Annotated in this window: 53 protein-coding genes and 1 pseudogene (1 of these 54 running past the window's edge); 44 read left to right on the forward strand and 10 right to left on the reverse strand. The window is 46.1% G+C overall.

Translation table 11 applies throughout. The features are described from left to right. Positions 1-384 precede the first annotated feature (384 nt). The 5 genes and pseudogenes from DXA13_RS12625 to DXA13_RS12645 form a co-directional block, all read right to left on the reverse strand. Positions 385-1,457: pseudogene (locus tag DXA13_RS12625) on the reverse strand (IS3 family transposase). Between the two features lie 146 nt (positions 1,458-1,603). Next, positions 1,604-2,599: a hypothetical protein gene (locus DXA13_RS21840; RefSeq protein ID WP_243009105.1), complete on the reverse strand. Its 996-nt coding sequence runs from the start codon at positions 2,597-2,599 to the stop codon at positions 1,604-1,606. Continuing rightward, the gene (locus DXA13_RS12635; RefSeq protein ID WP_118244884.1) at positions 2,596-3,153 is read right to left on the reverse strand and encodes a sigma-70 family RNA polymerase sigma factor; all 558 of its coding nucleotides are present in this window, start codon (positions 3,151-3,153) and stop codon (positions 2,596-2,598) included. The genes DXA13_RS21840 and DXA13_RS12635 overlap by 4 nt, the downstream gene beginning before the upstream one ends. Positions 3,154-3,959: 806 nt before the next feature. Continuing rightward, positions 3,960-4,436 carry a hypothetical protein gene (locus DXA13_RS12640; RefSeq protein WP_147348030.1) on the reverse strand — a complete coding sequence of 159 codons (477 nt, stop codon included), beginning with the start codon at positions 4,434-4,436 and terminating at the stop codon, positions 3,960-3,962. A gap of 29 nt (positions 4,437-4,465) precedes the next feature. Beyond that, entirely contained in the window at positions 4,466-5,221 is a 756-nt protein-coding gene (locus DXA13_RS12645) for a hypothetical protein (RefSeq protein WP_118244886.1), read from the reverse strand. A 386-nt stretch (positions 5,222-5,607) separates the two neighbouring features. On the opposite strand from DXA13_RS12645, the gene DXA13_RS12650 reads away from it, so the two are divergent. The 27 genes from DXA13_RS12650 (at position 5,608) to DXA13_RS12780 (ending at position 34,034) form a co-directional block, all read left to right on the forward strand. Beyond that, positions 5,608-7,938 carry a histidine kinase gene (locus tag DXA13_RS12650; protein ID WP_118244887.1) on the forward strand — a complete coding sequence of 777 codons (2,331 nt, stop codon included), beginning with the start codon at positions 5,608-5,610 and terminating at the stop codon, positions 7,936-7,938. A gap of 4 nt (positions 7,939-7,942) precedes the next feature. Continuing rightward, on the forward strand, positions 7,943-8,401 hold the full coding sequence (locus tag DXA13_RS21845) for a response regulator (RefSeq protein ID WP_243009106.1): 459 nt from the start codon (positions 7,943-7,945) through the stop codon (positions 8,399-8,401). 60 nt (positions 8,402-8,461) lie between these two features. Further along, positions 8,462-8,755, forward strand: a complete 294-nt coding sequence (locus DXA13_RS21850; protein ID WP_243009107.1) for a hypothetical protein — start codon at positions 8,462-8,464, stop codon at positions 8,753-8,755. Between the two features lie 134 nt (positions 8,756-8,889). Beyond that, on the forward strand, positions 8,890-9,588 hold the full coding sequence (locus DXA13_RS12660; protein ID WP_118244888.1) for an A24 family peptidase: 699 nt from the start codon (positions 8,890-8,892) through the stop codon (positions 9,586-9,588). A gap of 36 nt (positions 9,589-9,624) precedes the next feature. After that, a complete protein-coding gene (locus DXA13_RS12665) occupies positions 9,625-9,783 on the forward strand; it encodes a Flp family type IVb pilin (RefSeq protein ID WP_118244943.1) in 159 nt (52 codons plus the stop codon). Positions 9,784-9,869: 86 nt separating this feature from the next. Next, positions 9,870-10,064 carry a Flp family type IVb pilin gene (locus tag DXA13_RS12670; RefSeq protein ID WP_243009108.1) on the forward strand — a complete coding sequence of 65 codons (195 nt, stop codon included), beginning with the start codon at positions 9,870-9,872 and terminating at the stop codon, positions 10,062-10,064. Between the two features lie 122 nt (positions 10,065-10,186). Further along, entirely contained in the window at positions 10,187-10,945 is a 759-nt protein-coding gene (gene cpaB, locus DXA13_RS12675) for a Flp pilus assembly protein CpaB (RefSeq protein ID WP_118244889.1), read from the forward strand. A 5-nt stretch (positions 10,946-10,950) separates the two neighbouring features. Beyond that, a complete protein-coding gene (locus DXA13_RS12680) occupies positions 10,951-12,144 on the forward strand; it encodes an AAA family ATPase (protein WP_118244890.1) in 1,194 nt (397 codons plus the stop codon). Between the two features lie 3 nt (positions 12,145-12,147). Beyond that, positions 12,148-13,473 carry a CpaF family protein gene (locus DXA13_RS12685; RefSeq protein WP_118244891.1) on the forward strand — a complete coding sequence of 442 codons (1,326 nt, stop codon included), beginning with the start codon at positions 12,148-12,150 and terminating at the stop codon, positions 13,471-13,473. Between the two features lie 11 nt (positions 13,474-13,484). After that, on the forward strand, positions 13,485-14,426 hold the full coding sequence (locus DXA13_RS12690) for a type II secretion system F family protein (RefSeq protein ID WP_118244892.1): 942 nt from the start codon (positions 13,485-13,487) through the stop codon (positions 14,424-14,426). An 11-nt stretch (positions 14,427-14,437) separates the two neighbouring features. After that, positions 14,438-15,190 carry a transglutaminase domain-containing protein gene (locus DXA13_RS12695; RefSeq protein ID WP_118244893.1) on the forward strand — a complete coding sequence of 251 codons (753 nt, stop codon included), beginning with the start codon at positions 14,438-14,440 and terminating at the stop codon, positions 15,188-15,190. A 3-nt stretch (positions 15,191-15,193) separates the two neighbouring features. Continuing rightward, positions 15,194-16,096 carry a type II secretion system F family protein gene (locus DXA13_RS12700; protein ID WP_118244894.1) on the forward strand — a complete coding sequence of 301 codons (903 nt, stop codon included), beginning with the start codon at positions 15,194-15,196 and terminating at the stop codon, positions 16,094-16,096. Positions 16,097-16,109: 13 nt separating this feature from the next. Next, positions 16,110-16,493, forward strand: a complete 384-nt coding sequence (locus tag DXA13_RS12705; RefSeq protein ID WP_118244895.1) for a DUF192 domain-containing protein — start codon at positions 16,110-16,112, stop codon at positions 16,491-16,493. Beyond that, a complete protein-coding gene (locus tag DXA13_RS12710; protein ID WP_118244896.1) occupies positions 16,490-17,818 on the forward strand; it encodes a hypothetical protein in 1,329 nt (442 codons plus the stop codon). Before DXA13_RS12705 ends, DXA13_RS12710 begins: the two co-directional genes overlap by 4 nt. A 22-nt stretch (positions 17,819-17,840) precedes the next feature. Further along, a complete protein-coding gene (gene cooS, locus DXA13_RS12715; protein ID WP_118244945.1) occupies positions 17,841-19,733 on the forward strand; it encodes an anaerobic carbon-monoxide dehydrogenase catalytic subunit in 1,893 nt (630 codons plus the stop codon). A 9-nt stretch (positions 19,734-19,742) separates the two neighbouring features. Beyond that, the gene (locus DXA13_RS12720; RefSeq protein ID WP_118244897.1) at positions 19,743-20,189 is read left to right on the forward strand and encodes a 4Fe-4S dicluster domain-containing protein; all 447 of its coding nucleotides are present in this window, start codon (positions 19,743-19,745) and stop codon (positions 20,187-20,189) included. Beyond that, positions 20,186-21,502 carry an FAD-dependent oxidoreductase gene (locus DXA13_RS12725; RefSeq protein WP_118244898.1) on the forward strand — a complete coding sequence of 439 codons (1,317 nt, stop codon included), beginning with the start codon at positions 20,186-20,188 and terminating at the stop codon, positions 21,500-21,502. Before DXA13_RS12720 ends, DXA13_RS12725 begins: the two co-directional genes overlap by 4 nt. After that, a complete protein-coding gene (locus tag DXA13_RS12730; RefSeq protein ID WP_118244899.1) occupies positions 21,499-22,722 on the forward strand; it encodes a TadE/TadG family type IV pilus assembly protein in 1,224 nt (407 codons plus the stop codon). The genes DXA13_RS12725 and DXA13_RS12730 overlap by 4 nt, the downstream gene beginning before the upstream one ends. A 62-nt stretch (positions 22,723-22,784) precedes the next feature. Further along, positions 22,785-23,303, forward strand: a complete 519-nt coding sequence (locus tag DXA13_RS12735; protein WP_118244900.1) for a Tad domain-containing protein — start codon at positions 22,785-22,787, stop codon at positions 23,301-23,303. Between the two features lie 321 nt (positions 23,304-23,624). After that, positions 23,625-24,896, forward strand: coding sequence for an AAA domain-containing protein (locus DXA13_RS12740; RefSeq protein WP_181995663.1), 1,272 nt, complete (start codon positions 23,625-23,627; stop codon positions 24,894-24,896). Further along, complete coding sequence (locus tag DXA13_RS12745; protein ID WP_118244902.1) at positions 24,866-26,185, forward strand: DEAD/DEAH box helicase; 1,320 nt, start codon at positions 24,866-24,868, stop codon at positions 26,183-26,185. Before DXA13_RS12740 ends, DXA13_RS12745 begins: the two co-directional genes overlap by 31 nt. A 655-nt stretch (positions 26,186-26,840) precedes the next feature. Then, complete coding sequence (locus DXA13_RS12755; protein WP_118244904.1) at positions 26,841-28,220, forward strand: phenylacetate--CoA ligase family protein; 1,380 nt, start codon at positions 26,841-26,843, stop codon at positions 28,218-28,220. A 30-nt stretch (positions 28,221-28,250) separates the two neighbouring features. Further along, positions 28,251-29,084 (forward strand): ABC transporter ATP-binding protein, encoded by an 834-nt coding sequence (locus DXA13_RS12760; protein WP_118244905.1) that lies wholly within the window; start codon positions 28,251-28,253, stop codon positions 29,082-29,084. Between the two features lie 11 nt (positions 29,085-29,095). After that, positions 29,096-31,573 carry an FtsX-like permease family protein gene (locus DXA13_RS12765; RefSeq protein WP_243009109.1) on the forward strand — a complete coding sequence of 826 codons (2,478 nt, stop codon included), beginning with the start codon at positions 29,096-29,098 and terminating at the stop codon, positions 31,571-31,573. 48 nt (positions 31,574-31,621) lie between these two features. Continuing rightward, the gene (locus tag DXA13_RS12770) at positions 31,622-32,218 is read left to right on the forward strand and encodes a cyclophilin-like fold protein (protein WP_118244906.1); all 597 of its coding nucleotides are present in this window, start codon (positions 31,622-31,624) and stop codon (positions 32,216-32,218) included. Positions 32,219-32,236: 18 nt separating this feature from the next. Next, a complete protein-coding gene (locus DXA13_RS12775) occupies positions 32,237-33,316 on the forward strand; it encodes a C45 family autoproteolytic acyltransferase/hydolase (protein ID WP_243009110.1) in 1,080 nt (359 codons plus the stop codon). Positions 33,317-33,404: 88 nt separating this feature from the next. After that, positions 33,405-34,034: a LysE family transporter gene (locus tag DXA13_RS12780; protein ID WP_118244948.1), complete on the forward strand. Its 630-nt coding sequence runs from the start codon at positions 33,405-33,407 to the stop codon at positions 34,032-34,034. Positions 34,035-34,383: 349 nt separating this feature from the next. Here DXA13_RS12780 and DXA13_RS12785 read toward each other — a convergent pair whose 3' ends face one another. Further along, positions 34,384-35,562 (reverse strand): IS110 family transposase, encoded by a 1,179-nt coding sequence (locus DXA13_RS12785; protein WP_118244907.1) that lies wholly within the window; start codon positions 35,560-35,562, stop codon positions 34,384-34,386. Positions 35,563-35,851: 289 nt separating this feature from the next. Here DXA13_RS12785 and DXA13_RS21855 point away from each other — a divergent pair, with 289 nt between their 5' ends. Beyond that, complete coding sequence (locus DXA13_RS21855) at positions 35,852-36,406, forward strand: cyclophilin-like fold protein (RefSeq protein WP_243009111.1); 555 nt, start codon at positions 35,852-35,854, stop codon at positions 36,404-36,406. A gap of 101 nt (positions 36,407-36,507) precedes the next feature. Then, on the forward strand, positions 36,508-37,680 hold the full coding sequence (locus DXA13_RS12795) for an iron-containing alcohol dehydrogenase (RefSeq protein ID WP_118244908.1): 1,173 nt from the start codon (positions 36,508-36,510) through the stop codon (positions 37,678-37,680). A 156-nt stretch (positions 37,681-37,836) separates the two neighbouring features. Here DXA13_RS12795 and DXA13_RS12800 read toward each other — a convergent pair whose 3' ends face one another. Next, positions 37,837-38,721 (reverse strand): LysR family transcriptional regulator, encoded by an 885-nt coding sequence (locus tag DXA13_RS12800; protein WP_118244909.1) that lies wholly within the window; start codon positions 38,719-38,721, stop codon positions 37,837-37,839. A 291-nt stretch (positions 38,722-39,012) separates the two neighbouring features. On the opposite strand from DXA13_RS12800, the gene DXA13_RS12805 reads away from it, so the two are divergent. From DXA13_RS12805 to DXA13_RS12815, 3 genes are read left to right on the forward strand one after another with little or no spacing between them, the layout of a single operon-like run. Continuing rightward, positions 39,013-39,252: a hypothetical protein gene (locus DXA13_RS12805; RefSeq protein ID WP_118244910.1), complete on the forward strand. Its 240-nt coding sequence runs from the start codon at positions 39,013-39,015 to the stop codon at positions 39,250-39,252. A 60-nt stretch (positions 39,253-39,312) separates the two neighbouring features. Next, the gene (locus tag DXA13_RS12810; protein WP_118244911.1) at positions 39,313-40,167 is read left to right on the forward strand and encodes a DUF3737 family protein; all 855 of its coding nucleotides are present in this window, start codon (positions 39,313-39,315) and stop codon (positions 40,165-40,167) included. 1 nt (position 40,168) lies between these two features. Continuing rightward, complete coding sequence (locus DXA13_RS12815; RefSeq protein ID WP_118244912.1) at positions 40,169-41,389, forward strand: MalY/PatB family protein; 1,221 nt, start codon at positions 40,169-40,171, stop codon at positions 41,387-41,389. On the opposite strand, the gene DXA13_RS12820 is transcribed toward DXA13_RS12815, so the two are convergent. Beyond that, on the reverse strand, positions 41,359-42,270 hold the full coding sequence (locus DXA13_RS12820) for a LysR family transcriptional regulator (RefSeq protein WP_118244913.1): 912 nt from the start codon (positions 42,268-42,270) through the stop codon (positions 41,359-41,361). The two genes, DXA13_RS12815 and DXA13_RS12820, sit on opposite strands and share 31 nt — an antisense overlap. 212 nt (positions 42,271-42,482) lie before the next feature. Here DXA13_RS12820 and DXA13_RS12825 point away from each other — a divergent pair, with 212 nt between their 5' ends. The 9 genes from DXA13_RS12825 (at position 42,483) to DXA13_RS12865 (ending at position 51,590) form a co-directional block, all read left to right on the forward strand. Then, positions 42,483-43,028, forward strand: coding sequence for a flavodoxin (locus DXA13_RS12825; protein WP_118244914.1), 546 nt, complete (start codon positions 42,483-42,485; stop codon positions 43,026-43,028). Continuing rightward, complete coding sequence (locus DXA13_RS12830) at positions 43,000-43,410, forward strand: cupin domain-containing protein (protein ID WP_118244915.1); 411 nt, start codon at positions 43,000-43,002, stop codon at positions 43,408-43,410. The genes DXA13_RS12825 and DXA13_RS12830 overlap by 29 nt, the downstream gene beginning before the upstream one ends. A 25-nt stretch (positions 43,411-43,435) precedes the next feature. Beyond that, positions 43,436-43,750: a carboxymuconolactone decarboxylase family protein gene (locus DXA13_RS12835; RefSeq protein WP_118244916.1), complete on the forward strand. Its 315-nt coding sequence runs from the start codon at positions 43,436-43,438 to the stop codon at positions 43,748-43,750. Positions 43,751-43,786: 36 nt separating this feature from the next. Next, the gene (locus DXA13_RS12840; protein WP_118244917.1) at positions 43,787-44,749 is read left to right on the forward strand and encodes an aldo/keto reductase; all 963 of its coding nucleotides are present in this window, start codon (positions 43,787-43,789) and stop codon (positions 44,747-44,749) included. A gap of 526 nt (positions 44,750-45,275) precedes the next feature. Next, positions 45,276-45,470: a hypothetical protein gene (locus DXA13_RS12845; RefSeq protein ID WP_118244918.1), complete on the forward strand. Its 195-nt coding sequence runs from the start codon at positions 45,276-45,278 to the stop codon at positions 45,468-45,470. Continuing rightward, positions 45,464-46,051 (forward strand): extracellular solute-binding protein, encoded by a 588-nt coding sequence (locus DXA13_RS12850; RefSeq protein ID WP_243009119.1) that lies wholly within the window; start codon positions 45,464-45,466, stop codon positions 46,049-46,051. Before DXA13_RS12845 ends, DXA13_RS12850 begins: the two co-directional genes overlap by 7 nt. After that, positions 46,041-46,460 (forward strand): hypothetical protein, encoded by a 420-nt coding sequence (locus tag DXA13_RS12855; RefSeq protein WP_118244920.1) that lies wholly within the window; start codon positions 46,041-46,043, stop codon positions 46,458-46,460. Before DXA13_RS12850 ends, DXA13_RS12855 begins: the two co-directional genes overlap by 11 nt. Further along, positions 46,450-49,029, forward strand: a complete 2,580-nt coding sequence (locus DXA13_RS12860; protein WP_181995664.1) for an ATP-binding protein — start codon at positions 46,450-46,452, stop codon at positions 49,027-49,029. Before DXA13_RS12855 ends, DXA13_RS12860 begins: the two co-directional genes overlap by 11 nt. A gap of 47 nt (positions 49,030-49,076) precedes the next feature. Then, on the forward strand, positions 49,077-51,590 hold the full coding sequence (locus tag DXA13_RS12865; RefSeq protein ID WP_243009112.1) for a PAS domain-containing hybrid sensor histidine kinase/response regulator: 2,514 nt from the start codon (positions 49,077-49,079) through the stop codon (positions 51,588-51,590). Here the strand turns inward: DXA13_RS12865 and DXA13_RS12870 are convergent. Next, positions 51,587-53,032, reverse strand: a complete 1,446-nt coding sequence (locus DXA13_RS12870; protein ID WP_118244922.1) for a GntR family transcriptional regulator — start codon at positions 53,030-53,032, stop codon at positions 51,587-51,589. The two genes, DXA13_RS12865 and DXA13_RS12870, sit on opposite strands and share 4 nt — an antisense overlap. A gap of 274 nt (positions 53,033-53,306) precedes the next feature. On the opposite strand from DXA13_RS12870, the gene DXA13_RS21860 reads away from it, so the two are divergent. Both DXA13_RS21860 and DXA13_RS12875 read left to right on the forward strand, forming a co-directional pair. Next, positions 53,307-53,459 carry a hypothetical protein gene (locus tag DXA13_RS21860; protein ID WP_243009113.1) on the forward strand — a complete coding sequence of 51 codons (153 nt, stop codon included), beginning with the start codon at positions 53,307-53,309 and terminating at the stop codon, positions 53,457-53,459. Between the two features lie 11 nt (positions 53,460-53,470). Next, positions 53,471-55,165, forward strand: a complete 1,695-nt coding sequence (locus DXA13_RS12875; protein WP_243009114.1) for a bifunctional diguanylate cyclase/phosphodiesterase — start codon at positions 53,471-53,473, stop codon at positions 55,163-55,165. Positions 55,166-55,383: 218 nt separating this feature from the next. Here DXA13_RS12875 and DXA13_RS12880 read toward each other — a convergent pair whose 3' ends face one another. Next, a complete protein-coding gene (locus tag DXA13_RS12880) occupies positions 55,384-55,941 on the reverse strand; it encodes a manganese efflux pump (protein WP_118244923.1) in 558 nt (185 codons plus the stop codon). Between the two features lie 295 nt (positions 55,942-56,236). Between DXA13_RS12880 and DXA13_RS12885 the strand changes: the two genes are divergently transcribed. Continuing rightward, positions 56,237-57,671, forward strand: the 5' portion of a protein-coding gene (locus DXA13_RS12885) for a DEAD/DEAH box helicase (protein ID WP_118244924.1). The gene runs 17 nt beyond the window's last position; 1,435 of the gene's 1,452 nt are visible here — the first part of the coding sequence; its start codon is at positions 56,237-56,239; the stop codon falls past the right edge of the window.

The following is a 57,671-nucleotide window of genomic DNA, read 5'->3' on the forward strand; positions in this document are numbered from 1 at the left end:
ACGATAGTTGCTGTTATATATAAAACAAGGGCTGAAAGTCCAAAAAGGAACTTTCAGCCCAGTGATTATCATAGAAGATCAGCATTTACAGACTTTTTTTCACACACTCACAAAGCTAGTAAGAATATCCGTGATTTTAGGCACTTTTTCAAGCATATGGTGTTCACTGGCTATTAAGAGTTTATCTTTCTTACGTTTGGGCGTTCAGAAATGAGCGTCTATTTTTCACCCAAAATCACGAAAGGAGGATTTACAAATATATGAAAAAGATTATGAAACGCCTTTTAACTGGCGTACTAAGTCTGGCTGCGGTATTCACAACCTTACACGTTTCACAGGTACAGGCTGCGGAAAAGCAATACTGTACTGGATTATCAACACTTTTTAGACAACTTTTTTAAGGTTAGTAAGCCTGTATTCTTTTGGTGTTCGATATCCCAGTGAAGAGTGGATTCTGTGATTATTAAACCAGTTTACATAATCCGATAATCCGTACTGTAACTGCTTCAGTGTTTCGTAGATCTGTCCATTTACAAATTCTGTTTTGATGATTTTAACGGTGACATCCGCCACAGCATTATCATATGGACAGCCTTTCATGCTTAGAGAACGCCTAATGTGAAAAGTCTTAAGCGTTTCGTTTTTGAATTCGTTCCCCCTGGAAAATGCTTTGCTCACAAAGCTACGTCTTTGTTCTTTCCAGCGCTATATCCTATGATACCGCGATTGAAAAGGTCAACAAGGACACATATATAATGCCAGCTCATTACGATCCGTACATATGTTAAATCATTTACCACCACGTTATATTACGGTTGATTGGAAAACTCTCTTTTGACCACATTCGCTACTTTGGATTCGTTGCACTTTTCCACGTGTGGTTTAAACTGTGCAACGGTATAGCCGGATACCAGAACTTCCTGTTTCATGGTCCTTCCAATGTGTCTGAGGGAAACGATAAGATTCTTTTTTCTAGCCCCACCTTGATTTTACGGGTGCCATAATTATTTCGGGTCTGTCTGAATATTTTCCGGATTTCCGATGCCAGGCTATTCTCATCCGGTTTTTACTTTAATTCGTAATAATAAGTGCTCCTGGGTATGCTTAGGACTTTGCACATTGCTGATACAGAGCATTTGTGGGCGTTTGCTTTTATCACATTTACTTTCGTCCTAAAATCAGCGCTGCTTGTTTTAAAATGTTGTTCTCCATCTCCAACTGGCGGTTCCGTTTACGAAGCTGCACGAGTTCCTGCTGTTCTTCTGTACGGTCTCTTTTTCATGGAAAGAACCAGATGTTTCAGCCTGCTTGAGCCATTTATCAAGCAGAGAAGTGGCAATATCGTATTTCCTATAAATATCCTATTTGCATTTGCCATTTTGATAAAGCAGGACTAATTGCTGCTTGAATTCGTCTGTATAAGAACGAGGTTTTCTTTTTTGCTTTTTCTCAGCCATGTATGATGACTCCTTTGTCTGATAATTTTATTTTACATGACCTTAAAATAGCTGTCCAATTAATTGTAACCTATCCAAGGTGGTCGACTTCGGGATATGGGTGGCGTTACTCACCCAATGTGTATACTTATCTTTATAAATGTGGACTAATCCCCAAGCGGCTTAAATGCGACTGTGATAACCGCTCCCTCTGTGTCAGTTGCCTGTGCCATTGAAAGACCTGACCCATCATTTAGCACAGCGGAGTATATCACAGTCTCCGAACCACTCCCGGCTGTTTTAACTTGAATTGAGATAGTGCCGGTAAAAGTCGCTTCATCTTCATCATAGATGGTAAAGGTGATTTCGGCAGAAGGCTCATATTTATAATTTTCCTCTGCCTGGGGCGTCCAGTAAAGGGTACTGCCGCTTGGGAGTGATAGCTGTTTGCCCTGCGGATAAGCGGTGCCGTCGTGATCTTGATAGTCTATGAGCGTGCCGGTATCACATTCTGCTTGAATGGTCGAATAAGGCAAATCAAACTTAAACGGAAATGCGGGGAGTTTGGAGCTTAAAAGCGGCTCATATTCCCATACAACATTGGAGGCCGCGCTTGTATCCGGCGAGGTGTTATCGCGGATCGTCCATTCCCCGGTTTCCATGTCCTGTGTCAAATAAAAATACTGCTGTGTCTGGCCGTCGTCCATAAAGGTCTTTGTGTGGTCGTACTCCACATAATAGTTCGCATATACGACAACAAAGTGTTTTGCCAGATACTCGTCCGTCCAGCCCCGCGCCTGGGCAAGCTCGCTGCCTGAATACATGGCCGCGACACGCGCCGTTTCATCTTCATCCACCTTGATTTCATCGACACGCACGCTGACCGTATATTCTTTCCCGGCCTGACCTTCAATCGCGCTTTGGACGGTCTGCACCGGGTCGGCAGATGGCTTTTGCAGCCACGGGTCGAACCAGCCTAACTGATATGCGGCAAATCCGCAAAGGGTAAGCAGCGCGGCAATCACCGCGACGAGCGCCAGCGCCCGCGTCTGCTTCATGCTCCGGGCTTTTTTCGTAGTATTCATAAAAATTCTCTCTTTTGCTTCCATAATGTATTTATCCTCAATTGTTCCAAGTGCGTCAAGAATGTGACTTGCGTTCATGCCATTCCCTCCTTTTTTAGATGTGAAAGCAGCTTTTCCCTTGTCCTGTGGAGCATGGATTTTACTTTACTGGTGCTGAAACAAAAGTCTGTGCTGATTTGCTCGATAGAGTCCAGATACCAGTAGCGGCAGAGAAAAACTTGCCTTTCCGTAGTTGGCAGATTGGCGATAAAGCGATTGAGTGCTTTTGACAGCTCAGCCGCCATAATTTCATCTTCCACCTTAATATTTGACGGTACACACTCTGAAAGCTCGTCAAGGGCTAGGGAAACTTCGCCGCCGCCGCGCTTGTCCCGGTGGCTGTCCCGCCATTTCTTGAGGGATATGCGCCGGGTAATTTTACCGAGGAAAGAACGCAGGATGGACGGACGGTGGGGAGGCATGGCGTTCCACGCGCCAAGGTAGGTATCGTTAACGCTCTCGTCCGCATCTTCCCGGTCACAGAGAATGTTATACGCAATGGCATAGCAGTATTTCTCATACTTTGACGCGGTTTCCGTGATTGCGCTCTCGTCTCTTGACCAATATAAATCTACAATTCGGTTATCCTCCATCCTGCCACCTCCTATGGTCTATGTAAGGTCCCTTCACCTATCTACTTCCCGTTTTTTGTTTTGGTTGCATTCGAATACAAATTTCTATGAAAAAATGAATATTATCTACATCTCTATTTTAGAGGATTTGCGAAGTATAGACAAGGTTGTCTTATCGAACATAGTACGGGGGGCATAGTTGGCAAGTAAGGCAAGAGTATAGACACTTGCCATTTTCGCCCTGCGAAAATGCTTGTTGGGGCGCCCCCAAACCAGCTGGACTTCTGGCCACACTGGCTATAAGTCCTGGGCACTTTGCGCCCCTTGACTGCGGCCCGTTGCTATCGTCCCTTGCGGCCCCGCCGCTATTGCTTCCGGGCCTTACTTTCCCGCCTATCAAGACATCCCTGTCAATCGGTTCTGCACAGCCGGGGGCGCCACCTGCACTAGCGCGTGGTTCAGAGTGCCCAGGGAATCCGCAGTGGGAGAACTTTTGCACGCTGCTGAATTAACGCGAAAGCAGTAGGGGATTCATCGGGATTAAAGAAAAATGATCATTTCTCGTGATAGGTCACAGACCTATTCATCCGCTGCACAAAAATCCCATCCAAATGTGATACAAGTTTTAGACGAAAATACGGAAGGTGCCGTAAATGGCATCTTCCGTATTTTAAGTTTACCGTTTTATCATAAAACGTGTTTCAGCGAAAAATCGATTAAACCGTCGTTTACTGGCATATGGATATGGAGTATGAGAGGCTGAGGATATTAATTAACGGTTTCTTTGACTTCTTTGCCTGGATGAAAAGTGACATTTTCTCAGCCGGTTATTTATATTGTGCATAAATATACTGGTCTGAGTCGTTGGTCCAGATGACTCCGGAAACTTTATTGCCCAGTACGGACGGATTGTTAAGCTTAGCTTCTCTCCAATGACTGAACTGACAGCCGACTTTACAGGGAACCGCTGTTTTTATAGTCTTAGCAATCGTTGTGGTATTGCCTCTGGAATTCTTGGGAACCTCGAATTCCGCAAATACCTCGCCAGGATCGTCTGGAGAAGAACCAGTCATAAAATACAGTTTTACATTCTGCGTATACTGCGCATAGATATACTGGTCCGTCTCATTGGTCCAGATAACACCGCTTACTTTACTCCCCAATTTAGAAGGATCTGACAAGTTTCTTTCTTTCCAGTGGCTGAATGTATAGCCTTCCTTCTTTGGCTTGCTTGAGCCAATTGTCTTTGCAATGGTAGTTGTGTTTTTTCTGGAATTTTTCGGTACCTCATACTGTGCATACACTTCTCCCGGATCGTCCGGAGAAGAGCCGGTCATAAAATACAGGGTAACTGTATCACTGGATTCTTCTGCCTCAGTCGTTTCTTCTTCCGAGGAGTTTCTGTCTCAGGGGGCGCTTCCGTTTCAGGTATAGATTCTTCAATCTTTGTCATCGTAAAATAGAGATTCCCCTCATCTTTACTTATTTTATCAATTCTGATGGATTCTGGTGAAAATGAATATCCTTCCAGTGAAGGTGTGACAACAACGTCGCAGCCTGCCGGAGCAGCACAGATAAAATCTCCTCCGCAGAAAGTTAAGTCTTTATCCTGTGACAGATTGGTTATATTAAAATTGACAACCGGACACAAATTGGCAGGCAGTGCTGCTCCATTCAGTGTAATCTGGCCGCCTACATTAAAGGCGTTAGCTGTATTATCCGCAACCAAAATTAAATCAGCGGAGTCCTCACCCATGAAAATACTTTTGGATGCGGAAGTGTAACCCGGCAGTTCTGCCTTTACATTGAGAACGGCGAGGGAATATATACTTACATCGGTTGGTATGGAATAGCGTCCGTTTGAATCAGGATTGCCTGTCCATTCTTTATCAGAGTCGCTGTTGGCGCCGTACCGGACAGATATCGTCACATCCTCCAGTCTGCCATTGCCACCGGAGAGAGTGATCAGGCCGGTTACTGTCTTTTTCGCCGACATATTTTCTGCCATGGCTGTCATGGGAGTGAACACCGTCATAACCATGGCTATCGTTAATACTGCTGTTATAATGCGTTTAAACTTCTTAAACATACATTTCCTCCATTCGCTATTTTATTGTTCCATATTACGCAGATGATACTGCAATGATTGGTATAAAGCATTACGCAATGCTTCTTGAAATCTTTATGGATTCGCCTCCCATCCCCATTTTTAAACAGAATATTCCATACTCTTTCGTAACCCGTTTCCAGGATAACATATCAAGCGTTATGGATACATGGAAGAAGAGTTGCTTTAGTGTGAAAGTAAGCACAACAGCATGAAATCGCAGGACAAAACTGTACAACATATTCTTCTTATGCTAAAATCAAAGCACATTAATTTTTAGTGAACATTTTTTCACGCTTTTAGAACACTGTGAATGGTATTGTAATAATAAAATGAAGAATGACCTTTTCACGTCGGAGGTGTAGAAGATGGCATACCAGAATATATTTAAAATCAATGTCCGCGAAGGGACAATGAGTTCCGTTACATCGGATACAGCGAAACAGAACGGGGCAAATCTTCTATATTATGAGGAATGGATGGAAGAATTTTTTGACAGCAAACGCGATATTTTTCCGGTCGGAGACAGTGGAATCATCTCTCTGCAGGTGCTCAGGGAAGCGGTCTGCAGCGGTGAGGAAAGGGCTGTGTATTTTCGAAGAGGAAAAGATGGACTTCGCTGGTATGAAGTTAAAGTGCTGGTTCAGCAGGGAGTGGAGGAATGTCTGCTGATTGTCAGAGACATTCATGAGGGATTTGTAGAAAAGAGAAAAAAACTTAGAATATCCCTGTATCAGTCGATGCGCAGGAATCTGGCCCTTCTCAGAGAGCAGGGCCTGATTTGTGGGATTGTAGTACGTAATCTTACAGATAATAAAGTGTGTTTTGCAGACAGAAGATCAAAAGCATTTTACAATAACTTATTTTATGAAGAAAAGAGGGAAGAGTATAGGAAAAAATCAACAGTACTGACACAGCCGTCAGGCGGGTATAATCTGATGCAGGGAACCTATACTGCTTCCGACTGTTTCTGTATCGAGGCGGAGGATGGTCAGAACTTATGGGTGCATCTGTTTGGAGAGACTCTGGTGAGGGAATCAGGGAAACAGTTTCAATATTTGCGCTATTTTTGTGTCCCTCTGGAGGACAAGGCTCTGAGACCGGCTGGCGATCCGAAAAGCAGCCATTTGACGGAGTTGGTTGAGAGCTATCTTTTTGAGTGGAATATAGAGGACAATCATCTGACACTGGCAGATAACTGGAATACCAAATTCTGTGCCGTCGGGACCGGTAATCATGGATTTAGAAGGATTGAACGGTATATTTATAAAGACGATATTCCTAAAGTGAGAAAGATGTTTAACGCGATACTTTCAGGCGATATTGAAGATAATATTCTAGCCAGATTTTTTGTGTCTGATGAGCACGGGAAAGAACAGGCCAACTGGTGCAGTATCAGTCTAATCAGCGTATTGTATGACGGAAAAGTGCCCATGTATGTAATTGGGAGTGTCCGCGATTTGAGTTCCAAGCTGAAGATGGTGATGGAGACAACTTTAAAAGAGCACGGAGTGTCGAAGGAGATGGTAGGCAGGGCCAGGCTGCTGGTGGATCATCTGATTTGTGAAGCCCCAATCGGAAGCAGACATGCCCTGATAGCGATAAAGATGCGTGCCCTGAATGAGGATAATAATTCGGGTATGGAGCTGCTTATTTATCAATATATGGAGCTTGTTACACGTATGATTTATCCGGATGATATTGTCTGGGTGGATGACTGTAATCTGATGCTGTTCTTACACAATGTAGGTGATGATTTGAATGCGCGGAAAAAAGCCGAGCGTATCTGCCGCATATTGGAGAACCGCGAGAACGGGGAACTGATGGCTGATGTAGGCGTGGCAATGTTCCCGGATAATGGAGAAAACTTCGACAGTCTGATGGCTCAGGTAAAGATCGATCTGTGGAATGGCAAGGATGCATTTGAAAGCAGAGAAAATGTTCACCTGGGAATGAATACAATGAGTGCCTACAGCTCTGTAAACATAATTTCTGATATTTTGGATGAATGGTACCGCACGATCAAGACGAACAATGTACTGAAAGAGAGAATGGAGCTTACAAAAGCTCAGCTGCTGCTCAGCCAGATTAAGCCGCACTTTATCTATAATGTCCTGGCGAATATTAAATCACTCATCTATACCGATGCGGATAAGGCGGCGGATATTGTAGTGGCTTTTACAAAGTATCTCAGAGTTCAGCTCAATGCGATTGCCAAGGAGGAGATGGCTCCCTTTTCGAAGATTCTCGGTTTTGTCCGGAATTACATAGAAATAGAGAAAAGCCGTTTTCCAGGGAAGATTATGGAGTACTATGATATTGGATATGAGGATTTCAAAATGCCTCATTTTATATTGCAGCCGGTTGTTGAGAATGCAATCAAACACGGTATCTGTAAGCGCGAAACTCCTGGAAGACTTATAATCAGATCCTGTCTCCGGGACGAGTTCATTGTAATTGAGGTGGAGGATGACGGTGTCGGATGCGAGGTCGGCAGCATAGAAAAGGAGCGAAAGGATGGAGGTGTCGGGCTTGAAAACGTAGGGGTAAGACTGCATCACCTGGTAAAAGGGACGATAGAGATGGAGAGCCGTCTGGGGGTTGGAACCAAGGTTACGATAAAGATACCAAAGAAAAAAGATGATAAATGTGAGATGGCTGCGGAAGTGGTCAGAATTGCAGATAACAACGGGGAGTGAGTGAATGGTTGCGATCGTGGTAGATGATGAAATTAATATTCTGGAGGATATAAAGAGAAACCTTTTAAGAATAAGCGGGGTGGAGTGTCATGGAGCATTTACCTCTTCGCTGGAGGCCCTTAAATTCGTTCATAAGAATAAGGTGGAGCTGGCTATTCTGGACATTGAGATGCCGGGACTGAACGGGCTGGAATTGGCGTCCATGATGAAGGATGTGCAGCCGGATATACAATTTATATTTATTACGGGATATGATGACTATGCACTGGCCGCATACCGCCTTCACGCAATGGACTACATAACAAAACCGTTTTCATTTTCTGAATTCAAGCAGGCTGTGGCCAGGGTGGGACTTCTGATAGATAAGCTGGGGGATCAGGCTGAAAAGCCGGTCAGCCGGATCGAAGTACGGACATTTGGCAAATTCGATATATATGTGGACGGAACACCTCTGTTTTTTTAGTACAGCAAAGCAAAAGAACTGTTCGCCTATCTGGTCAACGCCAGGGGCGGGGATGTCTCCATGGAACAGGTCATCTCGGTCTTGTGGGAAGATCGTGCTTACGATTCCAAAGTAAAACAATTGTACCGGAAGGCCGTTTCCATCATGCGCGCTACATTCCGGGAAGTGGACTGCCAGGACATCTGTATCTACTATCGGAGTTATCTGGCAGTCAACAATAAGATGTTCCAGTGTGACTATTATCAGTTTATGGATGGGAATAAGGATAAACGCAAAGCCTTTATGGACAATTATATGCCGGAGTATTCGTGGGCGGAAGAAACCAACGCAATGCTTGGCAATATGACAGATTAGAACGCTTCGGCGTTCTTTTTTTTAGAAAAATGTCATATTTCACGCTTTTGTATCAGATATAGAACGGAATTGTGCCCCTGCCTGTGATATGATGTAGCCATAAAAAAGAAGAGATAAACAGAAAGGATTTACAAATGGCAGGGAGTGTTTCACCGGGATTGATTTTGGGGTGTATAGCCGCAGGGATTGCCGGTTTGGTAGTTGGAAAGCGGACGCCGGAGATAAGCCTGTACTTGATTGAGTACAAAGAGGCTAAAAGGGGAGAAGCTTATCAGTACTTTCTGTATCCGGCGTGGAGAAGCTGGCTTTATGCTGTGGGCCTGGCGGTTATCTGGATCATGGCCGTTTACTGGTATAATCCGATTCAGACAGTAGTCCTGGCGGTTCTGTCGACCGTGGCGATGATGATTATCTATATAGACAATCGCTACCGAATCATTGCCAATGAGATTACATTTCCTTTAATGGTGTGCGGCCTTGTTTTGAGTCTGGCAGCCGGAGGGATGGAAGGAGTGGCCGGAAGTCTGGCAGCGGCAGCAATTGGTCTCCTGCTGTGTTTCCTGTCATCTGTCTTTACAGGAAAAAAAGGCGCTGTGGGTGCAGGTGATGTAAAACTCATGATGGCGGCGGCCCTTGTGAGCGGATATCCGGGTTTCATGTACTTACTGATCTTTATGGCTGCGGCGATGGGGCTTTACTGTATAGCCGGTCTTTTTACAGGAAAACTGTCATTGAAGAGTTATTTCCCAATGGGAGGATTTGTTGCTGCCGGTATGATATTCGCCTTTGTTGAAGGACAGCTAATGCCCTTGATATACCAGCTGCTGGAATAAAGCTCCCAGTTGCGGGGAATGGGGATGGGGGATGGTATGGACGTTATAAAATGGATACGGTATGAGGAGAGCGGCCAGAGTATGGTGGAGTACGCTTTGATTATGATCATTGTCTCGGTAGCGGCAGTCAGCGCTTTGAGAGTGATTGGAACCATAGCAACCGGGTATTTTGAACTGGCGGCAGACAAATTTTGAATCAATAAGCAAGGATAGGGAAGAGACGTTCTTTGCTTTTGAGATATATTAAGAAAAATAAAATAACAATAGCAGGAGGATGCAGGATGAAAGGATTTAATGAAGTGAAAAAGTGGTTTGTGGAAGAAGAAAGCGGCCAGGGTATGGTAGAGTACGGTTTGATTATTGTACTGATCGCCATCGCGGTGGTAACAGCCTTTCGGGAGTGGGAGATAAACTGGTTGCTACATTTGAGAACATTTCACAGTCGATTAACCCTACCCCGTAATTTTAGAAATTAACACAATAAAATTAATTTGCCGTAGACAGGAAAGAGACATTGCAATAGAGAGAATTCAATCTCTTTATCTTGCAGTGTCTTTCTTTCATAAAGGTAGAAATAAATTGCAGAAAGGGCAAGCCGATGAAGAAGACAAAACTGATCTCCCTGCTGGCCGCTATCATCGCGACGATTGCTGTGTGGTCCGCATTGAACAGCCGCAAAGAAGAACAGCTTTCAAATGAAAGGACACGGCCGGTTGTAACTGCCCGAGTTGAAATACCGGAGGGTACCGTGATTGAGGCGGGCATGCTGGAAGTGAAAGAGGTACCGGAAGAATTTGTGGCAGGCTCCGTCTTTTCAACCACCGGGGAGGTGGCAAAGAATGTGGCAAAAGGCGATATTGCCGCGGGGGAGCAGATTACAAAGGGCCGCCTTTCCTCTGCGGAGGCGGATGAAATAGGCCTTGCCTACCGGATTGAGAAGGGAAAAAGGGCAATTACGCTGGAAGTGGGAATCGAGGCCGGAGTTGCCAATACGATCCTTCCCGGCAACAAGGTGGATATACTGGAGACCAATCTGAATGAGTCCGGAGGACTGACAACCAGCTACTTGCTGCAGCAGGTGGAAGTTCTGGCGGTCGACTCCCATTTAAGAAGATGGGAAGGAGCAGGCGTGGATGAGTACGCCAGTGTCACATTGTCCGTCACACCGGAAGAGGCATTGCTGGTGGAAATAGACAGTTTCACCGCCAGAATGGTAAATGACGGAAATCTGCGTCTGCTTTTAAGACCACAGGATGATGATGGACTCTCGACGGAGCTATCTGTAGAAGCCAGTGCCATTTGGGAGCAGGCAGCGGCGCCGCCGTCCGACCAGCCGGCAGAACCGGGACAGGAGTAGGAAAAATGAATATCAGGACGCTGTTAGTTGGATTTGATGATGATATGAGAGATCGGCTCACCTATTTTTTAAGTGAGTCTGAGATAGAGATTAAAGGCGAGATCGGAGATCTGTCACACGGGACGGAAGCGATCGATCGGGATAAACCGGGACTGCTTCTTGTTGCGGCAACGGCGGAACGCAAGCTTTTCATGTTTTGTCAGCAGGTTTACATTTTATATCCTGAAGTAACCATGGTCATGATTTCTGATATGGCCGAACCGGAATTACTTGAACTGGCAATGGAAGCTGGTATTCGCAGAGTGTTAGCGCCGATTCCTCAGCGGGAGGAGCTGATCAGCGCCCTTAAAGAGCTTTGTATTAATGAGAGTTCCCGGCATTTTAACCGTCTTGAACAGGATGCCTCTGTTCCTAAGACTGAGGTCCTCTTTGTGACAGGAGCAGGCGGCGGAATCGGCAAGACGACACTTGCCGTAAATCTTGCCGTGAAACTGGCTGCATCAAAGCGCAAAGTGGTTTTACTGGATTTTGATATGCAGTATGGAGACAGCGGACTGTTTCTCGGGATTGAGTCAAGACAGACGCTGGCAGAGCTGTTGCAGGATCAGAAAACACCGACGCTGGATACGGTCAACTCCTATTTGGAGTACCATCAGTCGGGGATAAAAGTGCTGTTCGGCCCCAGAAGTCCGGAATACGCGGAGACGATCAGCGGAAAAAACATCGAGAAAATAGTCGGTATCCTGCGAAATTACTATGACTATATCGTGATAGACGGAGCGGTTGGGTTCGGAGAGGTCAATCTGTCTGTACTGGATTTCAGTACCTCGGTTCTGATGGCTGTACAGCCGCAAATCTGTAATTTGAGAAACACAAAGAAAGCGCTGCTTCTCCTGAACTCTTTAAATATGGAACAGAAGGTTCGCCTGGTACTCATAGAGACTCTTTCCAAATCTATTTCTACCGCTGATGTGGAGCGGGTTCTGGGCAGAAAGGTGGATACAATTCTCCCGTATGATGAGAAATTCACAACCTCAGCGCTCAATCAGGGAAAGCCTGTTGTTATGTGTGCGCCTAAAAGTCCCTATACGGTGGGAATATCCCGGCTCTGCGCCATGCTGGAGGGTTCTGTGCCATCAGCTGGAGGGAAACGGAAAAAGGGAGGACGCACACGGAGAAAATTTGCAAAACGGGGGTAAAACATGGGCCTTTTGGAGCGACTGGAACGGGCCAAGCTCGTAAAGGCGGCACAGGAAAAAGACGTGCAGCCGGAAACTATTGAATACTATGATGAATATGAAGAGTTTAAAGATAAAATTCATATGACGCTGGTTAAACGGGCCAATACCTCATCCCCGGATGAAAAACCGGTTGATATCAGAACGGTGATAAGCCAGCTGGTGGAGGATGGAGGCGAAGAGCTTCCAAAATCGACGAAGCTGAAGCTGATTCAGCAGATTTATGACGAGGCGCAGGGACTCGGCCCTCTGGAAAAACTTTTGAGAGATGACTCAATCAGTGAGATTATGGTGAACGGACCGTACAGTGTTTATGTGGAGCGGAAAGGGCGCCTTGAATTGACGGATATTAAGCTGAAGGATGACCGCTATGTGATGGAGCTGATTGGAAAAATAGCAGGTCCCATCGGCCGCCGGTGTGATGAGGCCAGTCCGATGCTGGACGCCAGGCTCCCTGACGGTTCCCGTGTAAACGCAATTATTCCGCCCCTCTCTCTGAAAGGACCGTCACTGACCATCCGTAAATTCTCAAAGGTTCCCCTCAGGGCGGAAAATCTGATTGAATTTGGTTCTGCTTCGTTTCAGATGATGAATTTTCTGGAGGCCTGCGTAAGAGCCAAGGCGAATATCATCGTCTGCGGAGGAACGGGAAGCGGGAAAACCACGCTGCTCAATATCCTGTCCGCCTATATACCGGATGACGAGCGCATTGTGACGATTGAAGATTCGGCAGAGCTTCAGCTTAGCCAGCGCCATACGATTACGTTAGAGAGCAGGCCGGCCAACGCGGAAGGTATGGGATTGGTTACAATCCGCGATCTCGTCAGGAACGCCTTGCGTATGAGACCGGACAGAATTGTGGTCGGAGAGTGCCGTTCCGGAGAGACACTGGACATGCTTCAGGCCATGAATACGGGTCACGACGGCTCCATGACCACGGCCCATGCAAACTCTTCCAGAGATGTCATATCCAGACTGGAGACCATGGTGCTGATGGCCGGAATGGACCTGCCCGTCAAGGCGATCCGGGAGCAGATATCTTCGGCTTTTGATATTATCGTAAATCAGGCGAGAATGAAGGACGGCAGCAGAAAGATTGTGGAAATTTCAGAGGTGGTCGGCATGGAATCAGATGTGGTTACGCTTCAGACGATCTATCAGTTTAATCTGGAAGGCTATGATAATACGGGAAAAGCGCTCGGACATTTCCGCCCCACAGGTATATGGCCCAGAGTTGCTGCTAAAATGGAGGATCGCGGGATTCACGCTTTGGATTCCTGGTTCGCGTAGAGGAGGCTGTCATGGAAATTTTGTTGTTGTCGCTGCTGTTCGGCGTATACGTGTTCTCGCTGGGCTTGTTTCTATTTAGAGTGGTTTTCAACGGAAAGAGTAATCTTGAGAAGGCGCTTGACGCAATCCAGGCGATGGGAAAGAAGGGAGAGACCGGTAAGAGAGAGGCGCAGAAGAAAAAGAAGAAGAAAAAGATAATTGGCTTTGACGTATCTGAAAAGTTGAGAGAAGAGCTGGAAAGTTCCGGTATAAAGATGAGCGGTCAGGAATATCTGCTCCTCTGGGGCGGTCTGATTACATTTCCTTCTATGATGGTCTATTTCCTCACCGGGAGAATCGGTATGGTACTGCCGCTGCTTGCCGTCTGTGTCGTGCTGCCCCCGGTTATAGTGAAAATGCTGCGGAAGAAACGGCTCGAAAAATTTTCCGGACAGCTGGGGGATGCTCTGATGACGGTGAGCAACTGTCTGCGCAGCGGATTTTCTTTCCGTCAGGCCATCGACCGGGTCAGTACGGATATGCCAAACCCGATAGCGGAAGAGTTTAAGACGGCGCTTCAGGAAGTAAGTTATGGAGCGTCGATGGAGAGTGCGCTGGGAGGTATCGCCAGGCGCATGGAAAACAGCGATATGGAAATGATTAATTCGGCGATTATAGTTCAACAACAGGTGGGCGGCAATCTGTCCGAGGTAATTGATAATATATCCGATACGATTAAAGACCGCATTCGAATCCGCCAGAGCTTGAAGACACTGACGGCCCAGGGGAGGATGTCCGGCTTGATTCTGGGGCTTTTGCCGGTATTCGCGCTGGTTTTTCTGACTTTTATAAACCCGGAGTATATGAGCACATTTTATACAACAGATTTCGGAAAAATGCTGCTGATTGTGTCATTTCTCATGGAGTGTACGGGATTCCTCGTTATACGTAAAATCGTAAATATTAAAATTTAGGGGGCCGGTCGATGCGGTATTTATTGAAAACACACACCCTGGCGGGACTCACGGTGAGAGTGTTTATGTGTACACTTATGCTGGTGCTCCTGCTGTCCGGGGCGGCGCCCGCGGACGACGGCAGCTCTGGAATCAGTTATGAAAATACAGGCGCAGTCATAATAAAGCTCATGGAAGATGAGAACAGCCAGCCGGGGTACATCTATACGGATGTTGTCTTTTCCAGCCAGACGGAGGTGGAGAGTTTCGCGCAGTATTTCTATAAAAGTTATTATTATGGAAGCACGCAGGTGAAAGTGGGTTACTCGACACGTTCAGACATGCCGGGAGAGTACAGCCTCTGCGTCTATACGGAAAAGCCTCAGGAGGCAGCCAGAGAACAGCGGGTAGTCGAGAAAAAACTGGAAGAGGCGGCCGCCGGTATGAGTGCTCAGGGCGATTATGACAGGGCGATGGAAGTCTATCAGTGGACATACGATCAGTTTGAATACGATTACAGCTTAAAAAGTATTAATGTATACAGTGCCTTTGAGACAGGTAAAACGGTATGCAACGGTTACGCCCGGATTTTTCAGGCCCTTTGCGCCGGAAGAGGGCTGGAGTGTGAGATTGTGTATGGCGTGGATCATGCCTGGAATCGAGTGATGCTGGACGGCCAGTGGAGATATGTTGACATAACATGGAATAAGAATATATCTGAAAACAGATGGCTGTTTCTGCGGGAAGAAGAGATGGGCAGTCACCAAAAACAGCTGGAGGTATAGGATATGAGAGATTGGATTGCGGTAATGAGTACAGGAATCTGTATATACTGTACCGTCTTATTTCTCTTGGAGAGGAAAAATATGGCGCTTCAGGATCAGCTGAACGCGGTGGAAATGCTGGGCAAGGAAAACAAAGGGACGCAAAAACGGTACAAAGGATTTTTTATCACGCGGTTTCTGAAAGCGGTGCTGGGCAGGCTGCTTGTCCGGATCGGCTCTTTTCTTCCAGTGAATAGTCAGGACCAAGAAAGGATTTCCCTTCTGATGTATCAGAGCGGATTCAATATGAAGCCGGAGGAATACATTGCGCTTCAGTTCCTGCTGATGGGCGGCGGCGGTCTGGCCGGGTTGTATTACGGTTATATGACGGGAATCAGTATGCCTTTGTCCGCTGGTATCGGAGTGTATGCGTTTTATGTCATCCTGCGCTTCAGCGCGTCGGGGAGAGCGGCCAGGAGAAGGGAAAAAATAGAAAAACAGTTTCCGGAAATCCTGGATTTGCTGAGTATCAGCGTGGAAGCCGGTCTTGGTTTCAGCCAGGCAATGCAGTACATTACAGAGCAGTGCCAGGGACCTTTGATAGAGGAGTTTCAGATCGCGGTGCGCGCTATGGGGCTTGGACAGAGCCGGAGGACGGCATTAGAGGAAATGTCACTCCGATGTGGACTTGACGAGATTAATATCTTTGTAGGAGCAGTGATACAGGCAGATGAGCTGGGGATATCACTTAAGAATATTCTGACCGCACAGGCCAGAGAAATGCGTAACTTAAGACGGATGAAAACGGAAGAGCAGGCTCAGAAGATCCCCGTGAAAATGCTGCTGCCTCTGAGCGTTTTTATCTTTCCAATTATGATGATTGTCATTATGGGACCTGCTGTCCCTAAGATGATGTCCATGTTTTAAGGCGGTGAAAACAATGAAATACTGTATGAGAGCCGGTGATGATACCGGGCTGTTTCTGGAGAATGTATCGATAGCAGATAATTTCTGCGCGCGTTTTTGGGGGCTGATGGGCCGAAAACAGATTGGAATGGAAGAAGGGCTTTTTTTGAAACGGGTATCGTGTATCCATACATGTTTTATGCGTTTTCCTATCTGCGCGGTATATCTGGACAAGAACCTTTGTGTTGTGGATAAAGAGGTCATCCGGCCGTGGCGCTGCGGAAAGCTCTGTAAAGGGGCAGCCCACGTTTTGGAAGTACACCAGGAGCAATGGAAGAATGTCAGGGTATCTGCAAAGATGGTGCTGGAAAGCAGGGGGCAGGAAATGTCGGATGGAAACGGAGGAGATGGCAGATGAGTAAGTTGGAAGATGAGCGGAAAGAGCCTGACAAAACGGATGAGCTGAGCGACATGCGCAGGGAATACGAGCAGGCGGATCTGGAGGAAAGCCTGAAGCGTGTGCTCTTTGGCGGATATTCAAAAAAGAAGGTAAATGAAGTTTTAAGCACTTATAAGGAAATGATTCGATGGATGCAGGAGAGCTTCGACTATCGCTTGAAAGAGCTGAACGAAGAGAAAGAACGTGTCTGGAATGAGCGCGTTGTCCTGAAAAAGCAGCTGAGTGCGGAGCTGGAAAAAAATAAAAAGACAGAGTCTCTGAAAGAGGAAGCCGAGCGTTGGAAGCAGCAGTATGAGGATGATTGCATTACTTTGAAAAAGCAGCTGAACGCCCAGATAGAAAAAAATGGAAATATAATTGCGCTGAAGGAGGAGGCCGAGCGCTGGAAGCGGCAATATAAGGATGACTGTGCTGTCCTGAAAAAACAGCTGAATGTGGAATTAGAGAAAAATAAAAAACTGGACTTACTGGAAGAAGAGGCCGAGCGTTGGAAGCAGCAGTACCAGGGAATGAAAGAGAAATATGAACGGTCTTACACAGAACTTCAGCGTGTCAATGAAGAGAAGACAAACCGGCCGGCTCAGGCGACGGATGAGGAAGGCAGTTCATCTCTGATTATCTCACTGACCAGTCAGCTGGAAGAACTGACATCGTACTGTGAATCCATGGAGAAACAGCAGAGAAGCCTGGAGATTCAGATTTCAAGTATGAAGAATATCAGCCAGGAGCTGGAGCGTCTGTCCGCTCAGTATGAAGAAAATCAGGCGGAGTTAAAAGATGCCAGACTCAGATATGCCAATGTCAAGAACGAAAACAACGCATTAAACAGCGAGATGGAGTCAACCGGACGGATTCTCGAGGAGATACTGGAGCAGTTTGAGCAGAAGGAAGCTGAAAATGATGTGCTGCGTCGGCAGGTGGATGAATTTCAGGAACAGCTTCTGGCGGTTAAGAGAGAAAAGCTGACGCAGGAACAGGCGAATCTAAGTTACATGGAGCGCGCCTATACTGCGGAACGAGAACGCCAGGAGGACAGGGAGGAGCTGTATCTTGTTAAAAAGGAGCTTGAAGAGCTTAGGAAAAAATGCGACTCTCTCGAAAAAAGCAAGGTTATAAAGATTCAGAGTGTGGCGGAACCGAAAGAGGCGGAAATTTCCGAAAAAGAACGGATCGAGAGGATTCTCAAACGGGCTTCATCTGTGGCGGAGAGAGCGGCTGAACAGGGTGAGAAGAGCGTGAGAGAAGACACGGCAAGGTTTACAGATGGAAAAGAAATACTGTGACAGAGATAAAACGGAGGAAGCTATGAGTCATCAGACAGAACAATTAAGATGTGACATCTGCCCCAGCGCGGATAAGGAGCTGGAAAAATATATTGGAGAACTGCCGTACGAAACGTCTTTTCACAGAGTGGAGGGACAGTCTGTCAAGTGTGGATTTGGGCTTATGGGAACATGCTGCCGCCTCTGCGCCAACGGACCCTGCCGGATTGTCCCGGGAGGTGAGCGGGGAATCTGCGGCGCAGATGCCGACACGATCGTAGTGCGCGGTTTTTTAAGAGCTGTGGCAAGCGGTTCCGGATGCTATATACATGTGGCTGAAAACGCAGTCAGAAATCTGAAAAAAACGGCTATGGCCAGAGGTAGATTTACGAGTGTCAGAGCGCTGGGACGTCTGGCAGCCATTCTCGGAATAGAGATGAAAGAAAATATTTACGAGACGGCGATGGAGCTGGCGGATGCCATTAAGCAGGATCTTTACCGGGAGACGGATCATAAGATGCGTTTTATAAGGGCGCTGAGTCTTCCGCAGCGGTATGAAGTGTGGAAACGGATGGAGATTCTTCCCGGCGGCGCCAAGGCGGAGGTATTTGACGGGGCGGTAAAAACATCTACAAACCTGTCCAGCGATCCGGAGGATATGCTCCTTCACTGTCTGCGCCTTGGGATTTCCACAGGGATTTATGGCCTCAAGCTGACGAATCTGATCAGTGACATCCTGATCGGGGAGCCGGAAATCCACTTCGCTCCGGTCGGCCTTCAGGTGATCGACCCGGACTATATCAATATTATGGTGACAGGCCATCAGGAAATACTCTTTTCGCAGATCATGCAGGCGGCATCCTCACCTGAGGGAATGGCTGCCGCAGTAAGCGCGGGGGCGAAGGGATTCCGCATTGTGGGCTGTACCTGTGTTGGACAGGATATGCAGCAGAGAAAGGCGCAGTATCAGGATGTTTATGCGGGAACAGCCGGCAACAATTTTGTGAGTGAAGCAGTCCTGTCCACCGGGGCAATTGACGGTGTCATATCTGAGTTTAACTGTACTCTGCCCGGAATCGAGGAGCTCTGCTCCTTACTGGACGTAGAACAAATCTGTATTGATAAAATGGCCAAAAAGAAGACGGCGGAGTTCATTCCGTACAATTTTGAGACAGCGGCCGAGGACGCAATGAAGATATTAAATCAGATAGCAAAACGGTATAAAATCAGGCGGGGCAGGGTGAAAATATGTCTGCCGGAACACCATGGAAACAGACAAAGTCTGGCGGGTTTAAGTGAGCTGTCTCTGAAACAATTCATGGGAGGCGCCTGGAAGCCGTTACTCGAACTCATTATCAGCGGAAAAGTGAAAGGCATTGCAGGCGTAGTAGGCTGTTCCAGCCTGGATGGAGGCCATGATGTGCTGACGGAACGGTTGGTCAGGGAGCTCATAAAAAAAGATATTCTCGTCCTGAGTGCTGGCTGTACGTCAGGAGGGCTTTCCAACTGCGGGTTAATGGAAGCCGGCGCCGCCGAACTGGCCGGGGAATCTCTGAGGGAGGTGTGCCTTGCCCTTGGAATTCCGCCAGTGTTGAATTTTGGTTCCTGTCTGGCGATCGGAAGACTGGAGATGGTGGCGGAAGAACTGGCCGGAGAGTTGGAAATTGACATTTCCCAGCTACCGCTGGTTCTCTCGGCTGCCCAATGGCTGGAAGAGCAGGCTCTCGCCGATGGCGCGTACGGTCTGGCTCTGGGCCTTACGCTTCATCTTGGAAAAGCGCCGTTTGTGGCGGGAAGTCCGCTGGCAGTCGATGTTCTTACAAGACAGATGGAAGGGATCACAGGCGGCCGTCTCATCCTTGAGGAGGATGGATGCGCTGCCGCCAAGCAGCTGGAAGAGGTTATTATGCAGAAGAGAAAAGCCCTTAACATATAGGAGAAAAAGATGAAACGCATTATGATTGACGCATCCCTGTGTACCGGCTGTTTAAATTGCAGCATTGCGTGTATGAATGCCCATAGAGATTCCAAAAAAATTGGTGCGTTTAACGCAGCAGATCCTGAGAATCCGCCCAGGAACAGAGTGGAACAGCGAAAAAAGAAATATTATCCGGTATTCTGCCGCTGCTGCAGCGATCCGGACTGTGTAAATACCTGCATGAGCAAGGCACTTTCAAAGGACAGTGAGACTGGTCTTGTCACATATGACGAGAAAGCGTGCGCAAAATGCTTTATGTGCGTCATGGCGTGCCGGTATGGGCATCCGAGACCGTCCGCAGGTTTAGACAGAGTTATACGTTGCGATTTCTGCCGGGATACGGAGGAGAAGGAACCGCAGTGTGTGAAAGCGTGTCCTGTAAAAGCCATTTATATACAGGAGGTAAGCCTATGAAGTATGCGATTATAGGAAGCAGCGCAGCCGGTATTTCCGCCGCAGAAGAGCTGCGTAAGCTGGAAGAAAACGCAGAGATCACTGTAATATCCATGGAGGATCGTATTTATTCCCGCTGCATGCTCCATAAGTATCTGAGCGGAGAGCGCACGGCTGACAGGATGAAATTTATTCGGGACGGTTTTTTCACAGAACTGGGGATACGGTTTCTGGGCGGCCGCAGCGTAATCTCAATACAGGAGACGGATCATATGCTGATTTTGGACGACGGTAGCCAAATTATATATGATAAGCTTCTGATCGCTGCGGGAGCCTCATACTATATTCCTCCCATCCCCAATTTCAGAGATGCGTTAAATGTTTTGGGGTTTCGCAGCATGGAGGATGCGGATAAACTTATAAAAGCCACTGAGAAGCCGGGCAGACAGGCCGTGATTATCGGAGGAGGACTGATCGGGCTGGATACGGCTTACGGCCTGGAAAAAAGAGGATGTAAGGTGACTCTGATCGAGAAGGAACCGTACCTCATGCCGCTACAGACCGACGCGTATGTGTCGGATCTGTACAGAGAGGCGTTTGAGCGGGCCGGCTGCAATATCATGTTGAATGCAGAGGTAAAAGATTCCACCCTTGACGAAAACGAGAGGATCACCCATGTGATTCTGGATGACGGCACGGAAATACCATGTGATTTTGTGATCGCGGCAACCAGTGTAAAACCGAGAATGGAATTTTTAAATGGAACAAGCATCCAGGCTTTGTATATGAATTACCATATTCATACCGTATTGAGCCGTTTTCTAAAAAAGACAGATATTCATGTCAACAAGGGACTGGAGGTAGATGGACAGATGCGCACCAGTTCCCCCGACATCTATGCCGCAGGGGATGTAACCGGACTGTCCGCCATATGGCCCGACGCAAAGCGCATGGGTAAAATTGCCGCAGCCAGTATGTGCGGGGGAGGCCCGGGAGAACAGGATTTTTATCAATTCAAAAATATGGCAAATTTTTATGGAATTGTCATGTTTTCAGCAGGTAAGACAAGGGTAGACGAAAAGCGGTATGAGGTGCTGGTGAGGCGCAGCCGCGGGACTTACAGAAAACTGATCATCAAGGAAGGTGTGTTGGAAGGCGTTCTGATGGTGGGAGATGTGTCAAACGCGGGGGTCTATCTCCATGCCGTATCCCATCACCTGAATATTGAAAAGGTACGCAATCATCTGTTCCGGCTGTCATTTGCCGATTGGTATGGATATGATGAGACGACAGGTGAATTCTGCTATCAGGCAGAAGAGCAGGAGCCGCTATGAGAGGTTTTATAAATAAAATGAAATACCGGTTTTTCCAAAATGAACGCGGACAGGGTTTGGTGGAGTTTGTGCTGATCTTACCGATTCTAATCATATTTTTAAGCGGAGTGGCCGACACCGGATGGATGATTTACAATTATACCAGTCTGTTTGACCTGACCGACACAGCGGTTCACGCGAATACGAAAGCGGATCAGGCCGAGGCGGAGGAATATATAAATTTATATATCCGCAATTCATTTCCGGAATTTGATATGGATTCTATGACGATTTCCCCTACTACCCAGGTAAGGCAGTATGAATACTTCGAGTATATATGGAAGAAGAATCAGAGAAAGCATTGGAAGGTACCAATGTACTGCAAAACCCTGAAGACAGGTCTGACTATAACCTATCAGGTGGATTACCTGACGCCTATGGGCAAAATCATATTCGGAGACACGGATAACAGTATGGAAATGACGTCCCACTCCGTGGCTGTAAAGGTTCTGGAGAATGAAGCTACAAGCTGGAGGAAACGGATGAAGACTGATCTGAAAAAAAGGGCATGCAATGAGACGGGGCAGGCGATGGTTGAATTTATATTGATTCTTCCGCTGCTGTTACTGCTTATTATGGGTTGTCTGGAAATTTCCTGGTATTTGACCAGCAAGTACAATTTAAACCAGTATGCATCGACGGTAGGGCATAATGTGGAGGCTCCATTCTGGATATACTGGTCTGAATCAGCGGGACCCAGAGACTGGACAGATGTGAGGGATGGGCGAAAACCTTCCTGGCTCAGTCCGCAGGAACAGGCCCTGTGGAGTTTTGACGAGTATGACGGATGGTATGCGTTTGCAGAACCGGCTCCGGGTGAAGTGATCGGAAGCAATTATTTCCGGGCGGCGTACGACAATAAGAATCTGTTCAACGAGCGTCTCGATGACAGTTTCACACTGCTTGACAGAAATGAGGTTTCTTATACGATGAGGGGAGGATGGTATATTAACGCAGAAGCGCTCCATCTTCCGGCAGGTGGCGGCGGAGACTGGAAACAGAAGCGGTTTTCAGAAAAAATAGAGTTTCATACGGCAGATATCCGGGTGGATATGGTTTATCATTACAAACCCCTTACGCCCCTTGGAGAATGGCTGTTCTGCCAGGACGGAAGGGACTACGTTGAGATGAGGACAGAAGGCCGTTATGTATTCAATCTTCAACCTGCGATTTATGGATAGCATTCTGGTGATATGTCAGGAGGAATTTAAAGAAGAAAACTTATTATACTAGGAGGCATAATATGTTGAAAGGTACCATAAAAAATGTGGTGGAGAAAGAAGAGGGCAGCGTCATGGTGTTTGGCGCGTTTGGAATTGTCCTTTTGCTTATGTTTATGGCTGTTATGGTAGACATGGGGCTGTACTACGTAGAGCGTAAAAAATTAGAGACTGCTGCAGATTATATGGACGATGAAGTAAGACAGATGCTTCCTTATTATTCATATGCTGATGATTATCAGGAGACAATGAAGAATGAATTTTACGCAAATATGAATGAGCTTGGCTATACGTCCGCCAATATAGACAATCTCCGCATCAAAAGAACATATGGAAGCAATACTGGAAATCCGCTTATTTCGGTGCAGCTGAACATTTCCTTAAAAGATACATACCACTGCATATTTTTGCCGGTTATCGGAATATCGGAACTGAAGATTCATGTGACCAACAATCAGATAGTACATTATAATGTGGATAAAATCTATAAAGAGGGAATGCCCTGTGTAGAATGGAAAGAGGGTATCGAGCTGACAGATTAAATTAACTAAATATTTTATGGGAAATAACAGAACCGGGGGTGCCGCAAAATCATCAAAAACAGATGATTGAGCGGCACCTTCCTGTGCTTAAAATATCCGTAATTAAGGCAGTATCCGGTATGTCCCGGAATCTCTCTTTTTAGTAAGATACTCCCACGTCTGCATTTGAATACGGGTTAAACGAACGGATCCATGAGGAAAGCACACTAACCACATAACAGAAAATCTGATCTCCAGATAGCAAAAACAGGTATAATATGGTAAAATAAGATCAGTAAATTTCTTAACGGAACAATGATTACAAATGAAAAGGACCTCACTATGGATAGAAAACAAGATCTGGTCTCATGTCTGCGTTACTCCAAAGAAAACCATGTACTGCTTGAAATCACGAGCGCCAATGGCAAGAATTTTCCAATTCAGGTGACTGAATTGAAAGAAGACATGGTGCTCTATTTATTTTCCAATGGGACAGAAGGAAAAATTCGCTTATCCAATATTCAGAATTGGAGATTTATTAATCCTGAAGACCAGGAAAAATATGAAGAACAGCAGGTTGCACAGTATTTTTCCATACAGGAGCCAGGTAAGCGGATTCAGCACTTTCAACAGTATTATCAGGAAATTTTGATGAAGCTCCAGCGTAAGCAGGCGGAAGGATCAGTCGAATATGGATTTTATGATTTTCGCCTTCGTACATATGCCCAGATGTTTACGGGACTTTTATGGAAAAGGAATAACCTGCTGCTGAGTTATCTGATGGGGGATGGAACTCGTCTGGCAAAAGGTTCTTTAAAAAAAGAGCCTCTCCTTCTCCTGCAGCAGTCCAATCTGTCACAGAAGAGCGCAGTACATGCGGCGTTGGAAAACAGGGTATCTGTTATAGAGGGACCGCCCGGAACGGGTAAAACGACAACCATTATCAGCATAATTGCCAATATGGTTTATCGTGGACAGAAAGTGCTGATTGTGTCCAAGAACAATTCTGCCATAGATAATGTGGCGGAGGAATTGGAGGCAATTCAGCTGCCTGATTTTTATGTCCGCATGGGTAACGAGAAGGTGATGAAGAGCGCCGGTGCAAGGCTCAAGGAAAAATTAGATCGGTATAAACAGTCCATAGATGAATTACGGGACAGAAATAACTCGATAGATGAACTTCAGAATGAAGATAATGGAGATCATCCTGTAACGGAAGTTTATCAAAAATTAACGGTGCTGGAGGAAAAACTTAATCGGCTGACTGCCGCATCCAATGAACTGGATGAGCTTAAAAATCAGCTGAAGCATTTGGAAAAGAGAAGGGAAGCCTATGGGTTCAGCCGTCATGAAAAAAAGATAAGCAGACGTGTAACAAGATCTGAAAAGGCAAAACGAAAACTGGACTTTCTGTCCGAATTGTCTGTCAGGCTTGAGAGAGGGGAGATGCCAGGATTATTCCGTCAGCTTTTCCTGCTGATAGCATACAGAGAATCGTTGGACAATTTCCGAACGAACGGAATCTGTCAGATCCTTTTTTTAGAAGAAGCGTACCTGCGCCTCGGATTGAAGAGCTGGAACGGATGCTTGAAAATGAAAATCTGGAAACACTGAAAAGCCATATCAGAGACATTTACATCAACGAATATATTCCGCTTTCCAAAAAAATAATAGAGAATACGCTTGCGGTACAGTTTATTCCCGGCAGCTTTGAAAGTCTGTACGATGTTGTGGATCAGGCAGAGCGTTTAAACAAGACAGAAGGCATAATGAAAGAGGTAAAAGACCGGCTGCTGGACGTATTTCCGGTTGTACTTACTACGGCTGACGCCGTTCAGAGTAATTTTTATACAAACATCAAGAATGATAATCCGATTGACTGTATTGTTATCGATGAAGCTTCTCAGTGCGATATTCTGTCGGCACTGCCGCTTCTGTATCTGGCCAGACGAATTGTGGTGGTAGGGGACAGTAAGCAGCTGGAAGCGATTAAAAATCTGGAACTGGAAGAAATTGAGACTGAAGTGGAAGACGGGTGGGATTTTGTCAGAGAGAGTTTCCTGACTACAATCACAAAAACTCTTCATCCCGTTTCCAATATGCTGTTGGAGCATTACCGGTGTGATTATAATATTATTAATTACTGCAATAAATATTTTTATGATAACCAGCTTTTGATCTATCGTACCACAACGGGCCATTCCATGGTTTTAATCGATAACGATAAGGGAAAATATGTGGAGCAGGAAGAGGGCTCTTTTTACAACAGCCGGGAACAGGAGACGATCAGCCAAAAAATCGGGGATGATGTATCACACACTTTCATTATTACCCCTTTCCGAAAACAGGGAGAAAAACTGAGCAGAAGGTATGGAAAACAGCGATGTGGAACAATTCATACGTTTCAGGGCAGAGGTGAGTCGGAAGTATGGTTCAGCACGGTGTTGAATGATACGCAGGAGGCGAAACGCCATTTAGCAGGGAACCACAATCTGTTCAGCAGAGAGTTAATCAATGTTGCCGTATCCCGGGCAAAAGACAAATTCAGTATGGTCGCGGATGTGGAATTTTTTAAACAGTATGACGAAAACGTAGCAAACCTGATTGAGTATATAGAGACATATGGAGAACGAATTCCGGATAAAACGGTCTGCCTGTTCGATTATCTTTACCGGCAGATGCCTCTTTATAAAGCAGTGGGAACGATCGATAATCCATTTGAAGAAGCGCTTTGGAAGTTTCTTAAGTCTTATCTGCCGAAACTGGAACATTTTGAATGTTCCATGAAATTGCCGCTGGCTGCAGTAGTGACAGATGGAAATTATCTGGCGCAGAATCCTGATGTGAAGCGCTATATAGAAAACCATGCACATCTGGATTACATCATTTATGATACGAGCTGAACCGGCCGGTTCTCGCCATTGAGCTGGACGGAAAATACCATAAGGAAAAAGTGCAGATGGAACGCGACCAAAAAAAGGACGAGGCGCTCCGGCATATGGGGATTCCTCTTTGGAGAATACGTTCAAAGGAGGCCTGGAGCGAAGCACAGCTGCGGGAGACGCTGGATCAGTATCTGGAAAAGTTTATATATTTGTCAGGTGGTTGTTATTCCGATGAATTATGTATTCATCGTACAGCACCTGATATGAGAAAAGACAGGCTGTATCATGCCTGCCTTTTTAATTTCACAAAAAAAGTTCGTACTATGAAAGAAGAGCCTTTTCGGCAGGACAGTAGAGTACATTTGCTCTGGCATCAGCTGTTGGCAGAGTTGCATACCATACATTTATGCGTAAATTTTCTGGAAGTAATATGCTGAAAAAGCATGCAACACTATTTGATATAGGCATTTGATATTTTAACGATGCGGTATTAATATGGTGATAAAGACAGGAATTGTCGTTTGTGGAGTTTCTACAGATCTATTGGACCGAAAAATAGAGGATTGGATGGAACCAGGGCGGTAGAGAAGAGAAGGAGGAAACTGGCATTGTACGATTGCGAAAACCAGCTGTTCATGGAGTGAAAATGAAGAAATCGAAAGGGGAATGTGTTATGAATTATATAAAGTTGTTATGTGATTTATATCAGATGAAAAGGAATGTGGGAAAAACCCGGGAGGAGATCAGAAAACTTCAATCTAAAAAGCTGAAGGAACTGCTTCTTTATGCATATGATCATTCGGAGTATTATCGCAAAACATTCGAGAAAGCGGGTATTACGAGAAAACTGATCCCTATTATGCCGCTTTCTGCATTTCCCATACTGGACAAACAGCTGCTGCTAGAACATTTTGACGAACTGGTTACTGCATCCGATCTAAAACAAGAGGATTTGCGCAGATACGACAAAGAAGTGATCCCTTCCCATTTACATTCGGCAGAAGGCGGGAAGAGCAGGGAACAAAAGACATTTAAGGGGAAATATCATGTCGTTCATTCTTCGGGCAGTACTGGTACACCAGGGTATTTTGTATACGGCGAGAGCGCGTGGGAACAAATGCTGCTGGGAATTATCCGGGCCGCCCTGTGGGATATGACTATGCCTGAGATATGTAAACTCTTATGGAAAGGACCGCGGATTGTATACATCGCTGCAACTGACGGCCGCTATGGAGGTGCTATGGCTGTAGGAGATGGAATTAAAGGCGTCCATGCAAGTCAGCTATTTCTGGATGTAAAAACTCCTCTTACGGAATGGATCCGTCAGATACAGGATTTTAAGCCGAATATGGTAATCGGATATCCGTCTGCCATTAAAATTCTGGGAGAACTTGTGGAAAATAAAGAGGTGGAGCTGCAGGCATTCCGGGTCATTTCCTGCGGGGAACCTCTTGGCGCAGGCTTAAGAAAGTATCTGGAAGAAACATTTAAAGCAGACGTGGTGAATATTTACGGGGCCAGCGAATCCCTAGCTCTGGGAGTGGAGACCAGCCATGCCGACGGAATGGTTTTGTTTGATGATTTAAACATAATAGAAGTGGAGAACGGAAGTATGTATCTGACCTCCCTTTACAACTTTGTACAGCCGTTAATCCGTTACTGCATATCTGATCAGCTGAAATTAAGAGAACCGGATGAAAAGAATCCATATCCTTTTACCATGGCTGGCAATATCACGGGGCGGAATGAGGATTTGATGTGGTTTGAAAATGAAGGCGGCAGCAGGGACTTTCTTCACCCTCTTGTAATCGAGGGATTCTGCCTTAACGGGCTGCTGGATTACCAGTTCCGCCAGTTGAGTAAAACCTCGTTTGAGATGCTTGCAGAGGTGTCGGACGGGAGACGAATTCATGAAATACGTTCTGAAATGATAAAGCAGATGGGGCAGATACTGAAAGAGAAACATCTGGAATATGTAGATTTCTCCATCCGTTTTGTAGATGAGATTCGTCCGGACAGGATGACGGGAAAAAAACGGCTGATTGTAGCGTAGGAGGCAGTACACAAAAATGGAGGAAATACATTGAAAGAAGTAATATTATCTGCCAAAGAGATCACCAAAATATTTGGAAAGAGAAATGAGACGGCGCCAGTCTTGGATCACGTGACTTGCGATATCTATAAAGATGATTTTACCATTATCATGGGACCGTCAGGCGCTGGAAAGTCAACGCTTCTGTATACGCTCAGCGGAATGGATGAGGTGTCCGGCGGTAAAGTGGTCTATAAAGGAAAAGTAATCAGTCGTTTGAACGAAAAACAGATGGCGGATATCCGTTCTCATGAATTTGGATTCGTGTTTCAGCAGACGCACCTTGTAAGCAATCTGACGCTTTTGGAAAACGTAGCAGTTGCAGGAATGGTCGGAAAACCACATTTGCATGTGTCCGGCAAGAAGTCTGGAAATCCCCCCTCGCATATGTTCGGCGGGAAGTTTGGCAGTTCACGCCTGGATGATGGAATATGGCGGAGGGCGGAAACCTTATTGGAACAGATGAACGTCGGATTCGCCGGAAAAAGGCTGCCTGCGGAAGTTTCCGGCGGAGAGGCACAGAGAGCGGCGATTGCGCGGGCGATAATTCATGAACCGGAGCTCATTTTTGCAGATGAACCGACCGGAGCTCTTAACAGGCAGAACACTTTGGAAGTGCTGAATCTGCTTACAAATTTAAATAAAGAAGGGCAGAGCATCCTGATGGTGACTCATGATATAAGGGCGGCAATCCGAGGAACGAGGCTCCTCTATCTGGAGGATGGAAAAATTCTGGATGAGCTGGAACTGCCGGTCTTTCATTCTTCAGACGAAAGAACAAGAGAAGCCACGGTAAATGAGTGGCTGGCTTCGTTCCAATGGTAGGAGGATTCTCTATGGAGTATAAGATTTTACTGAAAGCTGATTTAAAACGGCATAAGGGAAGCCTGACAGGGATTTTCTTCCTGATTTTGCTCGTTTCGTCATCTTTAGGAACCGTGCTTTCGATTTGGACGAATTCAGAGAACTATATTCGGGAGGAAATTCATCGGGCTGGATTCGGAACGCTGACTGCGTGGGTATCAGGCGTACATGATATGGAAGAATTAACCGGCAGTATAACAGATTTGGAGGAAGTCGACCGCGTAGAAACGCAGGATGTAATCTATTCAGATTATACGGTAAACGGTCAGAAATCGGACAGCGAGGGACAATTAATTTTATTTGACGGAAATGAAAACAGATATCGTTTTTTTAAAGATGACCGTTTTTCCTATATAGAAGAGAAAGCACCTCTCACATACAATCGTCAAGAGTCTCAGTGGAAAGAAGGGGAAATCGTCCTTACAGCTGATTCAGGGGAGGCAGAAAACTCTTCTGCTATAACAGACGTTTGGCGGAAGGCGGTACCGGAAATTTTACCGGGAGAGGTTTATGTTTCGCCGGCCATGGTATCTATGTTCGGAATCCAGGAAGGGGATGAAATCCATTTTGCAGTCGCGCGATCCGGAATTTCCGCTTCATTTACCGTAAAGGGATTTTACGAAGATCCATTCATGGGCAGTTCCATGATCGGTATGAAAGGATTTCTTATTGGTAAATCGGATTATGAGAAAATTGAAGAAAATATACGGAAAGCCGGGATTGACGGACTGGCAAGGAGCGGAGCAATGCTGCATATTTTCCGGGAAGAAGGAAGCACGGTCACTGTTTCAGAATTAAATGTTCTGATGAATGAACAGACAAAGCTGCCGGAATATACGGAATTTGTTCACAGTGAAGGAGCCATTGCCGGATTCATGCTCATCCTTCAGAATGCATTTAGTGGTCTGTTAACTGTCTTCGCATCAGTGCTTCTGTTCGTAGTCATAGTAGCTCTGGGGCACGGCATCAGCAGTTCTATCGAAGCGGACTATGTGAATATGGGAATCTTAAAGACCATTGGCTTTACAGGGAAAAAGCTGCGCCGGATTCAGATGATACAATATCTGGCTGTGATTCTTTCCGGGATGGCCGGCGGGCTGACCACCGCTGTGTTTCTCAGCAAAATCGTAAGCAGGGCGGCACTGACAATAACCGGTGTCAGGATACCAACTGGTCTTCCTCTTGTCTGGTGTTTTCTGGTATTTACCTTGATTTTATTGATACTTACCTGTTTTATCGCATTGAAAACAGGGAGAATCAACGCAGTCTCTCCTATGAAGGCAATCAGGGGAGAGACAGAAAATTCAACAGGAAAAGGAATAGAAAAAGGCTCCGTGCCGATTTTCAGCAGGCATTTAACGGCCAGTCTGGCTGTGCGTCAGCTGGTATCTGGAAAGCGTAAGTACGCAGGTGCCTGTACGATAGCCGTTCTTCTTGTATTCTTCGCCACTGTGGTCGGGCGCATGAATTCCTGGCTTGGATCGGAGGGCCAGGGGATGATGAGCGCGTTTAATCCGGCTGATCATGACATCGGTATTCAGGTATCTGGCCGCCATACAGCGGAGGAAGCGGAAAGTCTGGTCCGTTCTTATACAGAAATTACGGACCGTTATCTGCTTGCCATGCCGGGAGTATCAGTAAACGGGATCGATTATACGGCAAATGTTATTTCTGATCCGGGCAGGTTCCATATTGTAGACGGAAGAACCTGCCTGAACGAGGATGAAATCGTACTTACAGAATTTGTAGCCTCTGATTTGGGAGTATTTGTCGGAGACGACGTTACGGTGCAGGCGGACAGCGGTAGCCAGGAATATACGGTATCAGGGATTTATACTTGTGCCAACGACATGGGTGACAATGTGGGGATGAGCCGGGAAGGCTATCTGAAAATCGGACGGGATCGTCCGAATATCTGGTGCAGCCACTATTTCCTTGCAGACGCTTCTAAAAAAGAAATCGCTGCAAAAGCGCTGGAGGCCGCCTATGGAGGGGATGTCCACGTCCATGAAAATACATGGCCGGGACTTGATGGTATGATAACCGCCATGCAGGCGCTGCTGGTGTTTCTGTACGCGATGGTAATAATATTTATTATGGTGGTCACGGCTATGACCGGCAGTAAAATACTTTCGGATGAGCGAAAGGATATTGGAATTTATAAGTCGATTGGTTTCACCAGCGGACAGCTCAGAGGGGCCTTTGCCCTGCGGTTTGGCATGGCTGCCGTAACAGGTTCCGTGACTGGAACAGTTCTGGCGGCGTTACTGACGGATCCGCTTGTATCTTCAGTGATGAAAATGGCAGGAATCAGCAGCTTTTCTTCTGGCTTTACGCCAGGAAATACGCTGTTTCCAGCGGCGGCAGTCATCCTGCTCTTCACAGGATTTGCCTATGTCATATCCTGGAGAGTGAAACACACAGATTTGACAGTACTGATTACCGAATAACAGATAAATTTATTTGTGCCCTAAAGGCAGTACAGGAAAGGAATAATTATGAAAAAAGACAGATTAAACAGAACTTCATATGTACTGGCGGCGGCAGTTCTGCTTGCCGCTGTAATGACCGGTTGCGGCCGTAACGATGAGATTCAAAAGGAAAACGGTGGTCTGACAGGAGATATGGGCGTGGGCAGCAACCAGAACGGCCGTACGGCTGGTCAGTCTGGAATTCAGACAGTGGGAACGGAGCTGGAAGTCCGGTTTGGAGATGACGGAGAACCGTTTATACTCCACTTGGAGGATAATGGAACCGCTGAAGCGGTCGCCAGACATGTGGGGACTTCTGACTGGAGACTGCCGATTTATCACTATGATGATTATGAGAACTGGGAAGTGATGCAGTATTATGATATTCCAGACAGATATGAAATCCCATCCAATGCGGAAACTGTGACTTCAGAGAAAGCGGGAGAAGTATATTACTCCGAACCGAACCGAATTGTCTTGTTCTATCAGGACGGATCGGTTACAGGAGAATTGACGAAGATTGGCAGTATTGCGGATACGGATGAATTCCGAAAGGCAGTTGAAGATAATCCAGTACTGGAAGGCTGGGGAAATAAGATTGTCTTAATCAGCAGTCGTAATTAAAGGAGACAGAATACCTATATGCACCAAAATAGAAAGAAAATAAAGAATAGAACAAGAGTCCTTCTGACGATATTCATAATCATATCTGCAGTTGCCATCTATATTTACTACCGTATCAGAACAGGGGTGATTTCAGCGGTAAGGATACAGGAACTGGAGGATGGATTTTATTACATGGAGTTCAGCGGAGATTATGGATTTGAACGTTTTCTGGATCAGGGAGGTGGGGAATCGGACCAGGATGTGGCAAAATTCGTTGCCCAGGATTTATTCAAAGGCCTGATTTCTCCTGAATTTTTAAATAACAGTTTCGGCTGCAGTACGTTGACAGCACGAGGCACAGAAGGCGGAATGATGTATGGGAGGAACTTTGACTGGATGGAGTGTACGTCTATGGTGGTGAAATCAAAACCGACACATGGATATGCATCCGTATCCACAGTAAACCTGGATTTCCTGGACTTTGGAGTGAATTATGATCCGGATCAAATGGTATCCAAGCTTGTGTCGGCAGCGGCTCTTTATGCCCCAATGGATGGAATCAATGAGAAGGGACTTTGTGCGGCGGTATTGATGATAGAAGACTCTTCTGTCACAGAGCAGGATACGGGAAAGCCTGGAATTACAACTACGACTGCTATTCGTCTTCTCTTGGATCAGGCGGCCGATGTAAAAGAGGCAGTCCGGCTGCTCGAACAGTACGATATGCATTCGTCAGCCGGTATGATGCTTCATTTTGCTTTGGCGGATTCTTCCGGACAATCGGTAGCCATAGAATATGTCAATAACGAAATGGTGGTGATTGAAACACCTGTTGTGACTAATTTTTACCTGGCGCAGGGAGAGAAGTACGGAATCGGAACGGAACAGTCCCATACACGATATGAAATGCTGACGGAGCGGTTAAAGACAAAATCTTCCATGAATATGGAAGACATGAAAGACGCTATGAAGAGTGTCAGTAAAAATAATTTCGGAGAATTTGCTTCAACGGAGTGGACAGTGGTATACAGTCAGGACAGCGGAGAAATCAGATATTATCACAGGGAGAATTATGACAGATACTATACATTTTCCATTCGGCCAAACACGGAATAATGGGGCAGAAGACTTTGTGCAGCAGCCGTTTCAGATGAGTCGGACAGGCATTTATTTGCTGTTCTTACGAGGGGAAAGGACGAAGGGGATGATAGGGAACTATTTGATAAAAGGATTTGTGATAGGGATTGTATTTGGAGTACCCGTTGGTGTGGTCGGCGTGTTATCCGTCCAGAGGGGGCTGACTTATGGCCCAGCTGCTGGTTTTATGACCGGAATGGGATCTTCTGTGGCAGATGGAATCTATGCATGTGTCGGAGTATTTGGAATCACCTTTATTTCAGATTTCCTGCTAAGGCATCAGGACATAATCTGCTTGGCGGGCTGCCTGGCGGTGACCGCCATTGGAATTAGGGGGGTCAGAAAGGCAGAAACGATGGAATGGAAGGCTGCGCGGCAGACAGAAGGCTCCGGGAATCTGGCTTCGTGTTTTCTTACATCATTTGCCATAGCCATTACCAATCCGACCGCAGTTCTGTCCTTCATGGCAGTATTTTCAATGTTCCGCATTAAAGGGACGGAAACGCTGGGAGCGAGGATGGGACTGATTGCCGGAATATTCGGCGGTACGTGTCTATGGTGGTTTGCGGCCGCTCTGATTGTGAGCCGGTTCAGGGAGCGGGTAACAGGAGACATTTGCGTGAAAATGAACCGGATTTTTGGTATTCTTATGGTTCTGTTCGGGATGGGTATTGGGATACACATGCTTTTGAATTAGACGAAATCAACGATTGATCGGAGGGAGAGACAAAGAATGACGGGATTCAGTCGGCCCAGAGCCTGATCTATACTTATCAGCGGGAATTGTGGGAGAATAATTGGAGGCAGGGGGTACATACGGAGCTGACGGAGGAGATCGAGAAAAGCGATAAAGTTCCGTTTGATAAGATGGAAATATTCTTGAAAGAGGCAATGAAGTAATGAAAAACTTAGAATAAAAGAACCGAAAGACCAACTATCAAAAGTCAATAGGTAAATGAAAAATATTTTTTGAATATTGGAAGCATTTTTATGCACTACAAAAAGACCTACAAAAGCAAGTAGAAAAAAATATAGATGAATATTTGTTACTCTTGTGGTGCTTGCACCTCATAAGGAACATCGTTTTTTAGCACAGCATAAATGGTGTAGCATAACTTACGGGCAACTGCACCAACAGCAACATTGTGATGCTTTCCCTCCATGCGTTTCTTTTGATAGTAAGCTTTAAAAACAGGGTCAGTGTTAGAGGCAACAAAGGCAGCTCGAAAGATAGCCTTGCGTAAATAAGGTGACCCCCTTTTACTCATATGATTGTTGGTGGATTCATATTCACCGGATTGGAAAACAGAGGCATCTATTCCAGCATAGGCAACAAGCTTTGCACCATTGCTAAAGCGATTGATGTCTCCAATTTCACCAAGTATGGTGGCTCCAATTACATTGCCGATTCCCGGAATTGTAGTAATGGGAGTTTGAATGTTTTCGAGAAGCTCTGCCATTTGTTTTTCTACATCAGATACCTGCTTTTCTATAAAGTTGATTTGCTCAATCAGAAGCTTTAGCTGAAAAGAAAAGCTCTCAACACAGAATGTAATACCAAAGGAAGTCTTTGCTAAGGAAGATACATCTTTGAATTTTTTGGCAGCATAGCCCTTTAAAGTGACTTGAGACAAAAGTTCTTCTAATTGTTCCGATGTCACATCTTCATAATCCGAAGGGGAATTTAATTGTAGCAAAAGTTCCTTTGATGTTTTACCAAAGATATCGGAGAAAGCGTGATGGTATTCAGGGAAGATTTGATCCAGAACACAAATGGTTTTTCTTTTGAGGTCACCAATAGAGCCGACGAGATAGTTTCGAAAGCGTGATAAATTACGCAAAGACATGGTGTCTTCGTCAGCAAGAGAGGTTTCCAAAAAGTCACCATAGCGGATAAAATGAGCAATTAGAACCGAATCAATAATGTCTGTTTTACGTTTTCTGATTTCAGTTCCTTTCCGCCAACCATCGGTTTGAATGGGATTGATGACATGCACAACCAAGTGATTTTCCACAAGGAAGGAATAAAGAGAAAGCCAGTAATGTCCAGTGGCTTCCATGCCAATTTCAAGTTCTGCCACATAGGGAGTGATTTTTTCCAGAAGTGTGGCTGCTCCATCAGAAGTGTTGGAGAAAGAATGAGCTTTGAAAATAACCTTCGCTTTTTCATCTATAAGGGAAGCAACATGTGTATTTTTACCGATATCAATTCCTAAGTAAAACATAAGCAGCACCTGCCATAAAAGTATTTTAGATAGGTTCCACTGACTGGTAAACGTTACTGCCTTATTGTATATGCGAAGTACCCATTAGGGTCAACATCCAACTGATTCGTAAACTTGTTTACCAGACAGAGGCATCACTCTTTCAAGGACGAGATCATGGTCTCAAGGAGGACTCGATGTCACTCTATCTAATGAAACAATTATACAGGATAATCCTGAATAATTATACAGCTAACAAAGGATTATAGGTTACCTTTATCAACCTAAATACATTATATAAGGAGGACGTATGAGAAAACGATCTATTTTAAGCCTGTTTCTGCTGGCTGCCCTGCTGACGGCATGCAAGGGAGATCCGGCCAAGGCATCAGCACAGATCATCCGTGGGGCTTCGGAGACGGAGGCAGGAAAAACAAAGATATCGGCAGAAGCACAAGGGCTGGGAGCAGAAGGCACAGAAAAAGGAGGAACGGATGATGAAGATTCTATGCAGATCCTGGTGCAGTGGAACGGACATACGATTATTTTTGAACTGAATGGCAGTCCAGCGGCCAGGAGCCTGTACAGCCAGCTGCCGCTGAATGTTGAGATCGAGGATTACGGCAGCAATGAGAAAATTTTCTATCCTCCAGACGAATTGGAAATTGGGGATACACCTCTCACAGAGGGCGGAGAGAAAGGTGGTCTGGCTTATTTTGCACCATGGAAAGACGTGGTCATGTATTATGGGAGCTTTGGTTCCTATAATGGATTGTATGATCTGGGAACGGCCATATCCGGAAGTGAATGGATCGAAGAGCTGTCCGGCAAAATTTTGATTGAACCGGCAGAAAAGCCGGTATAAAAAAAGAAATGACAACAAAATTAAAAAAAGTATTGACCTGAAGTTAGGTTTAGGTACTATAGTCATAACAGAATCGATTCAAATACAGGAGGAAATAAGATATGTTAGGAAACTTTGTATATTCCAACCCGACGAAATTATATTTTGGAGTGGACTCATTAAATGGTCTCAATGAAGAACTGCAGAAGTATGGAAAAAATGTACAGCTTGTGTACGGCGGCGGTTCCATCAAGAAAAACGGGATCTATGATCAGGTGACTGCTATTTTAAAAGCAAACGGGAAGGAGATCATTGAAGACGGCGGTGTTATGCCGAATCCAACCGTGGAAAAGCTTTATGATGGCTGCAGAATTGCAAGAGAGGGAAATGTGGATCTCATTCTGTCTGTGGGCGGCGGTTCATGCTGTGATTACGCAAAAGCGGTTTCGATTTCGGCCTACTGCAAAGAGGACCCGTGGAAAAAGTACTATCTGAATTTTGAAGACGTGGATGATGACACAAAAATCATTCCGGTAGGATGTGTGCTGACTATGGTAGGCACCGGTTCTGAAATGAACGGCGGAGCTGTTATTACAAACCACGAAAGTAAGCTGAAAATCGGTCATGTTTTTGGAGAACGTGTATTTCCTAAGTTCGCTGTCTTAAATCCAACGTTTACCTATTCGCTCTCAAAATATCAGATGACAGCCGGGTTTTACGACATTTTAAATCACATCTGCGAACAGTATTTTTCCGGTGAGGATGATAATACGTCGGACTACATTATGGAAGGCCTGATGAAATCCCTGATTCACAGCTCCGTAATTGCGGTGAAAAATCCAGAGGATTACGAGGCGAGAAGCAATATCATGTGGACAGCAACATGGGCGCTGAACACTCTGGTTGCCATGGGTAAATCGACGGACTGGATGGTGCATATGCTTGGCCAGGCAGTCGGCGCCCATACGGATGCAACTCACGGAATGACTCTGTCAGCCGTAGCCCTGGCATATTACCGTTATATTATGCCTTATGGACTGGAGAAGTTTAAACGGTTTGCGGTAAATGTCTGGAATGTGAACCCGGATGGAAAGACAGACGAAGAAACGGCCTTGGCAGGTTTAAGTGCGATGGAAGACTGGATGAAGGAAATCGGAGTCGTTATGAATATCAGTGAGCTTGGTGTGACCGAAGATATGCTGGACGGCCTGGTACAGAGTACCCTTGTGATGGAGGGCGGCTATAAAGTGCTGACAAAGGATGAAATCCGGCATATCTTTCAGGAGAGCATGTAAATACAGCATGTAAGTACAGTATGTGAAGAAAGCATTCGAAACAGCGTGAAAACAGTGTGGAAATGACACGTTGTTTCGGAAAAGGGCGCTGAAGACAATGCCTGAATTGAGTCCGGCAGCGCACTTTTCCATATCGAAGAAATCAGACATGAATGATCAGCTGTGCTGGAACGCCTCCTGCACCCGTTTGAGAAAACGGTCGGCAGCTCCAGAAAAGACCTGATATTTTTTCCAAACAATATCCAGCCTGGCCTCCATCTTAGGCTTCAGCGGGCGGAAACAAAGACGGCTGTTTTCTGATGTATTGACCAGTTTATCAAGACACAGAGCACAGCCCATGCCTTCTTCCACCATAAGAGAGGCGTTGTAAACCAGGTTATAGGTAGCTGTGATGTTCAGTTTGTCAAAATCTTTTTTCAGCCAGCCGGAAAATTCATTGCTGATCGCAGTCTGCCGGGAGGTGATGATGGGAAGATCCCATATATCTTCCGGCCGTATGAAATCATGAGCAGCCAAGGGACAGCTTTTGGGCATTAAAAGACCCCATGTATCCGTAGCAGGCATACGGATATAATCATATTTTTTCATATCTGCAGGCTCGATCAGGATTCCGAAGTCCAGAAGGCCTTTATCCAGCCGTTCCGTCACATCGTCTGCATTTCCGCTGAACAGGTGATATCGGATATTAGGGCAGGATTTTTGCAAATCTGTCGCAATTCTGGCAATCTGTCGCATGGCATCGGTTTCCCCGCCTCCGATGTATATATCTCCGCTCACGATTTCATCCGGCGCCGTCAGTTCCGCCTCCGTCTTATCAACCAGATCAATGATTTCCGCTGCCCGTTTTCGCAGAAGCATCCCTTCTTCAGTCAGAGTAATTCTACGGTTTCCGCGTATTAACAGCTTTTTTCCGATCTCTTCTTCCAAATCCATGAGCTGCCGTGACAGGGTAGGCTGTGTCATATGGAGGGATTCGGCCGCTCCTGATATGCTTTCTTCCCGGGTAACGGCCAGAAAGTATCTTAAAACACGAATATCCAATGTGATTTCCCCTTTCTCAATAATGTTTTCAGTGAGCTATATGTTACTGATATTATAGTGAAAAAAATATATGCCTGTCAAGTATAGGAAATCATGTAATATAAGTATTTGATATGAAATCCCATCTGGATTACAATTAAGACATAAATTGAGAAGAGGTGGAATTCATGAATAGACGCAGAGCATTAATGATTTTGACGTCAGGTGGCGGCAGGACGCTGAACACAGAAGGGTGCAGCAGAGGCGGGCGACGTACTTCTGATTGTCAAATAAGTCAAGTGAGGTGATATCATGGCAGAATATATGGAAGATTCTGCTGCGGTCATCCGAAATCTTGAGGATGCCGGATGCGGCAAAAGGATTGTGGAACAGTTTATGAAATTGGGGAAGACAGGAGAGAGGCAGGGCCAGCTGAGCCTGCTGGAGAAACACAGAAGAAATCTGCTGGAAAAGGTTCATAAAAGTGAAAAACAGATCGACTGTCTGGATTTTCTTGTTTTCCAGATGACAAGAGGAATAAATAAGAAATAAACTGCCGGGAAGCGGCAGAAACAACATTCAATTACTAATATTTAGGAGGACAAAGACAGAATGAAAAATATCAATCAGAAATATTTAACAGGAGAACGGGCGTTGTTTCAGGGTGAGGACTTGAAAATCTGCGATACGACCTTTGCAGATGGAGAATCCCCTTTAAAAGAAAGCAGAAATATTGAACTTTACGGCAGCATGTTTAAATGGAAATATCCATTGTGGTACAGCAGGAATATTAAACTGGAGGACTGCGTGGTGTTCGATATGGGGCGTGCCGGAATCTGGTATACGGAGAATATTTCCATGAAAAACTGTATGATCGAAGCTCCGAAAAACTTCCGTCGTACCAACGGAATCCAGCTGGACCGGGTAACGATGACGAATGCGGCAGAGACTCTGTGGAGCTGTGACAGAATCAGGATGAACCAGGTAACCGCCAAAGGCGATTACTTTGCCATGAACAGCAGCAACATCTACATCGACGGCTTCGAACTGGTAGGGAATTACTCCTTTGACGGAGTAAAAAATGTGGAAATCCACCATGCGAGAATGCTGTCCAAAGATGCTTTCTGGAACAGTGAAAATGTAACGGTTTACGATTCTTTTATCTCCGGTGAGTATCTGGGCTGGAATGCCAGGAATCTTACGCTTATTAACTGTACGATTGAAAGCAATCAGGGGATGTGCTACATCGACAATCTGGTGATGAAAAACTGCCGCCTTTTAAATACGACCCTGGCTTTTGAATATTCTACGGTAGACGCAGAGGTGAATAATACGATTGACAGCGTCCTTAATCCAGCTGGAGGAAGAATCCAGGCAGAAAAGATCGAAGAACTGATTATGGAGGCTTCCAAGGTGGATGTGTCAAAGACAGTCATTCAGACAGCTGAACTGAAGGAGGCAGTATAGGATGCGTATCAATCAGGAGGGCGGCCCTTGCGCGGAGCGTTCCAGCTATCACTTTGAGGAACTGAAGGAACGGCGCGGAACAGGTTCCATGAAATGGGATGTTCCGGAAGGCGAACTGCCCATGTGGGTGGCGGATATGGATTTTGAAGCCGCCCCGGAAATAAAAGAAGCGATCAGGAAGCGGGCGGAACATGGAATTTTTGGATATACGGTGGTTCCGGATACATGGAGAGAGGCGGTCGCCGGCTGGTGGAAACGCCGCCATGGCTATGAGATGGAGAACGGCTGGCTGATTTTTGCTACAGGTGTGGTTCCTGCGATCTCCAGCGCTGTCAGAAAGTTTACAACGGCTGGAGAGAATGTACTGGTACAGACGCCAGTTTACAACATTTTTTTCAATTCGATCCGGAATAACGGACGCAATGTTCTGGAAAACAGGCTGTTATATGACGGCAGGACTTACCGGATTGACTGGGAGGATTTAGAAAGAAAGCTTAGAGACCCTCAGACATCGATGATGCTCCTGTGCAATCCTCACAATCCCACCGGTATGATCTGGACCAGGGAAGAGCTGGAAAGAATCGGAAAACTCTGCGCCGCTAACCATGTGAAGGTGCTGTCAGATGAAATCCACTGTGATTTAACCGAGCCGGGATATGACTACATGCCATTCGCAGCAGTATCGGAAGAATGTGCGCAGAACAGCATAACATGCATTGCGCCTACAAAAGCGTTTAATCTGGCAGGACTGCAGACGGCCGCAGTGATGGTGCCGAACGAAGATTTACGTCATAAGATGGATCGGGCGCTGAACACGGACGAGGCAGCGGAGCCAAATACCTTTGCCATTGACGCTGCGGTTGCGGCATTTACAAAAGGGGATGGCTGGCTGGACGCCCTCAGGGAATACCTGGCAGAAAACAGGAAAACGGTGCGATCATTTCTGGAATCTGAGATACCGAATGTGACATTCGTCCCATCTCATGCAACCTACCTTCTCTGGCTGGACTGCCGCGGCATCATGGGAAATGCGGCGGAATTAGGCAGATACCTCAGAAGTGAAACGGGACTTTACCTGTCGTCAGGCACGGTATACGGCGGAAACGGAGACGATTTCCTGCGCATGAATATAGCATGCCCGAGAGAGCGCCTTCTGGATGGCCTGAAACGGCTGAAAAATGGAATCAAATCCTATGAAGAATATCTGATGGAACAGTGCTGAAGCCTCTGCACCGTTTCCACAAAGCGAAGCACATCTTCCGAAGCCTTAAGGCTGTACAGCAGGCCATAAGGGATACTGTAATCCCAGTTTACGGGAATCGATACGAGGCCGGGATGAACTTCCTGCCAGCATTCAATCGTGAGCAGGACGTTGCCTGTTTCTGCACAGCGGTTGAATACGGACAGATCATAGAACGGGGGCGTGTCTTCAATGGTAATCTGAGGATGATTCATGTTCAGGTCGTTGCGCAGGAAATCATTGACGCCGGAATCCCCCTGTTCTACCATCATCAATGTTTCTCCATGCAAATCTTCAATATTAATTCGCTCTTTGCCGGCAAGACGGTGTTCCCTGGATACAGCCACCATCTTTTTATATCGGCCGAGAGCGAGAAATTTACATCTCGAGAGCCATGCTTTCGAATCACAGACTCCAATCAAAAAATCAAATTTCTTTCCCAACTGTTCAATCTCAGTAAGAATTCCATCATGATTATCTTCAAATGTCACAAGATGCAGCTTATAGTCAGGAAAATCCCTATTCACGCGATACCACAAATCCATAAAAGGCTTTGCAGGGTTCAGAAGCGAAGTGCCTATGCAGAAGGTCGTGTCCCCTGCATGCATGGCGGCCCTGGCGCCTGCAATGGATTTTCTTGAATAGTCAATCATAAATTTAGCGTCCTGATAAATGACAGCACCTGCAGCCGTTACACGGACGCCGGAAGGCGTACGTTCAACCAGCTTGATTTCCAGGTGGTTTTCCAGGGAATTCATCTGCTTCATAACGGCAGTAGGTGAGATGTACAGGCGTTCCGCAGCTTTTGTAAAGCTGCCACAGTCAGCAACCGCTATAAACGTATCGAGCATATGATTATACATGAGAAATCCTCCTGACTTTATAAAATATACCGGGAAATAATCCGGCAGACTGTCCATTCTTTACACGACATAGTATAAACTTTTTGTTTATACAATAATAACATATTGGAGATTCAAAAACAAGGAAACAGAGGGTAGAATGATATTGAAAACAGTGCAAAATCCAGTATGAAGTACAGCTGTAAGATACAGGAGAAAGAGGAGGTGAAATAATGGCGGAATTAATCGCATTTTTTTCAAGAGGTGATGAGAACTATGTGAATGGTGAGATCAGAACACTTGCGACGGGAAATACGGAGGCGGCGGCAGCCGTCATTCAGAAGCTTACGGGGGCAGCACGTTTTAAAATAGAACCGAAACAGGCATATTCCAGGGACTATAACGAGTGCATCGCACAGGCGCGGGCAGATCAGAAACGGGACGCCCGTCCGGAGCTGAAAGCATATCCGGAGAGTCTTGATCAGTACGATGTGATCTATCTGGGCTTCCCCAATTATTGGGGAACGATGCCCATGGCAGTTTTTACATTTCTGGAACATTTTGATTTTACCGGAAAAACGATCAGGCCGTTCTGCACCCATGAGGGAAGCGGAATGGGCAGCAGCATAAAAGATATGAAAAAGCTGTGTCCCGGCGCTTATGTGGAAAATGGTCTGGCGATTCGCGGAGGAAGCGTAAACAGATCACAGAAAGATATTGAAAAATGGCTGTGTACAGGAGGGATAGAAAATGAATCCGGAAGAGATGAGCGTATTTAAGACAGGAAACGCCAATGAGGGGTTTGCAGAGTATTTCGTAGGACAGAGTTATCTGAATATGCTGTCCACAGAGATGGTTAGTATTGGAAATGTGACATTTGAGCCTGGGTGCCGCAACAACTGGCATATTCATCACGCGGATCAGGGCGGCGGTCAGATTTTGCTGGTGACTGCCGGAAGAGGTTATTACCAGGAATGGGGAAAAGAGGCCAGGGAGCTTCGGCCGGGCGACGTAGTCCACATTCCAGCAGAGGTGAAGCATTGGCATGGGGCGTCTGCGGACTCCTGGTTCCAGCACCTGGCTGTTGAAGTGCCGGGAATCAACGGTCGGAATGAGTGGTGCGAGCCTGTTTCTGATGAAGATTACGGAAAACTGAAGTGATTATAAACAGAAAGGAAGGAACAGGATGAAAAAAGTGACTTCAGGAAGAGATCAGCTTGGAGAATTTGCTCCGGAGTTCGCAAAACTGAACGATGACATATTGTTTGGAGAAGTGTGGGCAAGAGAAGATCAACTGTCGGCGAGAGACCGCTGTATCGTCACGGTGACTGCCCTGATGGCAGGTGGAATTTTAGACAGCTCCTTAAAGTTCCATCTCACAAACGCAAAAAACCACGGTATTATGAAAGAGGAAATTGCGGAAATATTGACCCATGCGGCCTTCTATGCCGGGTGGCCGAAAGCATGGGCTGCATTTAACATGGCAAAAGAGATATGGTAGTAACCCACACGTATCTGTAGAAAGGACAGCTTCTATATGGAATATATAAAATTAGGAAATTCAGATATTAAAGTGTCACGTTTGTGCGCAGGATGTATGAGCTTTGGAGATCCTGCCAGCAAAATGCATGCATGGACGCTGAATCCTCAGGAGAGTGAGGAGATAATAAAACATGCACTCGATCTGGGCATTAATTTTTTCGATACGGCTAACTGCTACTCGGCGGGAACAAGTGAAGAGTATCTCGGACGGGCAGTTAAAAACAACGTCGCAAGAGATCAGGTAGTTCTCGCTACGAAAGTCTATTTTAATGAGGGGAAACTGTCAAAGGAAGCAATACCGAGAGAAGTAGAGGGATCGTTGAAACGTCTTGGTACAGATTATATCGATCTTTTAATTATTCATCGTTTTGATTATGACACGCCGATTGAAGAGACAATGGAGGCTTTACATAAGGTGGTTCAGTCGGGGAAGGTCCGAGCGATCGGCGCTTCAGCCATGTATGGATACCAGTTTATGAACATGCAACATGTGGCAGAAATCAATGGATGGACAAAGTTTATTTCTATGCAGAATCATTACAATCTGCTTTACCGTGAAGATGAACGAGAGCTGATTCCGATCTGCGAGGAACAGAATGTGGCTAGAACGCCGTACAGCCCTCTAGCTGCCGGAAGACTGTCACGTCCCACATGGTCTGCCGATACGTTGAGGAGTAGAACGGATGTGACTGCGAAGGGAAAATATGACAAGACCCAGGTCGGTGATATGGAAATTGTCAGACGTGTTGCTGAGATTGCTGAGAAAAAATCTGCAACAATGACCCAGATTGCCCTGGCATGGCAGTTTGCAAAAGGGGTTGCAGCGCCAATTGTTGGCGCAACGAAAGCAGCATATCTCGATGATGCGGCAGGCAGTTTTGATATTGGACTGGATAACAGGGAAATTGACTATCTGGAAGAGCTATATATGCCTCATCATATCGTCGGCGCATTATAAGCTTTTACCGGAATTATACAGGGAATAGCAGTTATCAGGCGGCTGGGTTTGGGACCGGGGTCATAACTGGTGACAGAAAAAGATTGTATCTTTAATAGGGCGCTGCAAATAAGGAATTGGCTGATTCCTTTTTGCAGCGCTTTTTTACTTTCCAGGAAAGGCCTTGCCCATACGCGCCTTCCTGGAAGCAGCGGCAAATGATTGCTATTTTTTCTTTGCTTTGCTATACTTAAAGTAATTATTTGGTATATGAACAAAGGAAAATACCTCTTACCAGGGATTCGTTCTGAAACTCCCTTTCATCAGGAGAGCTGGATGAAATAAAATGGATTTCAGAGAGATGTATGATTTCGGATTATATCGATGAGTCGGATTATTGGTATGATGAAAGGAAGATAAAACATATGAGAAAAAAATGGCGCTGCATTTTGCTTATGCTGTCTTTTTCTGTGCTTTCTATGGCGGGCTGCAACGATAAAACGACATCGGGAGAACTCCATATACAGCCGGAAAAAGAGGAAAAACAATGCTCACCCTGTTTTTGCCGATTGAATCCAATAAGACTGCTGCGAACGACAGTTATCAGTATATTATCTCAGAATTCAACGCCCAGAGTGACACAATCGAGATTCGGGTAGACGGGCTCCTGTCGGAGATGGTTACAACGAGGCGCTGGCGCGGCGGCTGGATGATGGAAAGGGCGTTGACCTGTTTATTGTAAATGCAGATTGGGTGAAACAGCTGAATTCCAAAGGCTATTTTTATGATCTCTCGGAACAGCCGGTGTTTCAAAGACTGAACGCTGCTGCCAGGCAGCAGGCGGTTGTAGACGGCACGGTCTACTGCATTCCAACGAATATGACGGCTTATGGCCTTTATGTGAATGTGGGGCTTTTAAGACAGTATGGCCTTAAACCGCCTCAGAATGCGGACGAGTTTCTCCACTGCTGCCAGGTCCTCAAGGAAAACGGCATTACGCCTGTCAGCATTAACCGATGGTATGCGATGACAACGATTGCCATGGCCCGCGGACTTTATCCGGTCTATCAGGCGGAAAATACAGAGGAAATCATAGCTGGCCTGAATGACGGCAGCATTAAAATCAGCGATTATATGCTGGAGGGATTCCGCTTTTTCAATGAACTGATAGAGAAGGGATATTATGGGGACGGCCTCACCGCAGAAGAGGTGGATACAGTCAAAGCCAATACCTCAGACTGGGAGGCGTTCCGGACAGAAAAAACGGCATTTGCCGTGTTTCCCTCTGGGAAAGAGGCGGATATAAAAAAAAATGGCTCCTGAGATGGAATTTATCCAACAGGGATTTCCGGTGCTGCCGGACGGCACCATAAGCCTCCCGTCCATTGACTCCCGTATCTGTGTCAATGCAAAGGGAGAGCATGTAGAGGAGGCACTGAATGCTTTGGAATATTTTACAATCAGTAAGGCAGAAGAGCTTTCGTCAGGAAATAAGGGACTTCTTTCCGGATTTGAAGGCGAAAATCCGGAGGCAGACCCAACGGTCCTGGCGCTGCAGACTGATGCGGTCTCTCCAGGACAGATACCGATAGAAGATATGCGGCTTTGCTTTGATTACTGGGGGACCATACGGATTCTGTGCCTGGATATGATCGATGGTATGACGCCGGAGGAAGCCGCTATGGAATATGACCGCATACAGGCGGAGAAGGTGGAAAAAAATGTTCCGTAAAGTATGGAAACGTCCGGAGACAGAAGAGAAAAGAGGAAGCCGGTACCGGCTGACGGCAGCCATTGCAGCCGTATCCATTCTGACTCTGGCTGTTTCCGGCATAGTTAGATTTTGTGTAAATTATATCAGTACCAATGTCCGCAGCACCACGATCCAGACCATCAGTGAGCTGACCGGAAGTAAAGCAGCAACTCTGGCAGCAATTCTGGATGAAACGGCACGTGATATGTATAATGTAACGTACGCGCTCAGTGCCGCCAAGGATAGGCGTTCTGCATCACTGATTTTAGAGGCTTTTCAGGAAAGCCATGAACTGAAGGCACTGGTCGCATTCGATAAAGAAAGGAATGTTCTTTATGGGGATATGGAGTCGCTTGTAATGAAGGGGATTCCAGATGATTTTTCGTCACAGGTGGAATCTGACGGATTCGCCATGTCGGATACCCTTTTTGGCGTGGATGGGGATCGGGAGATTTTACTGGGTGCTGCAATTCCGGGAGGAGGCGTCGTTTATGCTGCCCTTTCTACGGATTCTCTGCAGAAGACATGTGGAGAAGATACATATTTGGGAGAAGGCTACAGCTATGTGGTGGAAAGAAACGGGAATATTATTATTCCGCCTTTCCGCTACAGTTATGAGCAGATATACGAAAATATCCGCGTGCTCCTGAGCGACAGCAAAAATACGGAGGAGGAGCTGGAACCATTTATGAAAGCGCTGTCCGACGGCCGGTCAGGCTCTGTTGTTTTTATGATTAACGGTCAGGAACAGATTCTGTGCTTCACTCCGGTAGAAACTGAAAAAGAGTGGCAGTTTGTTACGGTTGTACCGCTGAAGGTGGTGGAGAAAGAGGGAACCAGGATCATGCAGACAACGGTCTGCATGGCAGCTATGATAATCGCTGTTATCATCATAGCGCTGTCAACGGCGGTTCTGTTTTATCTGTCAGCTCAGCGGAGGCAGAGGAAAAATGACCGTTTTCTTCTGGATATCTATCAGGCAATTTCCAGAAATACAGACACGGTTATTTTCATTCTGAACAAGAGAACAGGACGTCTCGATTATGTATTTGAAAACAGCGAACGGCTTCTTGGAATCTCATTTGATGAATTTTTAAAGGGCGAAGAACAGGAAACGGGAACAGGCGCTTTTTTTAAAGAGCTGCAGGCGCTGCTTTTGGAAACATGCCCGGTTGAAGGATGTCAGCGGAAGATTCATATATATAATGACCGCCTTCACCGCGATATGTGGTTGAAAATTTTGACATGTCCATTCTATTTGGGCAACGATCCGAAATGCATTTACGCGGTTACAGACATAACAAAGGAACAGAATGACCGAGAAACGATTGCAGCGGCAGTAGTTGCAGCTGAGCAGGCGAATGCGGCAAAGAGCAGCTTTTTCTCTAATATGTCCCATGATATGCGAACTCCGATGAATGGGATCATTGGTATGACCGCTATTGCAAAACGTAACATAGAGAATAAGGACAGGGTAATGGACTGCCTGAACAAGATTGACTTTTCATCGAAACACCTGCTGGATCTGATAAATGATGTACTGGATATGAGTAAAATAGAAAGCGGAAAGCTGGCGCTGGCGAGTGAATCTTTTTCTTTACCGGAAATATTCAACGACCTGGAAGCTATTTTAAAATCTCAATGTGACGACAGGAAGCAGAAACTGAGCTTCGATCTCCATATAAAACAGGAAAGAATCAGAGGGGATGCCCTGCGCCTGAAACAAATTTTTATGAATCTGCTTTCGAATGCGGTGAAATTTACTCCAATTGGAGGTACTATTGTGCTGACTGCAGAGGAACGAGAGCCGAGTAAGCCGGGCTATGCGGCCTGGCGTTTTACGGTTGCGGATAATGGGATCGGTATGTCATCCGATTTTCAAAAAGTCATTTTTACTCCTTTTGAGCGGGTGGGGGATACGTATGTGTATCAGACGGAAGGCACCGGCCTCGGCCTGGCGATCACAAAGAATCTGATTTCTGCTATGGGAGGCCAGATTTCATTAAAAAGTGAAATCGGTCATGGTACCACATTCTTTGTGGATCTGGAACTGCCGCTTCAGGAAAAAGAGCCTGCAGTTTGTAAACCCACCCGAAATCCGGAAATGAACGAAGCTTTCTTTGCGGGAAAGCGTTTTCTTCTGGCTGAGGATAATGCCATCAATCAGGAGGTCGCTGTGGAACTCTTGTGTGGATACGGCGCCAAAGTCGATGTGGCCGCCAATGGTGATCAGGCGCTGACGTACTTTAAGGGATCTACCCCTGGCTACTACGATGCAATTCTGATGGATATCCAGATGCCGGTAATGAATGGGTATGATGCCGCCAGGGCGATCCGGTCGTGCGGCCATATTCAGGCGGAAACCATACCGATTATCGCTATGACTGCAAATGTTTTTACAGAAGATGTCCTGGCTGCCAGAAATGCAGGCATGGATGCCCATATACCAAAACCACTTGATTTCGAACAGTTATATTATGCACTGGAGAACCGGGCAGCTGATGATCGCTCCGGAAAGGATTCAGATGACAAATCAGCGTTTCGATAGTAACCGGAATTACTGAACAAAACACAGCAGACATAAGGAGAACGAATATGGAACAGAAGAAATGGAATCAGCCGGGGGAGAGCCCCTGTACAACGCTGCCATCTGGCGGATGCCGTTGGATATTGGACGAAATGCAGATTGAAGCGCTGGGATTCTGCCTGGATGAGAATCTCACGATCCTGTGGGCAAGCAGCCCGTTTTACAAAAAAACAGGATATACAGAGGCGGAGTTCGGCGGACAATTTCAAAATCTTCGGCAGTTTTATCAGGAGAATCCCGATGAATTTGAAGATATAAAGAGCCGGCTTGCAGAGTCGGCTGCAAAAGCAGAGTCGGCCGTGGAATGGATATCTCCGATTCCAAAAAAGGAAGGCGGTGCCGCATGGGGACGGATGACTGCGACGTTTGCCGGAAGGGATTCCAACGGACGGGCGGAATGCCGGGCATTTTACAGGGAACTCGACGGAAAGCAGCAGGAACTGACAGAGTCGAACCATTGTCTGAAGAAATCGGCAGGATATTTTAAATGGGTGCTGGATGAGTATTCCGGAAATGCGTATATAGCAGATATGGAAAATTATGACCTTCTTTATATCAACAGAACATCCTGTGAAACGTTGAAACTTCCTGTAGAGAAAGTGATCGGCCGTAAATGCTATGAAGTAATACAAAACCTTACGTCGCCGTGTCCATTCTGTACAAATTCCTGCCTGACGGAGGACGAATTCTATCAGTGGGAATACTACAATCCGTTCTTAAAACGCAAGTATCTGCTGAAAGACCGCATTATAGACTGGGAGGGGAGGAAAGCCCGTCTGGAACTTTCTCTCGACAATTTCAGCCCGGAATACAAACTGGAAAAAATGGACCGGGAACGGGGGGCGATCCTGCGGACCATTCCAGGCGGTTTTGCCAGAGTGGATGCACGGGATGGAAAGACCATTCTCTGGTATGGCGGAGATTTCCTGCATTTAATCGGATATACGAAAGAGCAGTTTGAGAACGAACTCCATTCTCAGTGCACGTATCTCCATCCGGAAGATTTAATACGGGCGACCGACATCATGAATCATTCCAGGGAAACAGGAAGGCCTACGGCAGCGGAAGGCCGTATCATAAACAGGGACGGAACGCAGAAAATAGTGACTATGACGTTCAGTTATGTCAGCGGAGAAGACAGCTGGGACGGTATTGAATCCTACTACAGCGTCGGAATCGATATAACGAGGGAGCGGGAAGAGCAGGAACGGCAGCGCAATGCACTGGAAGAGGCATATCAGGCGGCCCGCGTGGCAAATGCGGCGAAGACAAATTTCCTGTCGTCCATGTCCCACGATATACGGACGCCTATGAATGCAATTATGGGCATGACGGCGATTGCACAGGCCAATCTGGATTGTCAGGAAAAAATGGAAGACTGCTTAGATAAGATTAACAGGTCGAGCAGGCATCTGCTCGGCCTGATTAACGAAGTGCTGGATATGTCTAAAATTGAGAGCGGAAAAATCAGCTTTGCATTAGAGCAGGTGAACCTGCCGGATCTGGTCCAGACAGTCATAGATATGTGCCGTCCTCTGATCAGTGAAAAGCGTCAGCAGTTTCGGGTGAACTTCGGGCACATGCGCCACGAAAATGTGATTACGGACGGAGACCGCCTGCGCCAGGTGCTGATGAATATTCTTTCCAATGCCATTAAGTATACTCAGGAAGGCGGCGCCATTACTTTAAAAGTGAATGAACGGAAATCATTGATATCCGACAAGCGTCAGTATGAATTCATCTGTACAGATAACGGAATCGGAATATCAAAAGAATACCTGCCGCACATTTTCGATCCGTTTTCACGGGCAGACGATTCGAGAATCAGCAGAATCCAGGGGACTGGGCTCGGGATGGCGATTACTGAGAATATCGTCCGTATGATGAACGGAACGATTGATGTAAAGAGCGAGGAAGGCATAGGAAGTGTCTTTACCGTTTCGATTCCAATGGAGGTCTGCGGAAAAGAGAAACTGTTAAACGGAAAACAGGCCGAACAGCGGGTGACGGCTGCCTCCGGCATTTCCGTATATGAGAATGATGCGGCAATCCCGTATGATTCTGAGAACACAGAGAGTGAAGGTTCGGCAGTACTGTCTGGAAAAAAGGTACTGCTGGTAGAGGATAATGAGATTAACAGAGAGATTGTGGTGGAGCTGCTCCAAATGCATCAGGTCCGTGTGGATTGTGCGGAGAACGGCCTGGAAGCAAAAGTAGCATTCGAGACCTCAGAACCAGGGGAATACAGCGCCATTTTGATGGACATCCAGATGCCTGTTATGAACGGCTATGAAGCGGCGGCCGCAATCCGCAGGCTGCAGCGGGCAGATGCCCTTACGGTTCCCATTATTGCGCTGACGGCCAACGCCTTTACCACAGACGCGGCAAAGGCACGCAGCGTCGGAATGAACGATCATCTTGCAAAGCCAATCGAGATAGAACGGCTGCTGGAGGTTCTGCAAAAGTGGATCAAAACGAACAGGAACCGAACGGATGGGCCCTCTGATTTCAGGATTAATTAAAGGTCGGGAATCAGGAGACGTTCGGCCTCGAAGATCCCTAGCTTCACCAGATTGCCGACTGCGAAACGAAATTCGTGAATCAAGAGTTCTTCCAGTTTATCGGAAAAAAGAGCCGCATCTGCTTCATCCAGGGCGCTTGTAAACGATTCGAAACAGCTGAGATAGAACTGCATCCGGTCATCCTTCTTTTGCCACATACTGCGCAGGGCATATCCCCAGAAGAGCTGCTGCATGAGTTCACCATAGACCGTCCGGATGGCCTGATAAGGGGCGAACCGTTCCAGCAATTCCAGGGCGGCATAGGTGACCAGCTCATACTGCTGCCTGCTTTTCACAGAAGACAGCTCATTTTTGCATTTTTGCAATCCGGCGGTATCCAGTGAAGCTACTGTGATCTCAGACACCGCTTTGCAGGACAAGGTCAGAATCTGCAGGCTTTGAGCCATATCCAAGAGGCGCTTGCGGACAGCAGGGCTGGTAAGATTACAGTTCTGAGCCGTCTCGTGTAAAGGCAGGACTCTTGTGCCGATCCGCTGAGAAGATCTGGTGGCTCCAACGCCATTCAGCAATGAAAGGGCTCTTCTAACCGTGCTCACAGATACATTTCTTTCTGTGGAGAGCTTCTCCAGAGATGGCAGCAAGGTATTTACCGGATATTGGCCGCGACAGATCGAAATGAGGAGATCCATGGCAAGAGAGTAGCAGATCTGGGAAGCTTTTTTGTAGCAGCTCCATGTAAACGGAATCTCCTGCTGGGGCGGCGGTGCAGTAATCCGCCTTTCATAAAGCTGGCTTAAGGTCAAAGACAGAGAATCCTGGGCCTCATAAATGGATTCCCGGAGCGCGTTCCAATCCTTTCTAAGCCAATGATCCAGCGAGCTCAGAGAATAGTCCCTGACCACAAAGAGGCGCCATGGATTTTCCGGCATGCTGAAAAATGGAGCTTCATAAAACATGAAAATCTGCCAGACAAGCCGAAGAAGAAGCTCATTTCCAAGGGACGCATAGGCCTGCATAATATGGTTAAAAGCAGTAAACGGCGGCAGCGGATTATGAGACTCCAGCTGCTCTATGCTCTTGTAAATTTCAACAGGAGCATTTTTAAGCCCGATCCACTGTGCATGGCCCAGCAGTGGACGCAGGGATTTGCTCAAATCGATCAGGGCGTGTTTTCGATGGGAAAAGAAATGCTGGACGTGAAGTTCCACTTCCTGCTTGTTGTAGTCCTTGATGACCATCGTTCCTATGTTCTGAGACAGAGTAACATAGCCTTCGCGCTGCAGGCGGAGATAGGCGGCACGTACCGTATCGAGGGAAACAAGAAAATTGCCGGCGGCATTTTCCATAGTTGGAAGGATATCGCCTGCCTTATAAGCTCCAAATTGAATCTGTGTTTTAATAACGTCGTAGACGATCTGTCGCAGCTCCATATCTGCTCCCACAATTCGCACCCCATTTCATTAAAAATAATCCAGTATATAAAATAATTATATCATTTTTAAGAGCGTTTTTCTACAAGATTTAATCAAGCCGGAGTGAATGAGCATCATTTAGACTTCGGCTTTTTATTTTTATGAGAGTTAAATTGTACTTTCGTCATTTTTGTGATATCATGACATTGTGATAAAGGCTGATTGAACCAAAAATTCAGGGAGGGGGGAGATCGCTTGAAGGATCCTGAATATTTTGGCTGGGGACTGTTAACGGGGGTGAAAGATGAGGCGTTTTATAAAAAGTGGGCTGGTGATACTGTTTGCATTGCTGATTTTATTCGGCGGAATGACTCTTCATACTGTTGTGCAGTCTCAGCATTATAGCCGGCTGGTCAATTATGTGGGAATTGTAAGGGGAGCGACACAGCGCTGGTAAAACTGGAGCTGATGGATCAGCCAAGCGACCCGCTGGTAGAATATCTGAATGGGATTTTAAAGGAATTGACTACAGGAAGCGGAGAGTATGGGCTTCTCTCTCCGGAAGATGAAACTTACCAGCATAATTTGAGCGAGCTCAATCGTATGTGGGAAGAGATGAAAGAACAGATCGAAACCTACCGAAATGGGCAGGGTGACGGACGGGCGCTTCTGTCTCTTAGCGAATCTTATTTTATTCAGGCGAATGACACCGTTTTTGCGGCTGATGATTACGCGGCGAGGCGCGTGCGTACGCTGCTTATCATCTGCATGGTGACGTTGGGGATCATGATGCTTACATGGATACTGATCTTGCTGGCCTATTGGAAGAAGCTGCTGCGGTTGGAAGATACCAACCAAAAGCTGAACGAAATGGCCAGGAGGGACGGTCTGACCGGCGTATATCAGCTGGAGGCATTTAAAGAAGAGGCACAGCATTATTTGGATCGGAAGTCTGTGGAAAAGATGGCGGTTGTTTACACGGATTTTTCTGATTTTAAATACATAAACGATGTGTTCGGTTATGAATACGGAGACAGCATATTAAAGAAATACGGCGAAATACTGAATCAGCTGATTGGGGAAGGGGAACTTTGCGGCCGTGTATCAGCGGACAATTTTGTCTTATTGCTTCGGTATGAGGATCGGGAAGAGATCGCGGCAAGACAGAGAGAGGCGGACGAGGAAATCATTCGTTTTATGCGTTCTCATGACAGGCAGTCAGTTCCAACCTGCTGTGGAATCTGCTGTGTAGAGGATGTCATTGAGGATTTAACCATTGACGGCTTCTTGGACCGGGCCAACTTTGCACGCAAAACTGTAAAAAACGGCAGCAATACCAATTATGTATATTACAATGAAAGCATACGAAATCGCCTGAGGGAAGAAAAAGATGTGGAGAGCCGTATGCTGACAGCGCTGGAAAACCGGGAATTTACCGTGTTCTATCAGCCGAAGGTGGAACTAAAGACAGGAAAAGCAGCATGTGCCGAATCACTGGTCCGCTGGAAATTGAAGAATGGATCGATTATTCCTCCAGACCGGTTTATTCCTGTATTTGAAAGCAAGTACCTGATTGACCTTCTGGATCAATATGTATTTGAAGAGGTCTGCCGTTTTCTCCATCAGCGGTTAGAGGCTGGAAAACCGGTATTTCCTGTATCCGTTAATGTATCCAGGCTTCAGTTTTTCGATCAGAATTTTGTGAAGAGATATGTGGAAATACGGGACAAATATCATGTTCCGCCGGGATTGCTGGAAATTGAATTTACAGAATCGATTGCCATCGATAATTCCAACCTTCTGACACACGTTGTAAATCGTTTAAGAAAGGCTGGTTTTTCCTGTTCGATCGACGACTTTGGAAAGGGATATTCTTCTCTCAGCCTGCTGAAGACTCTGCCTATTGATGTGCTTAAGATAGACCGCTTCTTCTTTGCGGAAAGCAATGATCCCGTACGTGATATGGCTGTAGTACAGGGGATCGTGGAACTGGTTCATAAATTTCACATCCGTACAGTGGCAGAGGGGGTGGAATCTAAAAATCAGGTGGAAATGTTGAAGGAGATCGGCTGTGATTATGTGCAGGGTTACGTTTTCTATCGTCCGATGCCGCAGGATGAGTATGAAAGGCTGTTGGATGAGGAGAACATCATTTCATTATAAAGACCAGATTTCGCCATAAATTATTACAGCAAATGTATGACATGGAACGAAAGCTATGAGAAAATATAAGTTAAAAAGAGTGTTGTAAGAGTAAAAATCTGACATGCCATTGATATCGAGGGCAATGATTTTTGCTTTTACCAACACTCTTTTTCCGTTTTTGTTATGGAAGATAAAATGGGAAATCCTGCACCGGTTTATGGGCGTAAAACATGTTATCAGACGAACATTTCATATATGCCCAGTCCGACCATAAACAGGTTTGCCAGAGGTTCCGCATGCTTACCGATCGATCGTGCCAGCTGTGAGCGGCCGATCCTGTTGCCGAGCGAAAGGAACAGCAGACTGACAAAAAAAGAACAGCAGGCCGTAGGCAGCACCTGAAGGCCGGTAATACTGGCTCCGATACCAAGTCCTACGTTATTGACTGTGAGGGAAACGCCGAGAAAAAGGACCTCCCAAAGTTTCAGCTCTGCAGATCCATCGAGTTCGGAGCCTTCAATCTTATATCGATTGATCCAGTACCGCAACATCCCCACGATACCAATTAAAATGATAATAAGTCCGCCCAGGATTTCGGCAAGATTCTCAGGCAGAAGAAAACGGATACTTTTACCAAAAAACATGGACAGGATGGTGCCGGTAAGAGAAATGAAACCTATAATCAGATTAAAGAGCCAGCCGATCGAAATTTTTCTGATCCCATAAGACAGACCGATCACAAAACAGTCCATATTCGATGACAGCGCAAAAATAAAAGAGGATAAAAAGTGCATAAAGATGCTCCTTAAGAAGAGCTCTTTATTTATTTTACGCAATAAATGAGAATGGGTGTCAATTGAGGATCGATTCGTTCCATGAGAGGACGTCTGGCCGTTGTTTCATTTATTTATAAATCAACAAATGAAATACCATGGCTTATAAAAGTCTGCTATAATAAAGTGTGGAATGCTTTAGTTATTAGAGCATGAGGCGGCAAAGTGGCTGAAGAAAGAGGAACTGTACAGCGTTGCATAGCGGTCGGCAGATTTAAAACTGCTTAAATCAAATAAATTCCGAAAGGAACGGTAAATGGAAAAGAAACGTATAGATACAAATCAGTTTTACAAATATTCATTGTCAGAAGAGATCGTGGGAGCGCTGACGCTGCTTGGGTATACGGAGCCTACGAAAATTCAGGAAGAGGTAATTCCTGCGGCGTTGGAAGGAAAGGATATTGTTGCAAAATCTCAGACAGGAACCGGAAAGACGGCTGCATTTGCTATCCCCATCTGTGAAAAGGTCCGCTGGGAAGAAAATTTACCTCAGGCTCTTGTATTGGAGCCGACGCGGGAACTGGCGGTGCAGGTGAGGGACGAAATCTTTTATATCGGCAGAAAAAAGCGGTTAAAGGTACCTGCCGTTTTTGGCGGATTTCCTATTGATAAACAGATACAGACGCTCAGACAGAAGTCTCATATTGTGGTAGGTACCCCGGGCCGTGTGATGGACCATATCCGCAGGGATAGCCTGAAGCTGAATCAGGTAGAATATCTGATTATCGACGAGGCGGATTTAATGCTGGACATGGGATTTTTGGAGGATGTAAAACAGATCATATCGCTGCTTCCCTCAGAGAAGCAAGTGCTGCTGTTCTCCGCCACGCTGGATAAAACGATAAAGGATCTGGTGGAGGAATATATGACGGACGCAGTCTCTTTTATACACGAATCTGAGACGGAAACGGCTCCTGAAATTCGTCATGCCGTTTATGAAGTGGATGCGGATGATAAATATGACGTATTCGTGGATGTACTTATGCAGGAGAACCCGGACAGCTGCATGATATTCTGCGGTACGAGAGAGATGGTAAATGTACTTTATCAGAAGTTAAAGAGGGATCATATCCTTTGCGGCATGATACACGGGGAAATGGAACAGCGGGATCGTTTGAGGACAATTGACCAGTTTCGGACCGGCCAGATCCGCTGCCTCATTGCTACAGATGTTGCATCGCGCGGCGTTGACTTTGAGAATATGACTCATGTAATTAACTATGATTTTCCCACAGGAAGGGAAACGTATGTCCATCGTGCCGGAAGAACGGGGCGGAACGGAAAGAGCGGGAGAGCCATCAGCTTCGTATGCCCGTCTGATCAGAACATGAGACATCAGGTAGAAGCGTATATCGGCATGAATCTGCCCGTGGAGAGATGTCCGGACAAGAGTGAGCTGGATACCAGGGCGTTTTGGGAACATCAGAAACGGAAAGTGAAGCCGAAGGCGAGGAAAGGTGCGGCACTGAATAGTGCAATTACAAGGCTTTCTGTCGGCGGCGGAAGAAAGTCAAAGATGAGGGCGGTGGATATTGTGGGTACGATCTGCAGCATCGATACAATAAAGGCGGAGGATATAGGGATTATTGATGTCAGGGACAGCCTCACATATGTGGAAATCCTGAATGGAAAAGGGCACGTGGTGCTGGAAGCTCTGCAGGATAAGCCGATTAAGGGAAAGGTCAGAAAGG

Source organism: Clostridium sp. AM58-1XD, assembly GCF_003464085.1.
In the GTDB taxonomy this organism is placed as follows: domain Bacteria; phylum Bacillota; class Clostridia; order Lachnospirales; family Lachnospiraceae; genus Lachnoclostridium_A.

Coding starts and splice junctions, on each gene's coding strand:
- DXA13_RS12825 (WP_118244914.1), top strand. CDS start 42,483: ATGGCGGAATTAATCGCATTTTTTTCAAGAGGTGATGAGAACTATGTG.
- DXA13_RS12865 (WP_243009112.1), top strand. CDS start 49,077: ATGGAACAGAAGAAATGGAATCAGCCGGGGGAGAGCCCCTGTACAACG.
- DXA13_RS12765 (WP_243009109.1), top strand. CDS start 29,096: ATGGAGTATAAGATTTTACTGAAAGCTGATTTAAAACGGCATAAGGGA.
- DXA13_RS12780 (WP_118244948.1), top strand. CDS start 33,405: ATGATAGGGAACTATTTGATAAAAGGATTTGTGATAGGGATTGTATTT.
- DXA13_RS12700 (WP_118244894.1), top strand. CDS start 15,194: ATGAGAGATTGGATTGCGGTAATGAGTACAGGAATCTGTATATACTGT.
- DXA13_RS12875 (WP_243009114.1), top strand. CDS start 53,471: ATGGATCAGCCAAGCGACCCGCTGGTAGAATATCTGAATGGGATTTTA.
- DXA13_RS12755 (WP_118244904.1), top strand. CDS start 26,841: ATGAATTATATAAAGTTGTTATGTGATTTATATCAGATGAAAAGGAAT.
- DXA13_RS12650 (WP_118244887.1), top strand. CDS start 5,608: ATGGCATACCAGAATATATTTAAAATCAATGTCCGCGAAGGGACAATG.
- DXA13_RS12740 (WP_181995663.1), top strand. CDS start 23,625: ATGGATAGAAAACAAGATCTGGTCTCATGTCTGCGTTACTCCAAAGAA.
- DXA13_RS12685 (WP_118244891.1), top strand. CDS start 12,148: ATGGGCCTTTTGGAGCGACTGGAACGGGCCAAGCTCGTAAAGGCGGCA.
- cooS (WP_118244945.1), top strand. CDS start 17,841: ATGAGTCATCAGACAGAACAATTAAGATGTGACATCTGCCCCAGCGCG.
- DXA13_RS12730 (WP_118244899.1), top strand. CDS start 21,499: ATGAGAGGTTTTATAAATAAAATGAAATACCGGTTTTTCCAAAATGAA.
- DXA13_RS21850 (WP_243009107.1), top strand. CDS start 8,462: ATGGAACAGGTCATCTCGGTCTTGTGGGAAGATCGTGCTTACGATTCC.
- DXA13_RS12665 (WP_118244943.1), top strand. CDS start 9,625: ATGGACGTTATAAAATGGATACGGTATGAGGAGAGCGGCCAGAGTATG.
- DXA13_RS12690 (WP_118244892.1), top strand. CDS start 13,485: ATGGAAATTTTGTTGTTGTCGCTGCTGTTCGGCGTATACGTGTTCTCG.
- cpaB (WP_118244889.1), top strand. CDS start 10,187: ATGAAGAAGACAAAACTGATCTCCCTGCTGGCCGCTATCATCGCGACG.
- DXA13_RS12880 (WP_118244923.1), bottom strand. CDS start 55,941: ATGCACTTTTTATCCTCTTTTATTTTTGCGCTGTCATCGAATATGGAC.
- DXA13_RS12820 (WP_118244913.1), bottom strand. CDS start 42,270: ATGTATAATCATATGCTCGATACGTTTATAGCGGTTGCTGACTGTGGC.
- DXA13_RS12680 (WP_118244890.1), top strand. CDS start 10,951: ATGAATATCAGGACGCTGTTAGTTGGATTTGATGATGATATGAGAGAT.
- DXA13_RS12835 (WP_118244916.1), top strand. CDS start 43,436: ATGAAAAAAGTGACTTCAGGAAGAGATCAGCTTGGAGAATTTGCTCCG.
- DXA13_RS12795 (WP_118244908.1), top strand. CDS start 36,508: ATGTTAGGAAACTTTGTATATTCCAACCCGACGAAATTATATTTTGGA.
- DXA13_RS12725 (WP_118244898.1), top strand. CDS start 20,186: ATGAAGTATGCGATTATAGGAAGCAGCGCAGCCGGTATTTCCGCCGCA.
- DXA13_RS12840 (WP_118244917.1), top strand. CDS start 43,787: ATGGAATATATAAAATTAGGAAATTCAGATATTAAAGTGTCACGTTTG.
- DXA13_RS12845 (WP_118244918.1), top strand. CDS start 45,276: ATGCTCACCCTGTTTTTGCCGATTGAATCCAATAAGACTGCTGCGAAC.
- DXA13_RS12745 (WP_118244902.1), top strand. CDS start 24,866: ATGCTTGAAAATGAAAATCTGGAAACACTGAAAAGCCATATCAGAGAC.
- DXA13_RS12860 (WP_181995664.1), top strand. CDS start 46,450: ATGTTCCGTAAAGTATGGAAACGTCCGGAGACAGAAGAGAAAAGAGGA.
- DXA13_RS12785 (WP_118244907.1), bottom strand. CDS start 35,562: ATGTTTTACTTAGGAATTGATATCGGTAAAAATACACATGTTGCTTCC.
- DXA13_RS12830 (WP_118244915.1), top strand. CDS start 43,000: ATGAATCCGGAAGAGATGAGCGTATTTAAGACAGGAAACGCCAATGAG.
- DXA13_RS12855 (WP_118244920.1), top strand. CDS start 46,041: ATGGCTCCTGAGATGGAATTTATCCAACAGGGATTTCCGGTGCTGCCG.
- DXA13_RS12695 (WP_118244893.1), top strand. CDS start 14,438: ATGCGGTATTTATTGAAAACACACACCCTGGCGGGACTCACGGTGAGA.
- DXA13_RS12705 (WP_118244895.1), top strand. CDS start 16,110: ATGAAATACTGTATGAGAGCCGGTGATGATACCGGGCTGTTTCTGGAG.
- DXA13_RS12670 (WP_243009108.1), top strand. CDS start 9,870: ATGAAAGGATTTAATGAAGTGAAAAAGTGGTTTGTGGAAGAAGAAAGC.
- DXA13_RS21845 (WP_243009106.1), top strand. CDS start 7,943: ATGGTTGCGATCGTGGTAGATGATGAAATTAATATTCTGGAGGATATA.
- DXA13_RS12735 (WP_118244900.1), top strand. CDS start 22,785: ATGTTGAAAGGTACCATAAAAAATGTGGTGGAGAAAGAAGAGGGCAGC.
- DXA13_RS21840 (WP_243009105.1), bottom strand. CDS start 2,599: ATGAACGCAAGTCACATTCTTGACGCACTTGGAACAATTGAGGATAAA.
- DXA13_RS12645 (WP_118244886.1), bottom strand. CDS start 5,221: ATGTTTAAGAAGTTTAAACGCATTATAACAGCAGTATTAACGATAGCC.
- DXA13_RS12805 (WP_118244910.1), top strand. CDS start 39,013: ATGGCAGAATATATGGAAGATTCTGCTGCGGTCATCCGAAATCTTGAG.
- DXA13_RS12720 (WP_118244897.1), top strand. CDS start 19,743: ATGAAACGCATTATGATTGACGCATCCCTGTGTACCGGCTGTTTAAAT.
- DXA13_RS12810 (WP_118244911.1), top strand. CDS start 39,313: ATGAAAAATATCAATCAGAAATATTTAACAGGAGAACGGGCGTTGTTT.
- DXA13_RS12770 (WP_118244906.1), top strand. CDS start 31,622: ATGAAAAAAGACAGATTAAACAGAACTTCATATGTACTGGCGGCGGCA.
- DXA13_RS12815 (WP_118244912.1), top strand. CDS start 40,169: ATGCGTATCAATCAGGAGGGCGGCCCTTGCGCGGAGCGTTCCAGCTAT.
- DXA13_RS12660 (WP_118244888.1), top strand. CDS start 8,890: ATGGCAGGGAGTGTTTCACCGGGATTGATTTTGGGGTGTATAGCCGCA.
- DXA13_RS21855 (WP_243009111.1), top strand. CDS start 35,852: ATGAGAAAACGATCTATTTTAAGCCTGTTTCTGCTGGCTGCCCTGCTG.
- DXA13_RS12710 (WP_118244896.1), top strand. CDS start 16,490: ATGAGTAAGTTGGAAGATGAGCGGAAAGAGCCTGACAAAACGGATGAG.
- DXA13_RS21860 (WP_243009113.1), top strand. CDS start 53,307: ATGAGGCGTTTTATAAAAAGTGGGCTGGTGATACTGTTTGCATTGCTG.
- DXA13_RS12635 (WP_118244884.1), bottom strand. CDS start 3,153: ATGGAGGATAACCGAATTGTAGATTTATATTGGTCAAGAGACGAGAGC.
- DXA13_RS12775 (WP_243009110.1), top strand. CDS start 32,237: ATGCACCAAAATAGAAAGAAAATAAAGAATAGAACAAGAGTCCTTCTG.